This is a genomic window from Pseudonocardia sp., from assembly GCF_035305885.1.
In the GTDB taxonomy this organism is placed as follows: Bacteria; Actinomycetota; Actinomycetes; order Mycobacteriales; family Pseudonocardiaceae; genus Pseudonocardia.
Genome location: NZ_DATGOP010000091.1, coordinates 1 through 57,671, shown reverse-complemented (window position 1 = coordinate 57,671; position 57,671 = coordinate 1). Strand labels below are relative to the sequence as shown.

At 74.6% G+C, this 57,671-nt stretch carries 49 protein-coding genes (1 of these 49 running past the window's edge); 18 read left to right on the top strand and 31 right to left on the bottom strand.

Features of this window, described 5'->3' with window-relative positions; genetic code table 11:
* Positions 1-171, top strand: the 3' portion of a protein-coding gene (locus VKZ81_RS19485; RefSeq protein WP_324243037.1) for a hypothetical protein. It extends 18 nt beyond the left edge of the window; 171 of the gene's 189 nt are visible here — the last part of the coding sequence; its start codon lies off the left edge, out of view; the stop codon is at positions 169-171.
* An 83-nt stretch (positions 172-254) separates the two neighbouring features.
* Here VKZ81_RS19485 and VKZ81_RS19480 read toward each other — a convergent pair whose 3' ends face one another.
* Both VKZ81_RS19480 and VKZ81_RS19475 read right to left on the bottom strand, forming a co-directional pair.
* Entirely contained in the window at positions 255-1,763 is a 1,509-nt protein-coding gene (locus tag VKZ81_RS19480; protein WP_324243036.1) for an acyltransferase family protein, read from the bottom strand.
* 161 nt (positions 1,764-1,924) lie between these two features.
* Positions 1,925-2,563, bottom strand: coding sequence for a nitroreductase family protein (locus VKZ81_RS19475; protein ID WP_324243035.1), 639 nt, complete (start codon positions 2,561-2,563; stop codon positions 1,925-1,927).
* Between the two features lie 57 nt (positions 2,564-2,620).
* Here VKZ81_RS19475 and VKZ81_RS19470 point away from each other — a divergent pair, with 57 nt between their 5' ends.
* Together VKZ81_RS19470 and VKZ81_RS19465 are read left to right on the top strand one after the other, a co-directional pair.
* Entirely contained in the window at positions 2,621-5,506 is a 2,886-nt protein-coding gene (locus VKZ81_RS19470; protein WP_324243034.1) for an arabinosyltransferase domain-containing protein, read from the top strand.
* Between the two features lie 124 nt (positions 5,507-5,630).
* Positions 5,631-7,502, top strand: coding sequence for a glycosyltransferase (locus tag VKZ81_RS19465; RefSeq protein ID WP_324243033.1), 1,872 nt, complete (start codon positions 5,631-5,633; stop codon positions 7,500-7,502).
* A 48-nt stretch (positions 7,503-7,550) separates the two neighbouring features.
* On the opposite strand, the gene VKZ81_RS19460 is transcribed toward VKZ81_RS19465, so the two are convergent.
* Positions 7,551-9,557 (bottom strand): glycosyltransferase, encoded by a 2,007-nt coding sequence (locus VKZ81_RS19460; RefSeq protein ID WP_324243032.1) that lies wholly within the window; start codon positions 9,555-9,557, stop codon positions 7,551-7,553.
* A gap of 314 nt (positions 9,558-9,871) precedes the next feature.
* Here VKZ81_RS19460 and VKZ81_RS19455 point away from each other — a divergent pair, with 314 nt between their 5' ends.
* Both VKZ81_RS19455 and VKZ81_RS19450 read left to right on the top strand, forming a co-directional pair.
* Entirely contained in the window at positions 9,872-10,396 is a 525-nt protein-coding gene (locus VKZ81_RS19455) for a hypothetical protein (protein ID WP_324243031.1), read from the top strand.
* A gap of 52 nt (positions 10,397-10,448) precedes the next feature.
* Complete coding sequence (locus VKZ81_RS19450) at positions 10,449-11,675, top strand: MFS transporter (protein ID WP_324243030.1); 1,227 nt, start codon at positions 10,449-10,451, stop codon at positions 11,673-11,675.
* Here VKZ81_RS19450 and glf read toward each other — a convergent pair.
* Complete coding sequence (gene glf / locus VKZ81_RS19445) at positions 11,627-12,817, bottom strand: UDP-galactopyranose mutase (protein ID WP_324243029.1); 1,191 nt, start codon at positions 12,815-12,817, stop codon at positions 11,627-11,629. The two genes, VKZ81_RS19450 and glf, sit on opposite strands and share 49 nt — an antisense overlap.
* Before the next feature lie 126 nt (positions 12,818-12,943).
* Here glf and VKZ81_RS19440 point away from each other — a divergent pair, with 126 nt between their 5' ends.
* Both VKZ81_RS19440 and VKZ81_RS19435 read left to right on the top strand, forming a co-directional pair.
* On the top strand, positions 12,944-14,884 hold the full coding sequence (locus VKZ81_RS19440) for a DUF6541 family protein (RefSeq protein WP_324243028.1): 1,941 nt from the start codon (positions 12,944-12,946) through the stop codon (positions 14,882-14,884).
* A 17-nt stretch (positions 14,885-14,901) separates the two neighbouring features.
* Positions 14,902-16,542, top strand: a complete 1,641-nt coding sequence (locus VKZ81_RS19435) for a hypothetical protein (protein WP_324243027.1) — start codon at positions 14,902-14,904, stop codon at positions 16,540-16,542.
* Between the two features lie 31 nt (positions 16,543-16,573).
* On the opposite strand, the gene VKZ81_RS19430 is transcribed toward VKZ81_RS19435, so the two are convergent.
* The 8 genes from VKZ81_RS19430 to VKZ81_RS19395 all read right to left on the bottom strand — a co-directional run bounded on the left by VKZ81_RS19430 (position 16,574) and on the right by VKZ81_RS19395 (position 31,583).
* Positions 16,574-17,092, bottom strand: a complete 519-nt coding sequence (locus VKZ81_RS19430) for an SMI1/KNR4 family protein (RefSeq protein ID WP_324243026.1) — start codon at positions 17,090-17,092, stop codon at positions 16,574-16,576.
* A 13-nt stretch (positions 17,093-17,105) separates the two neighbouring features.
* Complete coding sequence (locus VKZ81_RS19425) at positions 17,106-25,592, bottom strand: hypothetical protein (RefSeq protein WP_324243025.1); 8,487 nt, start codon at positions 25,590-25,592, stop codon at positions 17,106-17,108.
* A 289-nt stretch (positions 25,593-25,881) separates the two neighbouring features.
* On the bottom strand, positions 25,882-27,588 hold the full coding sequence (locus tag VKZ81_RS19420; RefSeq protein WP_324243024.1) for a DUF8728 domain-containing protein: 1,707 nt from the start codon (positions 27,586-27,588) through the stop codon (positions 25,882-25,884).
* Positions 27,585-28,481 (bottom strand): glycosyltransferase family 2 protein, encoded by an 897-nt coding sequence (locus tag VKZ81_RS19415; RefSeq protein WP_324243023.1) that lies wholly within the window; start codon positions 28,479-28,481, stop codon positions 27,585-27,587. Before VKZ81_RS19415 ends, VKZ81_RS19420 begins: the two co-directional genes overlap by 4 nt.
* Positions 28,478-28,900, bottom strand: coding sequence for a DUF2304 domain-containing protein (locus VKZ81_RS19410; protein ID WP_324243022.1), 423 nt, complete (start codon positions 28,898-28,900; stop codon positions 28,478-28,480). The genes VKZ81_RS19415 and VKZ81_RS19410 overlap by 4 nt, the downstream gene beginning before the upstream one ends.
* A gap of 6 nt (positions 28,901-28,906) precedes the next feature.
* The gene (locus tag VKZ81_RS19405) at positions 28,907-29,608 is read right to left on the bottom strand and encodes a glycosyltransferase family 2 protein (protein ID WP_324243021.1); all 702 of its coding nucleotides are present in this window, start codon (positions 29,606-29,608) and stop codon (positions 28,907-28,909) included.
* A 45-nt stretch (positions 29,609-29,653) separates the two neighbouring features.
* Positions 29,654-30,943, bottom strand: a complete 1,290-nt coding sequence (locus tag VKZ81_RS19400; RefSeq protein ID WP_324243020.1) for a lipopolysaccharide biosynthesis protein — start codon at positions 30,941-30,943, stop codon at positions 29,654-29,656.
* Positions 30,944-30,977: 34 nt separating this feature from the next.
* Positions 30,978-31,583, bottom strand: a complete 606-nt coding sequence (locus VKZ81_RS19395) for a class I SAM-dependent methyltransferase (protein ID WP_324243019.1) — start codon at positions 31,581-31,583, stop codon at positions 30,978-30,980.
* A gap of 102 nt (positions 31,584-31,685) precedes the next feature.
* Between VKZ81_RS19395 and VKZ81_RS19390 the strand changes: the two genes are divergently transcribed.
* The 3 genes from VKZ81_RS19390 to VKZ81_RS19380 are packed head-to-tail and all read left to right on the top strand — an operon-like array spanning position 31,686 to position 34,034.
* A complete protein-coding gene (locus tag VKZ81_RS19390) occupies positions 31,686-32,639 on the top strand; it encodes an NAD-dependent epimerase/dehydratase family protein (protein ID WP_324243018.1) in 954 nt (317 codons plus the stop codon).
* Positions 32,636-33,187 (top strand): dTDP-4-dehydrorhamnose 3,5-epimerase family protein, encoded by a 552-nt coding sequence (locus VKZ81_RS19385; RefSeq protein ID WP_324243017.1) that lies wholly within the window; start codon positions 32,636-32,638, stop codon positions 33,185-33,187. Before VKZ81_RS19390 ends, VKZ81_RS19385 begins: the two co-directional genes overlap by 4 nt.
* Before the next feature lies 1 nt (position 33,188).
* Positions 33,189-34,034, top strand: a complete 846-nt coding sequence (locus VKZ81_RS19380; RefSeq protein ID WP_324243016.1) for an SDR family oxidoreductase — start codon at positions 33,189-33,191, stop codon at positions 34,032-34,034.
* Here the strand turns inward: VKZ81_RS19380 and rfbB are convergent.
* From rfbB to VKZ81_RS19355, 5 genes are all read right to left on the bottom strand, one after another.
* Positions 34,015-34,995 (bottom strand): dTDP-glucose 4,6-dehydratase, encoded by a 981-nt coding sequence (gene rfbB / locus VKZ81_RS19375; RefSeq protein ID WP_324243015.1) that lies wholly within the window; start codon positions 34,993-34,995, stop codon positions 34,015-34,017. The genes VKZ81_RS19380 and rfbB overlap by 20 nt on opposite strands.
* A 1-nt stretch (position 34,996) precedes the next feature.
* Positions 34,997-35,911 (bottom strand): glucose-1-phosphate thymidylyltransferase RfbA, encoded by a 915-nt coding sequence (gene rfbA, locus VKZ81_RS19370; protein WP_324243014.1) that lies wholly within the window; start codon positions 35,909-35,911, stop codon positions 34,997-34,999.
* Positions 35,912-35,915: 4 nt separating this feature from the next.
* Entirely contained in the window at positions 35,916-36,836 is a 921-nt protein-coding gene (locus VKZ81_RS19365; protein WP_324243013.1) for a decaprenyl-phosphate phosphoribosyltransferase, read from the bottom strand.
* On the bottom strand, positions 36,833-37,351 hold the full coding sequence (locus VKZ81_RS19360; protein WP_324243109.1) for a phosphatase PAP2 family protein: 519 nt from the start codon (positions 37,349-37,351) through the stop codon (positions 36,833-36,835). Before VKZ81_RS19360 ends, VKZ81_RS19365 begins: the two co-directional genes overlap by 4 nt.
* Positions 37,352-37,550: 199 nt before the next feature.
* Entirely contained in the window at positions 37,551-38,348 is a 798-nt protein-coding gene (locus VKZ81_RS19355; protein WP_324243012.1) for an HAD family hydrolase, read from the bottom strand.
* A 22-nt stretch (positions 38,349-38,370) separates the two neighbouring features.
* Here VKZ81_RS19355 and VKZ81_RS19350 point away from each other — a divergent pair, with 22 nt between their 5' ends.
* Complete coding sequence (locus VKZ81_RS19350) at positions 38,371-39,486, top strand: glycosyltransferase (protein ID WP_324243011.1); 1,116 nt, start codon at positions 38,371-38,373, stop codon at positions 39,484-39,486.
* A gap of 4 nt (positions 39,487-39,490) precedes the next feature.
* Here VKZ81_RS19350 and VKZ81_RS19345 read toward each other — a convergent pair whose 3' ends face one another.
* The gene (locus tag VKZ81_RS19345; RefSeq protein WP_324243010.1) at positions 39,491-40,519 is read right to left on the bottom strand and encodes a DNA polymerase III subunit beta family protein; all 1,029 of its coding nucleotides are present in this window, start codon (positions 40,517-40,519) and stop codon (positions 39,491-39,493) included.
* Between the two features lie 58 nt (positions 40,520-40,577).
* Here VKZ81_RS19345 and VKZ81_RS19340 point away from each other — a divergent pair, with 58 nt between their 5' ends.
* The gene (locus VKZ81_RS19340) at positions 40,578-41,252 is read left to right on the top strand and encodes an endonuclease (protein WP_414709419.1); all 675 of its coding nucleotides are present in this window, start codon (positions 40,578-40,580) and stop codon (positions 41,250-41,252) included.
* Between the two features lie 3 nt (positions 41,253-41,255).
* Here VKZ81_RS19340 and VKZ81_RS19335 read toward each other — a convergent pair whose 3' ends face one another.
* From VKZ81_RS19335 to VKZ81_RS19325, 3 genes are read right to left on the bottom strand one after another with little or no spacing between them, the layout of a single operon-like run.
* Positions 41,256-41,717: a DUF350 domain-containing protein gene (locus VKZ81_RS19335; RefSeq protein WP_324243009.1), complete on the bottom strand. Its 462-nt coding sequence runs from the start codon at positions 41,715-41,717 to the stop codon at positions 41,256-41,258.
* An 8-nt stretch (positions 41,718-41,725) separates the two neighbouring features.
* Positions 41,726-42,892 carry a glutathionylspermidine synthase family protein gene (locus VKZ81_RS19330; RefSeq protein WP_324243008.1) on the bottom strand — a complete coding sequence of 389 codons (1,167 nt, stop codon included), beginning with the start codon at positions 42,890-42,892 and terminating at the stop codon, positions 41,726-41,728.
* Complete coding sequence (locus VKZ81_RS19325) at positions 42,893-43,525, bottom strand: hypothetical protein (RefSeq protein WP_324243007.1); 633 nt, start codon at positions 43,523-43,525, stop codon at positions 42,893-42,895.
* A 281-nt stretch (positions 43,526-43,806) separates the two neighbouring features.
* Here VKZ81_RS19325 and VKZ81_RS19320 point away from each other — a divergent pair, with 281 nt between their 5' ends.
* Both VKZ81_RS19320 and VKZ81_RS19315 read left to right on the top strand, forming a co-directional pair.
* A complete protein-coding gene (locus VKZ81_RS19320) occupies positions 43,807-45,144 on the top strand; it encodes a septum formation family protein (RefSeq protein ID WP_324243006.1) in 1,338 nt (445 codons plus the stop codon).
* A gap of 42 nt (positions 45,145-45,186) precedes the next feature.
* A complete protein-coding gene (locus VKZ81_RS19315; RefSeq protein WP_324243005.1) occupies positions 45,187-45,537 on the top strand; it encodes a metallopeptidase family protein in 351 nt (116 codons plus the stop codon).
* A gap of 4 nt (positions 45,538-45,541) precedes the next feature.
* Here VKZ81_RS19315 and VKZ81_RS19310 read toward each other — a convergent pair whose 3' ends face one another.
* The 3 genes from VKZ81_RS19310 to pheA form a co-directional block, all read right to left on the bottom strand.
* Entirely contained in the window at positions 45,542-46,567 is a 1,026-nt protein-coding gene (locus VKZ81_RS19310) for an acyltransferase family protein (protein ID WP_324243004.1), read from the bottom strand.
* 220 nt (positions 46,568-46,787) lie between these two features.
* Positions 46,788-47,420, bottom strand: coding sequence for a histidine phosphatase family protein (locus tag VKZ81_RS19305; protein WP_324243003.1), 633 nt, complete (start codon positions 47,418-47,420; stop codon positions 46,788-46,790).
* Positions 47,417-48,361, bottom strand: a complete 945-nt coding sequence (pheA, locus tag VKZ81_RS19300; RefSeq protein ID WP_324243002.1) for a prephenate dehydratase — start codon at positions 48,359-48,361, stop codon at positions 47,417-47,419. The genes VKZ81_RS19305 and pheA overlap by 4 nt, the downstream gene beginning before the upstream one ends.
* Before the next feature lie 23 nt (positions 48,362-48,384).
* Here pheA and VKZ81_RS19295 point away from each other — a divergent pair, with 23 nt between their 5' ends.
* Positions 48,385-48,942, top strand: a complete 558-nt coding sequence (locus VKZ81_RS19295; protein WP_324243001.1) for a macro domain-containing protein — start codon at positions 48,385-48,387, stop codon at positions 48,940-48,942.
* A 256-nt stretch (positions 48,943-49,198) separates the two neighbouring features.
* On the opposite strand, the gene VKZ81_RS19290 is transcribed toward VKZ81_RS19295, so the two are convergent.
* Positions 49,199-50,077 carry a hypothetical protein gene (locus VKZ81_RS19290; RefSeq protein ID WP_324243000.1) on the bottom strand — a complete coding sequence of 293 codons (879 nt, stop codon included), beginning with the start codon at positions 50,075-50,077 and terminating at the stop codon, positions 49,199-49,201.
* Positions 50,078-50,194: 117 nt separating this feature from the next.
* Here VKZ81_RS19290 and VKZ81_RS19285 point away from each other — a divergent pair, with 117 nt between their 5' ends.
* On the top strand, positions 50,195-51,001 hold the full coding sequence (locus VKZ81_RS19285; protein ID WP_324242999.1) for a DUF2470 domain-containing protein: 807 nt from the start codon (positions 50,195-50,197) through the stop codon (positions 50,999-51,001).
* Here the strand turns inward: VKZ81_RS19285 and VKZ81_RS19280 are convergent.
* Together VKZ81_RS19280 and VKZ81_RS19275 are read right to left on the bottom strand one after the other, a co-directional pair.
* Complete coding sequence (locus VKZ81_RS19280) at positions 50,994-51,311, bottom strand: DUF3817 domain-containing protein (RefSeq protein WP_324242998.1); 318 nt, start codon at positions 51,309-51,311, stop codon at positions 50,994-50,996. The genes VKZ81_RS19285 and VKZ81_RS19280 overlap by 8 nt on opposite strands.
* An 8-nt stretch (positions 51,312-51,319) precedes the next feature.
* Complete coding sequence (locus VKZ81_RS19275) at positions 51,320-51,763, bottom strand: hypothetical protein (RefSeq protein ID WP_324242997.1); 444 nt, start codon at positions 51,761-51,763, stop codon at positions 51,320-51,322.
* 104 nt (positions 51,764-51,867) lie between these two features.
* Between VKZ81_RS19275 and VKZ81_RS19270 the strand changes: the two genes are divergently transcribed.
* Positions 51,868-52,674 carry a CPBP family intramembrane glutamic endopeptidase gene (locus tag VKZ81_RS19270; RefSeq protein ID WP_324242996.1) on the top strand — a complete coding sequence of 269 codons (807 nt, stop codon included), beginning with the start codon at positions 51,868-51,870 and terminating at the stop codon, positions 52,672-52,674.
* A 25-nt stretch (positions 52,675-52,699) separates the two neighbouring features.
* Here VKZ81_RS19270 and VKZ81_RS19265 read toward each other — a convergent pair whose 3' ends face one another.
* Positions 52,700-53,638: a DUF5926 family protein gene (locus tag VKZ81_RS19265; RefSeq protein ID WP_324242995.1), complete on the bottom strand. Its 939-nt coding sequence runs from the start codon at positions 53,636-53,638 to the stop codon at positions 52,700-52,702.
* A 45-nt stretch (positions 53,639-53,683) separates the two neighbouring features.
* Between VKZ81_RS19265 and VKZ81_RS19260 the strand changes: the two genes are divergently transcribed.
* Positions 53,684-54,853, top strand: a complete 1,170-nt coding sequence (locus VKZ81_RS19260; RefSeq protein WP_324242994.1) for a cytochrome P450 — start codon at positions 53,684-53,686, stop codon at positions 54,851-54,853.
* Here the strand turns inward: VKZ81_RS19260 and VKZ81_RS19255 are convergent.
* The 3 genes from VKZ81_RS19255 to VKZ81_RS19245 form a co-directional block, all read right to left on the bottom strand.
* Positions 54,819-55,802, bottom strand: coding sequence for a DUF4328 domain-containing protein (locus VKZ81_RS19255; protein ID WP_324242993.1), 984 nt, complete (start codon positions 55,800-55,802; stop codon positions 54,819-54,821). The genes VKZ81_RS19260 and VKZ81_RS19255 overlap by 35 nt on opposite strands.
* 37 nt (positions 55,803-55,839) lie before the next feature.
* Entirely contained in the window at positions 55,840-56,166 is a 327-nt protein-coding gene (locus tag VKZ81_RS19250; RefSeq protein WP_324242992.1) for a rhodanese-like domain-containing protein, read from the bottom strand.
* A gap of 94 nt (positions 56,167-56,260) precedes the next feature.
* On the bottom strand, positions 56,261-57,671 hold a 1,411-nt coding region (locus VKZ81_RS19245), incomplete at its 5' end, for a monocarboxylic acid transporter (RefSeq protein ID WP_324242991.1).

Below are 57,671 nucleotides of genomic sequence, written 5' to 3'. Positions count from 1 at the left end.
AACCCCGCCGCGTTCGACGCGCTCACCGAGGAGCAGCGCAAGGAGATCATCGTCGATCGCGCCACCCGTGAGCGAGCGCCGGCACCGACCGCCATGATCCCCGACGTCGGGGTGGAGGGCCTCGGGATCGAGGTCCGCCCGATCCTCTTCTCGGCGGGCCCGCCGGCCTGACTCGTCGGGTTGCAGCGAGGCCGCCTCCCCGCACCCCGCTGCAGGGAGGTGGCCTCGCTGCAACCCCCTCGCACCCCGCGTGGTCAGTTGCCCGCGGCCAGGTAGTTGCCCCGGATGTACTCGGCCCGCTCGTAGTCGGCCCAGAGGTCCAGCTCGCGGCGGTGCGCCGCCCGCCTCCGCTGGGCCGTGGCCAGCGCCGCGGCGAGGGTCGCGGGCCGCAGCGGCGACGCGGCGTGCCGCGGCCCCTCGAGCCTGCCCGAAAGCCGCGCGTGGGCCCTGCGCTTCGCCGCGAACCGGGCGGCCGCGGTCGCCAGCGCGCCGTCGGTGGACGCGGCGACGTCGGGCAGCGTGACCGGCCGGGCGCGCAGGATCCCCAGCGCGATCGCGACGCGGACACCGAGCCGCTCGACGGCCGGCGAGAGCCTGCGCAGCCCGCGCCTGCTCGGCTCCTCGACCATCCGGTAGACCAGCGCCGACACCCCGACCGCGGCGAACAGCACCTGGATCCCGACGACGTGGGCCAGCGCGGTGTTCGGTGCGAGCACCGGGAAGCGCTCCAGCGCGAGCCAGTACACCTCGAAGAGCGGGATGTGCACGAGGTACAGCGCGTAGGACAGCCGCCCGCCGTGGACCAGCGCGGGCGTCGACAGCAGCATCGCCGGGCCGCGGTCGGCCCCCGCGAGCGCCGCGACGAGCAGCGGGAACAGCAGCATCACCGCCCCGCCGCGGCCGGGGCCCGCGAGCTCGCCCAGCAGCAGGCCCGCCGCCAGCACCAGCGGCAGCACCGCCGCGACGACCGAGGCGGCGCGGCGCTGCGCGGGCGTCCACGACAGCCTGCGCACGACCAGGTGGGCGAGGGCGCCGGCGCCGAACCCGCCCAGGATCCGCACGAGCCAGCTCCACTCGAAGTACGGGCTGCCGGTGGCGAGGTAGGCCCACGTCATGGGCGCCATCAGCGCGAGCGAGCAGAGCGCGAGCACCACCACCGGCAGCGAGCGCATGCGGTACAGCACCAGCGCGGCCACCGGGAACAGCAGGTAGGCGAGCCACTCGGCGCTGATCGACCAGGTGGATCCCACCCACGACGCCCCGTCGAACCAGGGGTCGTCCCAGAGCTGCACCAGCAGCAGCTGCTGCAGGTACTGGCCGACGTCGAGCACCGGCTGCACGGCCTGGTAGGCGATGACCCCGTCGCTGTCGAACACCGCGCGCAGCACGAGCCAGGCCCCGAACGCGTGCAGCACGAGCAGGTACACCGGCCACAGCCGGCAGGCGCGCGCCCACAGGAACCGGGCCGTGGCCGCCGCCCGCAGCGACGGGCCCAGCTTGTCCAGGTACGTGTGGGCGATCACGAACCCGCTCAACACGAAGAACAGGTCCACGCCGAGGGCACCCGAGGTGACCAGCGGCCCCAGCGCGTCGACCACCTGGGCCACCCCCGGCAGCGGGGTGAAGTGGAAGTGGAACAGCACCACCCACCCGGCGGCGACGGCCCGCAGCCCCGTCAGGCCTCGGATCTCGCCGCCCGGAATTCCTCCGGATGATGCGGCTCGAGTACCAGATGGGGTGGCAGAGGGGCGTGGGAGCGTCACGCTCGGGGAAACGAGGCCCGACCGACCAGCGGTGCGAGTGACACCCGGAACGTACCGGCTTGGCGGCGTCCCTCACGGAGCGCTTCCGGATACCTGCTCCGTTCGGGCGGAAAAACGGGGGTGGGGGCGGCGTGTCTCCCACCCCGGCCCACCACTGTGTGCTACCAGCCGTTCACGTGGAGCACCGTGTCCAGGGGCTCCCGGGGCGCCGGGCGGAACGTCTCGCCCGTGTAGTACGCCGTGGGCAGCAGCACGCCCTGGCGCACGTTCGGCGGGATCCCGAGCAGCTCGGCGACCTCCTTCTCGTAGGCCAGGTGCAGCGTGGTCCACGCCGTGCCCAGGCCCCGGGCGCGCGCCGCCAGCTGGTAGCTCCACGCGGCCGGCAGCAGCGAGCCCCACAGGCCCGCCTGGTTGCCCGAGGGCAGCTCGCCCCGGACGGTGATGCACGCCAGCACGAGCACCGGCACGTCGCCCATGTGCTCGGCGAGGTGGTCGGCGGAGGTCGCGACGCGGGCGCCGACGGCCTGCCGGTGCTCGGGCAGCGTCGCGAGCCGCTGCTCCCGGGTGGTGCGGTAGCTGTCGTAGGAGCGCTTGTAGTAGTCGCCGATCGCCCGGCGCTGGTCCGGGTCGGTCACCACGACCCAGTGCCAGCCCTGCTCGTTGCTCCCGGTCGGCGCCTGCAGCGCCACCTCGAGGCACTCGCGGACCAGCTCCAGCGGCACCGGCCGGCCGAGGTCGAGGCGCTTGCGCACCGAGCGGGTGGTGGTGAGGAGTTCGTCCGGGGTCAGCGGGAGCGTCATACGACAGATCATGCCCCCACGGGCCGGGTTCGGCCGGGCGCTTCCTAGGCTGCGCGGGTGCGCTCACGGTCGGACCCCGGCCTGCGCCGGGCCGCCGGCCTGCTCGGGTCGCTCGCCGTGCTCGCCGCGGTGGCGTTCCCGTTCGCCCCGGTCGAGCAGCCCGAGGCCACCTACTCCTGGACGGCGGCCGACGGCGACGCCGCCATCCCGCTGCAGCCGTACCAGCCGGTCGCGCTGACGGCCGAGGTGAGCTGCCCCGCCGCGCGCGAGGCGGCGCCCGGCGAGGTGCTGCTCGCGACCGTCCCGCACCGACCGGACGTGGTGGGCGAGCCGCTGCAGGGGTTGCGGCTCACCGCGGACGGCGGGTCGGTGCGGGTCGAGAGCGCGGGCGTCGACCTGGGTGCGGTGGCGTTGCCCCCCGGCGACTGCACGGTGTCGGTCGTCTCCGACCCCGACCGCACGGCCGTGCTGGTCGACGGGCGCCCCGCGCTGGAGCGCGGCGGCGACGTGCGCCCCGACGTCGCGGGCGCGTTCTCCGACGTCCGCGACGGCGTCGGGCTGCGGCTCACCGCCGACGCCCGGTTCGAGACCGCGATCTCCCCGCTGAAGGCGGCGATCGGGGTGGTCGGTGGGCTCGCGCTCCTCGGAGTCCTCCTCGTGCTGCACCGCGTCGACCGGGCCCGCCGGGTCCGCCTGCTGCCGCCGCGCTGGTGGCGGCCGCGGCCGGTGGACGGCGCCGTGGCCGGCCTGCTCGGGCTGTGGTGGGCGATCGGCGCCATCACGGTGGACGACGGCTACATCGCCGGCATCGTGCGCAGCGCGGGCGCCAACGGCTTCATCGGCAACGCCTACCGCTGGCTGAACGCGCCGGAGGCGCCGTTCAGCTGGTTCTACGGCCTCTACCACCAGTGGTCGCTGGTCTCGCCCGCGACGGCGTGGATGCGGCTGCCGTCCACGCTGCTCGGCCTGCTGCTGTGGTGGCTGGTGTCGCGGCTCGTGCTGCCCCGCCTCGGGCGGTTCGCGGCGCGGCGCTGGGTGCCGTGGGCCGCCGCGCTGGCGTTCGCCACCTGGTGGGTCCCCTTCGGGCTCGGGTTGCGCCCCGAGCCGTGGGTCGCCGTGGGGGCGCTCGCGGTCTACCTCGCCGTGGAGCGCGCGCTCGCGACCGCGCGCCTGCTCCCGCTCGCCGTCGCGCTCGTGCTCGCCGGCGCGACCACCGCGCTGACGCCCGGCGGCCTGATGGCGTTCACCCCGTTCCTCGCCGCGGGGCGTCCGCTGCTCGCGCAGCTGCGCGGCCGGCGCGACCTGCCCCCGCTGCCGCTGCTGGCCGTGCTCGCGGCGGCCGCCACCTCGGCGGTGTACCTGATGGTCCCCGACCAGAGCCTCGCCGGGATGCTGGAGGCGGTCCGGGTGCGCACCGCCGTCGGCGGCGGCCAGCCGTGGTTCGAGGAGACCGACCGCTACGCGCGGCTGCTCGGCACCACGTTCCAGGGCGCCGTCGGGCGGCGCGCCGCCGTGCTGGGCACGCTGCTGGCGGCCGCGGCCGTGCTGTGGGCGCTGCCCCGCGTGCGCACCGGCATCGCGGCCGGGCCCGCCCGCAGGCTCGTCGTCGGGCTCCTGCTGAGCACCGCGACGCTGACCTTCGCCCCGACGAAGTGGACCCAGCACTTCGGCGACCTCGCCGGCTACGGCACCGCCGTGCTCGTCCTCGGTGCGGTGGTGGGGTCGGCGCCGCTGCGGGCCCGCCCCCGCGCGTTCCTCGCCGGGCTCGCGGCCACCACCGTCGTCGGCGCGGTCGTGCTGGCCGGCTACAACCTCTGGCCCTACCAGGGAGCCTGGTTCACGCCGACGTTCAGCACGATCGCCCCGCGGCTGCTCGACATCCCGATCGCCACGATCCTGCTGGTGGTGGGCGCCGCGCTCGTCGTACCGCCGCTCGTGCGGCGGGTGTGGCGGCGGGCGGGCGGCGAGCGCGAGGGCCCGCTTCCCCGCCGGCTCCCCACACCCACCGTCGTGTTCGCCGGGGTGCTGGCCTGCGCGCTCGCGCTGCAGGTGCTCATCACCGTGCGCGTCGCGGTGACCCACCGCGACAGCTACACGCTCGCCTCGGACCTCGCCTCCGCGGTGCGCGGCCGGCCGTGCGGGCTGCAGGAGCGGCTGTCGGTCGAGACCGACCCCGCCGCCGGGCTGCTGCCCGTCGCGGAGGGCGAACCCCCCGCCACCGTGCCGGTCGACGTGGGCGGGCGACCGGTTCCCGGGGTGGCCGTGGCCGGCCGGAGCACGACGCCGTGGTTCTCGCTCGCCCCGCAGCAGCGGGCCCAGGCCCTGCCCGTCGTCGTCAGCACGTCCGGGACGCTGCAGCAGGCCGACGGCCTGTACCTGGAGTTCGGCGACGGCACCCAGGTGCTCGAGCGCAGGCGCATCGCCCCGCGCCTGCCCACCCGGGACGACGTCCGCGAGCTCGCGCCCGCCGGGGCCACCACCGTCCGGCTGGCCGTCGACGCGCCCGAGGCGGCACAGGCGCGGGCGACCCTGCCCCGCGCGCCGCGGCTGACCCGGATGACCGAGCTCCTGCCCCCCGGCAGCGGCGCGCTGCTCGACTGGCCGGTCGCGTTCCTCTTCCCCTGCCTCACCCCGGAGCCGCTGCCGCTGGGCACCGCGGCGCTCCCGCGTTGGCGGGTGGGCCCGCCGCTGGACGACGCCGAGACCCACATCACCTACCAGGCCGAATACGGCGGCCCCTTCGCCGCACCGCGGCTGCTGATCACCGAACGGCGGATGCCCACCTACCTGGACGGTGATCCGCTCCGCGACGCGGTCCAGCTCTACCGCTGGCTCCCGATCGGGCGACTCGCGCACCCCGAGCCGGTCGTCACCTGGCGCACGGTGGGCGGATGGGAGCGGACCGGTCACCCACGGGTGCCGAGCATCGACCCCGTCGGGTGACCCCCCGAACCGGGGCCCGCACCGCCGCGCCCCCACAATGGCACGAAGGGCACCCGACGACCGGAGGACGGCCGCGCGCATGCTACGCACATCGGACAGCACGGATCGGTCCGCGACGCCCGGGGTGGAAGACGACCCCGGCCGGCGGGACGACCGGCCGCCTGCCCGTCTGCTGGCGCAGCGCGGGCTGTTCTTCGGGCCGTCCGCCCTCGTGCCCGAGGACCTCTACTCGAGGGTCGAGCGGGGCACCGCGCGGCGCGAGCGGAAGCGGGTCGTGCTCACCCCCGGGTCCCTGGTGAGCACCAACACCTACTTCGGCCGGTTCCACGCCACGTACTGGCAGCGCTGGACCGACATCGGCGAGGTCGAGGTGTCCGCCGTGGCGTCCGGCACCGGGCGGCTGCGGCTGATGGCGTCGGACACGAACAAGGTGTGGCGCATCGTCGCCGCCGTCGACGTGCAGGGCGGTGAGGACACCGCGGTGCGCCTCGTCGGGCCGATCGACCGGTTCGTCGACGGCGGCGGGATGTGGCTGGAGATCGCGACCGAGACCGACGAGCTCACCGTCTCCGACGTGCGCTGGACGGTCGCGGCGCCACGGCCGCTCGCCCCCACCGACGTCGCCATCACCACCCACAACCGCGTCGACGACTGCCTCAACACCCTCCAGGCGCTGGCGAGCGACCCGGAGGCGCTCACCTGCATCCGGACCGTGCACGTCGCCGACCAGGGCAGCGACCCCCTCGAGTCGCGCGAGCGGTTCGCCGAGGTCGCCGCGGCGCTCGGCGAGCGTTTCAGCTACGTCCGCCAGCGCAACCTCGGCGGTGCGGGCGGCTTCGCCCGGGGGATGCTGCACGCCACCGAGGGCGCACCGGACGAGCAGGCCGACGTCCTGCTCATGGACGACGACGTGCTGCTGGAGCCGGAGCTCCTCATCCGCCTCACGGCGTTCGCGGCGTGCACGCGCCACCCGATGATCGTCGGCGGGCAGATGCTCAACCTGCTGCACCCGGGCCACCTGCACATCTCGGCCGAGTACGCCGACCCCGAGGTGCTCCTGATGGGGCTCAAGATGCCCGGCGCGCTGCGCGAGGCCTACCTCTTGGGCCTCGACGAGCGACAGCTGCCCATCAACCAGGAACGCCGCGTCGACACCGAGTACAACGGCTGGTGGTCCTGCCTGATCCCGGCGGAGGTGATCCGCGCGATCGGCTACCCGCTGCCGCTGTTCCTGCAGTGGGACGACATCGAATACGGCTACCGGGCCCGCCACCGCGGCTTCCCCACCGTCTCCCTCCCCGGCGCGGGCGTGTGGCACGCCGACTTCGGGTGGAAGGACGGCGACGAGTGGCAGCGGTACTTCACCATCCGCAACGGGCTGATCATGGCCGCGCTGCACACCGGCTTCTCGATCCGCCGGGTTTCCGGGCGGCTCGCGCAGCTGGTGGCGCACCAGCTGGTCGCCATGCAGTACGGGATGACGGCCACGATGTTGCTGGCCGTCGAGGACTTCCTGAACGGCCCCGAGGCCCTCTGGGACGGCTCGGCCGATGCCCTCGCGCGAGTGCGGGAGGTCCGCAAGGCCTACCCGGAGACGGTCATGCACCCGATGTCGGCCGCGGGCGGTGAGTTCCACGACCGGCAGGTGGTGCGGGCGGCCAACCCGCCCGGCTCGGAGACCCTCACGTTCCTCAAGCGGCTCGCCTACCACCTGACCGACCGCGCCGCGTACCAGACGGGTGCGGTGCCCGCGGGCGACGCGCACTGGTGGCACGTCTCCCTCTTCGAGCGCGCCGTCGTCACCGACATGTCCGAGCAGGGCTTCCGGGTGCGCATCCGCGACAAGCAGACGGCCCTGCAGCTCGCCCGGCGGGCGGCCGTCCTGCTGCGCCGCTTCGTGCGCGAGGCGCCGGCCGTGGCCGAGCGGTACCGCGCCGAGCTGCCCCGGCTCTCCAGCCGGGAGAACTGGATGCGGCTCTACGGGCTCGAGGAATGACGGTCCGGGGGGCTCACCGGCGACGCGGGCGAGCCCCCGGGGCGGCCGTCAGCCCTGCTTGTCGAACACCTCGCGGGCCCACGCCTCGCGGCTGGTGAGCTCCGGCAACGCGGCGCGGTAGCGGCGCTGCAGGTCGGGCCACGCCTTCGCCAGGTGGCGGTACTCCCGCACCGCGGTCTTCAGCATCGACCGGAACAGCACCGGGTCGCGCCTGCGGAACGTCACCCCGCGCCCGTCCGGCGTGGCGACGGTGGCCGAGTCGAGCCGGGACAGCACGAACCACTGCGCGTGACGGGCGGGCACGTTGCGCTGCGGCACCACCTGGTGGCCGGGGTCGGGGGAACGCAGGTTGTGCAGCACGCCCCTGGCGAGCCCCTTCACCGCCCCGAGCTTGCCGGACGGCGGCTCCGGGAACAGCTGGGCCGACAGCGCGTCGAGATCGGACAGCGGGACCTGCGTGGCCGAGTCGAGCGGCCTGCCGTCGTCGTACTCGGCCCGCTTCGCGCGGACGTCGTCGAGCACCGTGGGCAGCTTGCGGAACAGGTGCTCCGGCCCGGACAGGAAGTCGCGCACGGCCATCTCCTGGAGCGCCACCGCCGAGTACTCCATGAGCAGCAGGTGCCGCAGCGTGCGCTTGAACGTGTCGCGCAGCAGCGCGGTGGGGTCGTCCGGCCCGTGCAGCGCGGCCGCGATGAACCGGTTGCGGTAGTGGAAGTAGGCCTGCCAGTCGCTCGTGTCGTCCTTCTCGAGGAACGACATGTGCCAGATCCCGATGCCGGGCACGGTGGCGGTGCGGTAGCCCTTCGCTCGGGCGCGCAGCCCGTACTCCGCGTCGTCCCACTTGATGAACAGCGGCAGCGGCATGCCGACGTCCTCGGCGACCGCGCGCGGGATCAGGCAGGTCCACCAGGCGTTGTAGTCGACGTCGGTGCGCCGGTGCAGCCACGGGGTGAGGCGCAGGGGCTGCTCGGCGAGGTCGTGGTGCGGCTCGGTGCCGGGGGCGTTGCGCCACAGGAACCTGCCCCGGTCGACCACCTCGCCCATCGTCGACAGCTGCGAGCGGGCCTGCAGCGACAGCATCTGGCCGCCGACGAGCATCGGCGAGCGGGCGTAGCGGGAGAACGCGACGGCCCGCAGCACCGAGTCCGGCTCGAGCAGGATGTCGTCGTCCATGAAGAGGATCTGCTCGCAGTCGGTGTGCTCGAGCGCCTCGTACATGATCCGCGCGTAGCCGCCCGACCCGCCGAGGTTGGGCTGGTCGATGATCCGCAGCTTGTCGCCGAGCACGGCGGCGGCGTGCTCGAAGCCGGGCTCGTCGCGCACCTTCTTCGTGCCCTGGTCCGGGACGATCACCGCGGTGATCGCCTCCCGCACGAGCGGGTCCTCGCCGAGGGCGGTGAGCGTGGCCACGCAGTCGGCCGGGCGGTTGAAGGTCGGCGTGCCGACCGCCACCGCGGCCCGTCCGGTCGGCTCGTCGGTGGCGTACCAACCGCCCGCGTGCAGGGTGAGCTCGCCCTCCTCGGTGGTGAGGTCGAACCAGTACCAGCCGCCGTCCTCGAAGGGCCGCAGGTCGAGCGGGAGGTCGAGCTCCTCGCGGCCGGACACCACGACGCCGCGCTCGAAGATCGTGGAGCCGTCGGACTTGGTGCGGTAGACGTCGACCCGGCCCGCGCCCTCCAGCGACAGGCGCAGGTGCACCTCGGTGAGGCGGCTCCAGCGGCGCCAGTAGGCCGCCGCGAACGCGTTGAAGTAGGCGGCGAAGGAGACCTCGCTCTGCTCCGGCACCACCGCAGTGGTGCGCGAGGTGACGCGCAGGCGCCGGACGTCCACCGTGGAGCCCGCGAGGGTGACGCGCTTCGGCTCCGGCCCGCCGACCACGTCGGGGACGGTGGTGAGCCGCACCCCCGTCCGCTCGTCGAGGTACAGCGCGCGGACGCTCATCGGATCGCCGGTGCGGGGCAGGATCACCCGCTGCAGCAGGTGGCCCTCGGGCGCGGCCGGCTTCGGGCGGCGGCGCGCCTGCTTCGGGCGGGACGGCGTCTCGGAGATCGTCATCGAGGAGGGGTCCTGTGTCGTCGAGGGCCGGGCACGAGTGGCGTGCGCACTCAGCGTCCGAGGGTAGCGACGGCGCGTGCGGCCCGGTCCCGGCGGGGCGCCCACCCGTGTGGTTCCGGTCATCGCGCCGCACCCGCCGCGTCGGGGAGATCGGCGGCAAGTCCCCCGGCCGCGACGTTCCGCGCTCGCCGCCACGTCGACCTGCGTCGACAGGCGAGCGCGCTCTGTGCGGGCCCCGCCGCCCGGGCTGACGCGATACGCCGGACGCCCCGCGCGCCACGCCGCCCGCACCTCGCTCGACGGCAGGGACGTCCATGCCCACCAGCCTCCTGTCCACCCCGCCCGACGACACCGCCGGCGGCCGCCGCGGCCAGAACGCCGCCGCCGTGCTGCGCGCCCTGCTCGACGAGGGGCCGACCGCGCGCAGCACCATCGGCCGCATCACCGGCCCGAGCACCGCCGCGGCGAGGACGGGCACCGACAACCGCCGCAGCCGCCTGCAGGTCGTGGCCGGCATCGTGCAGCGGGACGGCCGACGGTGCGGCGACCGTTGCACCGGCTCGCGGGCGCCCGCGGCCACCGGGTGTTCGCGGGCACGCCGGAGCAGGTCGCCGACACCATCGAGGAGTGGTTCACCTCGGGGCGCGGCCGACGGGTTCAACGTGATGCCGCCGTACCACCCCGGTGGCCTCGAGGTGTTCGTCGAGACCGTCGTGCCGATCCTCCGCGAGCGCGGCCTGTTCCGCACGGAGTACAGCGGCCGCACGCTCCGCGACCACTTCGGGCTGCCCCGGCCCGAGAACCGGTTCGCACGGGGACCCGCGGTGGCCGCCGGGTGAGGTAGCTTGCTTGACGGCAAGCAATCTCACGTCGGCAGGAGGGCCACGAGCGGTGTCCGAGGACGCGTCGCTGCGGCGGCTCTTCGTCCCGGTGTTCCTGCCCGCCGCCGTCTTCGGCGTCGGGCAGGGCGCCGCGGTCCCGGTGATCGCCCTGCAGGCGAGGGAGCTCGGGGCGTCGGTGGGCGGTGCCGGCCTGATCGTCGCCCTCCTCGGGCTCGGCATGGTGTTCGGCGACCTGCCCGCCGGTCGGATCGTCACGCGCATCGGCGAGCGGTCGGCCGTGCTGCTCGGCAGCGCGATCGGGGCCGTCGGGGCGGCGCTGTCCCTGCTGTCGTGGACGCCCGCGGTGCTCGCGGTCGGCGTCGGCATGTACGGGGTGGCGAGCGCGGTGTGGGCGCTCGCCCGCCAGGCCTACATCATCGAGTCGGTGCCGGTGGCGCTGCGGGCGCGGGCGCTGTCGGCGATGGCCGGCCTCTCCCGGGTGGGCACCCTTCTCGGCCCGTTCCTCGGGGCGGGCGTGGTGTACCTGCTCGGCCCGCGCGGCGGCTTCCTCGTGGAGGTCGTCGCGGTCGTCGTGGCCGGGGCGCTGATGGCGGGCATGCCCGCCGTCGCGTCCGACCGCGGCGGCGGGCGGCCCGCCCAGCCCCTGCGACGGGTGCTCGTCGCCCACCGCCGGGTGCTGGGCACGCTCGGCATCGGCGCCCTCGTCATGGGCGCGTCGCGCGCCTCGCGCACGGCGGTGCTGCCGCTGTGGGCCGACCACATCGGCCTCGACGCGGCCACCACCAGCCTGCTCTTCGGGGTCGGCGCCGCCGTCGACGTCGCCCTGTCCTACCCGGCGGGGCGGTGGATGGACCTGCGCGGGCGCCGGCCCGTCGCGGTCGGCTCGCTCGTCGCGTTCACCGCGGCCCACCTGGCCCTGCCCCTGACCGGCGGTGTCGTCGCGTTCGGCGCGGTGGCGGTGCTGATGGGCGTCGCGAACGGGCTCTCCAACGGGCTGATCATGACGCTGGGCGCCGACGCCGCGCCGCGCGAGGGGCGGGCGGAGTTCCTCGGCGCCTTCCGCCTCTGCCACGACACCGGCTTCCTGATCGGGCCGCTGGCGCTGGCCGCCGTCACCGCGGCCGCGACGCTGGCCGCGGGCGCCGTGGCGCTCGGCGTGATCTCCGCGCTGGGTGCCGCCGGCATGGCCCGGTGGGTGCCCCGCACCCGGCCGGGCCAGGCATCACCTCAGTCGTCGGACTCCGGGCCCGACAGCGCCTTGCCCTCGGTGAAGTAGGGCCGCAGCCGGTTGTCGAACATGGTCAGCGCCGAGCCGATCGCCATGTGCATGTCGAGGTACTTGTAGGTACCCAGCCGGCCGCCGAACAGCACCTTCGCGTTCGCCGTCTCCTTGCGGGCGAGCTCGCGGTAGCGCTGCAGCTTGGCCCGGTTCTCCGGCGTGTTGATCGGGTAGTACGGCTCGTCACCCGGCTCGGCGAAACGCGAGTACTCGCGCACGATGACCGTCTTGTCGGTGCGGTAGTCGCGCTCCGGGTGGAAGTGGCGGAACTCCAGGATCCGGGTGAAGGGGATCTCGACGTCGTTGTAGTTGATGACCGACGTGCCCTGGAAATCGCCCGTGTCCACGATCTCCTGCTCGAAGTCGAGCGTGCGCCACCCGAGGGCGCCCTCCGAGTAGCCGAAGTAGCGGTCGAGCGGGCCGGTGTAGACGGTGGGGGTGCCCGGCGGGATCTCCTCGCGCACCTCGAAGTAGTCGACGTCGAGCCGCACGTCGATGTTCGGGTGATCGGCCATCCGCTCGAGCCACGCGGTGTACCCGTCGACGGGGAGGCCCTCGTAGGTGTCGTTGAAGTACCGGTTGTCGAAGGTGTAGCGGACCGGCAGGCGCGTGATGATCGACGCGTCGAGCTCCTTGGGGTCGGTCTGCCACTGCTTGGTGGTGTACCCCTTGATGAACGCCTCGTAGAGCGGGCGCCCGATCAGCGAGATCGCCTTCTCCTCGAGGTTCCGCGCCGCCTTCGTGTCGATCTCGGACGCCTGCTCGGCGATCAGGGCGCGGGCCTCGTCGGGGGTGTGCGCGCGGCCGAAGAACTGGTTGATGAGCATGAGGTTCATCGGGAACGCGTAGACCTGGTCGCCCGCGCGCGCGAACACCCGGTGCTGGTAGTTCGTGAACTTCGTGAAGCGGTTCACGTACTCCCACACCCGCTCGCTCGAGGCGTGGAACAGGTGCGCGCCGTAGCGGTGGATCTCGATGCCGGTCTCCGGCTCGACCTCGGAGTATGCGTTCCCGCCGATGTGCGATCGGCGTTCCAGGACGAGCACCCGCTTGTCCAGCTCGCGCGCGGTTCGTTCGGCGACGGTGAGACCGAAGAACCCGGAGCCGACGACGACGAGGTCGTATCCCGCGTAGGTCACGGCACCGAGGGTAGACGGCCCGCGCCACGCCCCGCCCCCGGCATCACGGGGCCGCGCCGGGCCGCCGTGTAGGTTCGCGGCCGATCGCCGCGAACCGGCGATGGCAACGATCCGGGGGTTCAGCAGGTGGGCGCAGGCGTCGTGGCGCTGTACGTGCTCGTGCTCTGGATCCCCGGCCTCGCGCTCGGCGCCCTCGCCGGGCTGCGCGGGTGGACCCTCGCCGCGGCGGCGCCGCTGCTCACCTACGCCGTCGCGGGGCTGTTCGGCCCGCTCTTCGCCGCCCTCGGCATCGCGTGGTCGCCGATGAGCGCCGGGCTGCTCCTCGTGGTGCTGTGCGCGGTGGGCGTGCTCGGCCGCTACCTCCTGCGGCAGCGGCTCGGCCCGCCCGAGCCCGCCGGGCCGCCGACCTGGTCCCTCGCGGCGCACGCCGGCGTCGCCGCCGGGCTGGCCTGGATCGTCGTCGTGGGCGGCACCGTGATCTGGTCGGGGCTCGGGCAGCTGAACGCGATCCCGCAGGACTGGGATGCGGCGTTCCACGCCAACGGCATCCGCTGGATCGCCGACACCGGCGACAGCAGCCTCACCGGGATGGCCAAGGTCAACTGGTACGCGGCCGACGTCGAGGTCTTCTACCCCAACGCCTACCACCTGGTCGCCGCGGTGGTCCTGCGGATGACGGGCGCGGACATCCCCACCGTGCTCAACGCGCACACCGTGCTGCTGCCCGGGATGGGCGCGCTGACCATCGTCGCGCTCGTGCACCGGTTCCGCGGTCGGGCCCTGCTCGCGGTGACCGCCGCAGGCTGCAGCATCGCGATCACCTCGTTCTACGACATGCTGTGGCGCGGCCCGCTGCTGCCGTTCGTGACCGGGGCGGTGCTGATGCCGCTGGCCGCCGTGCTGCTGGTCGACGTGCTCGACACGGCCGGGTGGCGGCAGGTCGGCAAGGGCCTGCTGTTCGGGGCCGGGCTGCTCGCCATGATCGCGCTGAACCCGGCCACCCTGTTCACCGCCGCGATCTTCACCTTCCCCGCGCTGGTGCAGCGCTGGGCGGGCAGGCCGCGGCTGCTGCTGCGCGAGCCGCTCGTCGTGCTCGCCGCGGGCGCGGTCGCCGCCCTCATGTCGCTGCCCCAGGTGCTCGGCTCCATCGGCAGCGCCTCGGGCGAGCCGGTCCACGACTGGCCCGCCGAACTCACGCAGTCGGAGGCGTTCGGCGAGCTCCTGGGTCTCGCGCACGACGGGCTGCGCCCGCAGTGGTGGCTGGTGCTGGTCGCCGCCATCGGCCTCGCCGCCCTGGGGCGCCTCGCCGACCTGCGCTGGATCTTCGCGTCCGGGTTCGCGTTCGGCACGCTGTTCGTGCTCGCCGCGTCGTCGGACGAGCCGTGGGTCAACGCCATCACCCGGCCGTGGTGGAACGACCAGTGGCGGCTCGTCGGGATGTGCGTCGTGCCCATCGCGGTGCTGGGCGGGCACGGGCTCGCCGAGCTGCAGCGCCACGCGGCGACGCGGATCCGGACGCTGGCCGACAAGGTCGGCGCCGGTCCGCCCGCGCTCGCGGGCACCGCCTCGACGGCGGTCGCGACCGCGCTGGTCGTGGTGCTGTTCGTGGTGGCGACGGACCAGCTGTACCTGGGCCGCAACGTCGCCCGGATGCGCCTCGCCGCCCCCGACGGCCCGGTCGTGTCCTCGCTGGAGGCCGACGCGATGCGCGTGCTCGCAACGCTCGTGCCGCCCGACCAACGCGTCATGAACGACCGGGGCGACGGCTCGGTGTGGATGTACGCGCTCGCGGGCGTCCACCCGGTCGCGGGCTTCTACAACTTCTCCGGCGTCGACGAGGACGCGCTGCTGCTCAACGAACGGTTCAACCGGTACCCGGTGGACCGGTCGGTGCGGGCGGCGGTCGCGCGCCTCAACGTGACGTACGTGATGCTGGGGCGCGGCTTCGTGCGCACCGACTGGCGGCGGGCACCCGGGCTGCTCGGCCTGGAGGACGCCCCGTGGCTGCAGACGGTGTACCGGAACCGGGACGCGGTCATCTACCGGATCAGGGCACGGCCCGCCTGAGTCATACGCTTGCCGCCGTGTCCGCGCACACGGCGGCGGGACCGGCCCTGCCGTCCGCCGCACCGCCCTCCGACCCGCCGCCGAGCCGGTTCGCGCGGCTCGCGTTCGCGGCAGGCGAGGTCGTCGCGGCCCTGGCCGCCGCGGGCGCGTCGGTGGCGCTCAGCACCTCGGTGGACGTCGACCCGGTGGACCGGGTCGGCCAGGTCAGCGGCCTCGCCGCGCTCGACCTGCGGTTCGTGCTGCTCGGGTTGGTCGTGCTCGCCGCCTGTGTCGCGACGGCGCGGCACCCGCGCGTGTTCGCCGTGGTCGGGCGGCTCGCCTGCGCCGCCGTCGCCGGCCTCGTCACCGGGCTGGTGGCGGGCGGGATCGTGCTCGCGCTGCACGGCACGTCGTGGCCGCTGTTCGCGAACTGGGGTGACTCGGGCCAGCTCATCCGCTGGGCGGACGACATCCTCGCGGGCCGGCCGGTGCCCCCCGACTACCCGCCCGTGGTGCTGCACCTCATCGCCCGCTGGGCCGAGCTCACCGGCGACTCGACCGCGGGAGCCCTGCGGACGTCGCAGGTGGCGGGCACGGCGCTGTTCGGCCCGATCGCGTACCTGTTGTGGCGGCTGGTGCTGGCGCCGGGATGGGCGCTCGCGGTGGCCCTGATCGCGGCGATGCCGCTGCTGGAGCCGTACAAGCCCTACACGACGGTGGTGCTGGTCGCGCTGGTCCCGGTCCTCGTCGTGTTCCTCCGGCTGCTGCGCCGCGCGGGCGAGCTGACCTGGCGGCGGCTCGCGATCGCGGGCGCGGTGACGGGTCTCGTCTGCGGCGTGCTGTTCAGCGTGTACTCCGGCTGGTTCCTCTGGTCGGCGCCCGGCACCGTGGTCGCGGTGCTGGCCCTGTTCCCGTGGCGGGCCCCGCTGCGCGGCCTCGCCCTGGTCGCAGCCGCGGCGGTCGGCCTCGTCGCGGTGGCGTGGCCGCACCTGTTCGGCATCCTCGCCGCCCTGGGCGCCGTGCAGGACCGCTACTTCTACTTCGACACCACCGTCGAGCCCGCCTACATCGCGATGTGGCGCAACGACCTGCCCGGCAACGTCGGGCCGTGGCCGCCACCCGGCGAGCTCGCCGGAGTGGGCGTCTTCACCGCGCTGCTCGCGGTCGGCCTGGGGATCGCCGTCGCGGTGGCGGGCCGCCGCACCGCGGTCCTCACCGCGGGCTGCCTCCTCGCGGGCGCGTGGATCCTGCGGTTCGCTATCGCCTCGCAGATGTACGCGACCGGGACCGTGCAGCTCTACCCGCGCACCTCCGCCGAGATCCTGTTCTGCCTGCTGCTGCTCGGCGTGCTCGCGGCCCACTACGGCGGGCGGAGGCTGGTCGACGCGTGGCGGGCGCGCGTCGTCGCGGGCAACGGGCGCCTCCCCCGCCCCGCGACGCCCCTCATCGGCGCGCTCTGCGCCGCCCTGCTGCTCGGGCTCTCCATGGGCTCGGCCACCGCCGACCGCTACCTGCCGCGCAACGACCGGTCGATGGGGTTGCTCGCCTACGTCTCCCAGCACGTGCGGCAGCCGGACGGGCTCTGCCCGCGGTTCAGCGGGCCGAGCGGCTGCGCGCCCGACCCGGGGGCGTTGCTGCGGGGGGAATGGCGGCGCGACGTCGATCCGGTGCGCCGTTGATCCGATGTTCAGCTCGTCGGGCCGGCGCGCCTCACGACCAGGCGAAGTAGGCCTCGCGGTCCGGGTCGGACTGACCTCGAGCTCGCCGGGACGCCAACCTCGCCTTCGTCTGCACGATCTCCTCGGCGACGGCCGCGAACCACTCCGTGACCGAAGCCCACCGCTTCTGCACGCTCCCGCCTTCGGTGAGCACCCACAGCGGCGGGTCGGGAAGGCCCAGATCGGCACCGTCCACGACGAGGTAGGACGAACCGGCCGCGTCGAGGACGGCGAGCAGGTTGCCCGGGTCCCGCATGCCGTGCTCGTCGACCTCGTCGAGGCAGTCCAGCGCGTCCTGCTTCACCTCGGCGTCGACGGTGACGCCGAAGATCGATCCGGCGAACCACAGGGCCGGCTTCCGGCCGAGCAGCCGCAGGACCTCCCGGAGCGCCGCAGGCACCGCCGGGACCCCCTGCGCCGCGGCCATGCGGTCGATGTCCGCGTCCGAAGCGCCCTCCACCGTCTCGGCGCGGAAGCCCTCCGCCACCGCGGAGGCGAAGATCTCACGCACCCGACGCTGCGCGTCAGCCGTCTCCCGATCCACCGGAGGACCTACCCCTCCTCAGCACGTCGCCGGACAGGTTCCACGCGTCGATGGTGACACCTTCGCCGAAGGCGTCCTGGAAGTCGTCCATCAGGTCCCGGCACGAGTTGCAGACCTGCTCCCGCGGTGGCAGCTCCCGCGCCCCGCGGGGGTAGTCGATGACCAGGTCCACCTTGAGCGCGATGTCGTCGAGGTTCAACCCGAGCTGCCCCGCGACGTCCGCGATGACGTCCGCGGCGTTCACCGGGTAGCCCTTGCCGTCCTTGGGAGCCCGTGCGATCGCGGACGCGATCGCGTCCTCGACGGCCTGCCTACTCTTGCCCGACCCGCGTTCCAGCACGTCCCGCGCCAGCTTCTCGAAGATCTTGGGCTCGGAGTCGACGTGGCGGGGCAGACCGCCGACCTCGTAGGTCCGGAAGATGCGGTGGCCGTCGGGCGGCAGCTGCGGCAGGTGCTCACCGGCCGTACCCCGCAGCAGCGGCTCCTCCCCGCTGACCGCGGCGAGCTTCTCCTCGAAGGTCCTGCCGTTCACCGTTCCGCCGGCCCGGCCGGTGGTGATGGTGCGGTTCGGCCACTTGTTCCTGACCTTCTTGTTCGCACCCTCGGTGAACTCGGTCTCCCGGATCGCGCGGTTCTCGGCGACGAGGTCGTCGAGGAGCCCCGGCCCGGGCGCGTCCGGCAGGTTCCCGACGGGCGGGCCGCCGGTCGGTGGCGTCGGGGCGTCCGGCAGCCGGCCGGTGTCCGGCACCGGCGGCACGACCGGATCCGGGGGCGTCGCGACCGACGTGTCGGGGAGGACCTCCGGCGCGAGCGCACCCGGAACGCTCGGCGGGTCGACGTCCAGCCTGTTCCCCGGGCCGCCCCGGTCGCCCCGACCCGACAACGAGTGGCGGCGCCCGGGGAGTTTCGACAACGCCTTCACGAACGACTTCGTGACCAGCGACCCGACGCCCGCGGAGAGGACCATCGCGGGCCCGGAGACCGCGGTGGAGACGGTGGCGACCGGCTCCCAGTAGAGCTCCCGGCCCGCGTCGCCGGAGAAGATCTTGCCGATCATCTCCATGCTCGCGTTCCACTGGGCCTTCAGCGGCCAGACCCGCGCGGTGTACTCCTCCTCGGTCTCCCCGGGGCGACGCTCGAACTCCTCGCCGCCGACCGCCTTCACGAAGTTGCTGCCGTGCGTCCAGATGTCCTTCGCGCCCTGGACGATCCCCTCCGGCAGGCCCACGACGGCGTCGACGCCGCCCCGCCACAGGTTGATGGCGAACCGCCCGACGGTCTCGTGGGTGTCGGCGCCGAGGGTCTTGGGCTCGCGCGCGGGGCGGAAGTCCTCGGACCGGTGCTCGTCGGGGGAGATCGACTCGATGTGCCCGGAGATGCTGTGCCGGTCGGGGGTCCAGGTGGAGTGCGCGTTCCACGGGTCGGCGACGCCGTGGCAGGTCCCGGTCCCCTTGCCGTCGCAGTTGCTCTGGGTGTCCCGGTCGGAGTCGACGTGCGTGTGGAACTCGCCGCCGCACCCCGTGCCGACGCTGCCGGTGCAGGTCCCGCCCGCGATCGCCTCGCCGTGGTGGGCCATCGGCTTGCCCTCGAGGCTCACGTCGGTGAGCGCGCCGGCGAAGCTCGAGACGCCGCAGTGGCCGGCCGCGCGCTGACCGCAGTGGTGCTTGGCGTCGGCCGAGTTCATGCCGTTGAGGTCGTGGGCCTTCGTGCGCGCGTGGTACTCGCAGTCCGGGCCGACGCCGCCCTCGCAGCTGGCGAACGCGACGATCTCGTTGCCGTGCACCTCGAGCCCGGCCGCGGTCATGCAACCGCCCGTGCCGTCGGCGCTCGTGGTCGTGCAGTCGGCGTTCGCGGACGCGCTCAGCTTCTTGTCGTGCGTCACGAGCCCGGCGTCGCTGTGCGTGCTGGCTTCCCAGTCGCACGCCATGCCCTCGATGCAGATCCCGTACGAGAGGACGGGATTGCCCTTGCCGCTCGTCGTCTCGCTGTGGCAGCCGCCGGAGCCCGTGCCGGAGCAGTTGCCCACGGTCGACTCGCCGAGGTCGATGTGCGACCAGTAGTTGCCGTCGCAGTCCACACCCGCCGAGCCGGCGCAGTAGCCGATGGTCTCGATCGAGAAGTTCTCGCGCTCCCGGTCCGGCTTCAGCTCTGCCTTGACGCCGATCAAGCAGTCACCTTCGCCGTGGTGGCTGCACCGCTGGTGCGCCCCGCCCTGCGCGATGAGGTTCTCGGCGTACGCGTCACCCACCCCGCTGAGGCGGCAGCCCGGGCCTTCGCAGGACAGGTGCAGCAGGAGCACCCCGTCCTCGTCGACCTCGGCGTAGGCGACGGTGCCGCAGCCACCACCGCCGAAGCCGCCGCTGTCGCCGCAGTCCGAGCCGCCGTTCACGGTCTCGGTGCCGGTGTCCACGTCGACGTCGCTGTGCGCCCGGTAGTTGTGGTGGCACGCCGCGCCGCCGCCGCCCGCGCACGAGGCACCCGCCGACGCCGACTTGTCGTTGGCCGCCGCCACCGCGGACGTCGCGCAGAACCCGCTGACGCCGCTGCCCGAGCAGTCCGCGTCGGCGTGCGCGTGGTGCTTCGGGTCGTGGAACGCGTCGGCCACGGAGTGCGACGCGAAGCTCGCGAAGCAGTTCGCCGCACCGGAGCACGCCGCGGAGGCGCTCGCCCCCGTGGGGCCGGCGCCGGCCTGCGCGCTGACCGCCACCCCGCCGGCGCCGAGCCCACCGCCGCCGGAGCCGTGGGCCGACGCCCGTGCGGTGTGGCGCACGGTGGAGCCGTTGGGGCCCGGCCCCTGGTAGGCGGCGGAGTCCGCGGCGCTCGCGGAGTACGAGTGGCGGCAGTTCGGCGCGCCCGTGCAGGAGGCCGAGGCCGACGACCACCCGGGCCCGGCCGCGGCCCGTGCGGTGACGAAGACGCGACCGCGGCCGAAGCCGCCCTCGTCGGAGCCGGCCGCCGAGGCCCACGCTCCGCCTGCGGCGTCGGACACGGACGCGGAGTAGGAGTGGCTGCACCGGGTGCCGGGGCTACCCGCGCAGGAGGCGGACGCCGACGCGAAGCCCGGCCCACCGGCCGCGGACACGCTGGTCGCCGCCATGCCTGCGCCGGCGCCCGTCCCCGTGGCATCCGCCTCGGCACCCGGGGCGGCGGCGTGGCTCGTGGCGCGGTAGGAGCAGGTCGAGGCGCCCTCACACACGGCGAACGCCGATGCCTGTCCGGTGCCGGCGTCAGCGACCACGCCCGCGGCGCAGCGGCCGTCCGGACCCATCGCGCAGCCGGCGTCGGCGTGCACCCGGCTCGCGCTCGCCGAGACCGGTGCGCTGGACGCGGCGCGGCTCCGGACGCAATCCGCGCCGGCGGCGGCCTCACACGAGGCGGAGGCGAACGGCAGGCCGTCCCCGGCCGCGACCGCGCTGGTGGCGGCGCACTCCCCGGCCGCGGGGCCCGCCGCGCAGCCGGACGACGCCCCGGCGCGGCCGGGGCCCTCGGGGGTTGCAGTCGTGGCGGTACCCGCGGTGCGGATGCGGCACCCGCTGCCGATGCAGCCCGCGCCCACCTCGGCGGAGTGGTCGCCGGACAGCCCCCCGGTCTGCGCCGAGCAACGTCCCGGGGCAGCGCAGGTCGAGGTCGAACGTCCGCGGACCCCGGCGTCGCCCACCGCGGTGACCTGCGTGGTCGACGACGCGCGGGTGGCACACCCGGTGGCGCTGCCGTCGACGCAGTACGCCTCCACGGCCGCAGAGGAGGTGGCGAACCGCTCGTCCGGTCGGGCGCCCGCGGGCGATGCGCTCCCGCCGACCCCGGCGGAGATCATCGCCGTGCACGGGGTGGCCCCGGTGCATACGGTGGCGCCGTCCGCGCTGCTGCGGCTCGTCGTCGCCTCGCCCGCGGCGGCGTGCCCGCTCAGGGCAGCGATGCAGCCCGCGTCCGGGCAGATCGCGAGCGAGCCGGCCCGGCCGTCGGCGGAGAAACCGGCCTCGCGCCAGCCCGCCGAGGACGCGTCGCTGCGCACACCGCACCCGGTCGTCGCGGTCGCGCACGTCGCCGCGGTACGCGCCCACCCGACACCGGCGGTGGCGCCCGTCGTGCGCGCGGCGCAACCCGGGCCTGCGCACTGCGCGATCCCGTCGGCGCGGCTCGTGGTCGCGGGGGCGCCGGTCACCGGCCTCACGGCCAGCTCGGCGGCCTCCGCCGCGGCCAGGCGCGCCTGCTGCGCCCGCGCCGCCGCTTCCGCGGCGATCTTCTTCTGCTCTGCTGTGGCATCCGCCCGGCTCGCGACCCGCGCGGCCACGGCGGCGGCGTGCTCCGCCTGCGCGGCCTCTTCGGCCAGCTGCACGGCGGTGCTGATCCGTTCTTCCGCGATCACGTCGGCCACGACCTGGCCGGACGCCGCGGTGGCGCTGGTCTGCGCCTGGCAGCCGCTCCCACCCGTGAGGCAGCTGCCGCTGGTGGTGGAACCGTCGGCCGGTGGGCCGCGCGCCCCGTTCGCACCGCCGCCCGCGACCGGGCCGTCGATGCCCGCCGCCGAGCTGCGCACCGATCCGGCGCAGCCGAGGCCACCGCCCGAACAGTCGAGCGTGGCGTCGACCATCGTCCAGCTGGACGCGCCCGGCACGGTCGGCGCCCCGGAGTTCGCCGACGATCCGGGGGCCACCGGCGCCGGCGCCGCCGGGAGCTCCTGACCCGGTTCGGCGCCCCGCGGGGCGTCGCCGGTGGTCTCCGAGCTCACGGTCGCGTTGGCGGTCGAACGCTGGGCCACCAGCGGGGTGATCACGTTCGCCGACGGGTCGGACGAGGCACCGGAGTTCGTGACGGCCCGGCACACGCCGCCCAGCACGCCCTCGCAGGACCCTTCGCCGCGCGAGCCGCGCGGGGTGGCCGACACCAGCGGGTCGGTGGCGGTCGCCGCGCTCGACGCCGAGCCGGTGCACGGGGTCCAGCCGGTGCAGGCCATCGCCGCGCCCGAGGCGGAAGCCGCCGACGGCCCGGCCGCAAGCCGCGCCGCGTTCACCGGCCGCGGGCCGCCGGCCAGCGCGAGGACCGCGCCGGGGCCGCTGGAGGCGGTCGAGATCGAACGCGCCGCGCACCCGTCGGTCGCGCCCGTGCAGGACGCGGTGCCGTCGGAGGTGCGGACCAGCGCCCCGTCCCGGGCGGTGGTGCTCGTGCGCACCGTCCCCGCGCACGCCGTTGCGGCCGCGCACTCGAGCGTCCCGTACGCCGTGGCCGTCGACGACGGCCCGCTCGTCGGCTGCCCGGGCAGGGGCAAGCCGGTGTCCGGGTCGGTGGCGACGAAGTCGGCCGCGCTGGACGCCGCCGACGCGGCCCGGCCCGCGCACCCGCCGCCGGCCACCGTGCACTCCGCGGCCGCGGAGGTCCCGCGGGCGTCCGGCGTGACGGCGGTGTCGCGGGCGGCGGTGGTGGCGGTCGCGGTGCCGCCGCACTCGCCGACGCCGCCCGCGCACTCCACGACCGCGTCCGCGTACGACACGCTCACCGGACCGGAGGCGGGCGCCTGCCCGAGCACGGCCTCACCCGGGTCGGCCTCCCGGTCCGAGACGGTCGTGTCCGACGCCGTCGAGCACGCGCCCCCGGCACCGTGCGCCGTGCACGACGCGGTTCCGGTGCTGTCGCGCACGCCCGGGACGTCCCCGGAGGCGGCGCCGGACGTCGCCGACGCGCCCGTGCCCGAGCACGTCGTCGCCGGGCAGTTGACGGTGGCGGCGGCCGTGCTGGTGGCGTGCAGCTCGCGGGCCGACCCCCCGGCGGCCACGCGGAGCGCCGACCAGGGGTCGCGCTCGACCTCGGTGTTCCCGGCCTCGGACGTCGACTCGGCGGCGCAGCCGCCGTCCGCCACGGTGCAGGACGACGACCCTCCGGTCTCGCGCACCGGCGCGGCCGCCTCCGCGCTCGCCGGGCTCTCCGTGGCCGTCCCGCTGGTCACCGCGGACGCCCGACCGCGGCACCCGTCCTCGCACTCGACGCTGCCGCCGGCCGTGCTCGACGCCGACGCCTCGTCGTCCTCGCCCTCGGCCCGCGAACCGCTGCGGGCCGAGCAGGTGCCGCCGTTCACCGCGCAGTCGGCGTGGGCGGCGGTGACCGACCGGCGGGTCTGGGCGTCGGCCTCGACCACGGACGCGTCCGTGCTCGTGCGGGCGGAACCGGTGCAGCCGGTGTCGCAGCCCGTCTCGGCGTCCGCCTCGACCTCGCCGTCCTCGCTCACCTCGACGCGGCTCGACGTGCCGCAGCCGCTCGCGGACGCGCAGTCCGCCGCCCCGCTGCCGGCGACGTGCCGGTCGGTCGTCCGCTCGGCGGAGGCGAGGCGGACGGTGTCGTCCGCGGCGTCCTCGGCGTCCGACCGTTCGCGGTCGCGGCCGGAGCCGCTCGAGTCGCTGTGGCAGGTGCCGCCGCCCGACTCGCACTCCGCGCTCGCGCTCTCGGGCGTGGCCCGGCTGGACTGCCCGCAATCACCGCCGCCGTCGCACCACGCGGACGCGCGCGTCTGCGTCCCGTTCGCGCCGCGGCTGGACGCGCTGCTGCGACAGCCGGAGTCGTCGCACGAGGCCTCGGCCTTCGAGCCACCCGACTCCGACGACGCGCCGCAGCCCGACGAGACCCCGGACAGGCACAGCCGCCGCTGCGAATCCCGCTTCCCGTCGGCCGACTCGCTCACCGACCCGCAGGCCGTGAACGCACCGTCCGAGTCGCAGCCCGCGGCCGAGCCCTCAGCGTCCAGGTCGTCCTCGGAGACCGTCCGCACCTCGCGGTCGGTGGCCTCCATCAGGTCCTCGGTGGCCTCGTAGACCTCTTCGCGCCGCTCCTCGTAGTCGGCGACCTTCTTGTCGTGCTCTCCGCGGTCGGCCGAGCCCGCGGCGCCCTTCTTCTCCTCGGCCTCGAGCTGCTTCTCGCGCTCGCTCAGCTCGCGGTGGCCGTCGACGACCTCGTCGACCAGCTCCACCCGGTCCGGTGACAGCTTCGACCGGCGCTTCGCGGCCTCCCGCTCCAGCTTCGCGTGCTTCGCGGCCTTCCGGTCGTACTCGGCCCGGGACGCCTCGCCGGCGGCGACCTTCCTCTTCGTGCGCGCGAGTTCGCGCTTGCTCTCGTCGACCTCGATCCGGTCCTCGAGCACCCGCTCGGTCAGTTCCGGGGAGTCGTCGTGGTCCTCGTCGTCGCGGTGGTCGTCGCGATCGTCGTCATCGCGGTCGTCGCGGTCGTCGTCATCGCGGTCGTCGTCGGACCCGCGGGAGTCCTCCTCGTCGTCGACGCTGAGGAGCGCGACGGCATCCGACGGCGGGCCACGCGAGCCGGCCGGGGCGCCCGGGCGCGACCGGGCGCCCCGGGCGTTCGTGTCCTCGGTGGCGTCGTGCTCGTCGGCGGCTCCGGTCGAGCGGCGACGCGCGTCCGCGGCGTCGGGGTGGTCGGTCTCGGTATCGAGCGCGCGGGCCGCCTGCTTCACGGTCTTCTTCGGGTGGGCGGTGCCGCCCTCGTCGGCGGACCGCTCGCCGGACCCCTCGTTGCCCGTGGTCCGGGTGCGGCCGTCATCGGCCGACGCGTGGACGGCGCGCACCTCGGCGGCCGGCTCGTCCTCACCCGCACCGCCGCGGCGCCGCTCGGCCCCGGACCCATCGGGATCGCCGGACTCCCCGGTTGCGGCCCGGCGGCCTTTCGCAGCCGAGTCGTCCGTGTCGGCGGTGCGTCGCTGCCGGGCGACGGGCTCGTCGGCCGTCCGCTCGCGGGCTTCCTCCCGGTCGCCCTCCTCCTCATCGGAGTCCTGCTCCGCCTCGCGCTCGTCGTCTGCGTCGCGGCGCTCGCCCGACTCCCGCTCGCCGCCCGGCTCGTCCTCCTCCCGCTCGTCCGACGCGCCCGAGCGGTCGTCGGCGTCGGCGCGCTCCTGCGAGCGCTTCTCGTCCTCGGAGCGCTTCTCGCGCTTCGACGTCTTGCCGTCCTTCTTCTCGTCCTTGGACTCCTTGGACTTCCTGGACTCCTTGGACTTCCTGGGCTCCTTGGGCTTCTTGGACTTGTTGGACTTCTTCTTCTCGCCCTTGGAGCCCTTGTCCTTCTTCTCCTTCTTGCCCTTCTTGTCCCTCTTGTCGCGCTCGCCATCCGAGTCCTCGTCATCGGAGTCGTCGTCCGAGTCATCGGAGTCATCGGAGTCCTCGGAGTCGTCGTCGGAGTCGTCGGAGTCGTCGCCGTCCGAGTCGCCGTCGTCGTCAGCGGCGGCGGCGGGCCGGCTGAAGCCGACCTTCGCGATGCCGGCCTGCGTGGCGACGACCGGGACCGCGGCCGCCGCGGGCGACGCCGCGAGGAACGCCGCGCCGAACCACAGGGCGACGACCGCGCCGGCCAGCCCGAGGGTCCACCGCAGCAGCAGGCACAGCCGATCCGCGGCGGACAGCCGCAGGCGCACGCGCACGACGGCGCCTGCGGGGAGGCTCGTGGCCCCTCCGTCCAGGGCGGGTCGCGGGTGCATGGCGGTGAACTCCGAGCGTCGGTTGCCGGGAAGGAGGCAGCGACGAGGACCGTCGCCGGGGCAGCACGCGATGCGTGCGGGACGAAGGGAGGACGGCCCACGTCGCGCCTGAGGCAGCGACCCGGTTCCGGGCGGGATGGTCACGCCCGAGATGCATTCCCCCCTGTGAGGAGCCACCTGCCCGTCGCGACCGCGTCAGCGACCGGCGGGGCTCCGAACGGCGATCAAGGTAGACGATCGCGTCGCCGGGTATCAACCCCGATGCGCGAGCGTGTCCATTCTTAAGCGGTCAGCCCTCGCGGGGCACGAGCACGTCCCCGCACGAGGCCCGCGGCGACCGTCGCGCCTCCTCGTCGGCCGCCACCACCTGCACCGCGCGGGCGCGCAGCGCCGCGAGCCCGCGCGGCCCGAGCGCGTCCCGCCGCACCCAGTAGGTGACCCCCGCCGGGGTCGTCACGATCCGGGCGTAGTCCTGCGCCAGCCGCGGGTCGCGGCCGAGCTCGGTCACCCGCTCCCAGGTGGGGCCCAGGGTGATGAAGGTCGGGCGCACCTCGGTGAGGATGTGGGTCCGCAGCCCGGCGAGGTCGCCGTCGGCCCAGAAGCGCGCGACCCGCCGGTCGGCGAGCCCGACCACGTCGACCACCTCCAGGTTGCTGACGAGCGCGGTCGCCCCGATGTCCGGCGCCGCCAGTACGGGGTCGGCGACGTCGACGGCCTCGGCGAAGGAGTTGATCGCCCAGCCGGTGTTCTGGGCGACGAGGCACAGCGGAGCGGTCGGGTCGGCGCGGAACGCCCGCGCGCCGTCGAGGAGCACGAGACCGGACACCGCGGCCGCGCCGGCCGCGAGCACCGCGACCACGACCTGGCCGCGACCGACGACCCGGGGCGCGACGGACACGGCGGCGACCACCGCCGCGAGCGCGCCCAGCGGCCACACCGGGGTGGCGAAGCGCAGCTGGCCCATCCAGTCCGGCGCGAGCACCCCGAAGGCCACGACGGCGAGCCCGAGCGGCACCAGCAGGGCCACCAGCGCCCGGCGCCGCACGCCCGGCTGGAGCACCGCCGCGCCGATGGCGGCGACGGCGAGCAGGGCGGCGGGCCAGCCGACGTAGGTCACGAGCTCGCCCGGCCGGAGCGCGGCGCCGAGGTCCGGCAGGCCCTGCGCCTTCGCGATCGCCGTGTTCGGGACGAACTCCCCGAACACCGCCAGCCGCCACGCCAGGTAGGCGAGCGTCGGCACGGCGAACACGAGCACGGAGAGCGCGGCCGCCCGGACCGCGGGGCGCAGGTCGTGCCGGTGCAGCAGCAGGAGCAGGACGAGCGGGAAGGCCGCGGCGTAGATCAGGCCGTCCGGGCGGGTGAGCGCCGCCAGCGCGGCGAGCAACCCGCACCGCACGGCCGTGGCCGGCTCGAGCAACCTGCCCGCCACGACGGCGCGGACCAGCACCGCCGCGATCCCGGCGACGGCGAACGCCAGCAGCGCGTTCTCCAGCCCGGACACCGTCCAGATCACGAAGGACGGCACGACCGCCGTCACCAGGCCCGCACCGATCGCGACGAGAACGGGCCTGCGGGTCGCCGCGAGCGCGGCGGAGTAGCAGAACGCGAACACGCCGGCGACCAGCGCCAGCGCCAGCAGCTTGGGGAACGCCACGTAGTCGGGCACCCCGAACCACGAGCCGCGGTCGAACAGCCCGACCCAGCGGGCCAGCACGAGCAGGCCGAGCCACGCCGGGTTCGAGAACCCCTCGACCGGCTCGGCGCCCGGCTGCAGGACCGGTCCCGCGCCGGTGGCGATGGAGCGGGCGTAGGCGAAGGTGATGCCCGCGTCGTCGACGATCCAGCGCCCGTACGCCAGCGCGTGCAGGCCGAACACCGCCGTGGGCACGCCGACGGCGACCCCGGCGCGCAGCCACCAGGCCGCGGCCTCGCGGTCGCCGGACCCGCCGGCGTCGTCCCTGCTCACGACCAGCGCCCGGCGGTGGGTGACCGTCATGCGCCAAAGGCGTGCCGGGCCAGCGTCCGGACGCCGTCGAGCCCGCCGTGCCGGGCCGCGGCCGGCAGCCGGGTGAGCGCGTTGATGCGCGACGAGAGGTGGCGCCGGGCGGCGCGGGCCGCGCGCGGCCACCCCCGGTCGGCCATCCGCTGGGCCGTCTCGAGGAAGAAGGCCCGTTCCTCGGCGAAGCGCCTGCCGTCGGCCGCGTGGGCCGACGACACCGAGGCGTCGTGGCGCCGGTAGCGGAAGCAGGTGGTCGGCTCGACGAGCAACGACTCGCCGTCGAGCACGAGGTCGAGGACGAGGGCGAGGTCCTGGACCACGTCGACGCCCTCGCGGAACCCGGTGCGCCGCAGCGGCCCGGACCGCCAGCACAGCGACGGGAAGTACAGCCAGTTGCCGCGCAGCAGGCTGGTGGCGAGCTCCTCGCCGGCGAGCACGGTGGGACCGGTCACCCGCGGCGCGTAGACCCAGCGCTTGCTCATGTCCACCAGCGATCGCGCGCGTGCGCCGTCGGCGCCCACCACCTCGACGCCCGGCTGGATGATCGCGGCGTCCGGGTGCGCGGCGTGCGCGCGGCGGACGGTGGCGACGTAATTGGGCAGCATGAGGTCGTCGTTGCCGATGATCACGACGAGCTCGTGCTCGGCCCGGTCGACGCACTGCTGGAAGTTGCGGTTGATGCCCAGGTTGCGCGGGTTGCGCAGGTAGCGCACCCGCTCGTCGGACAGGCCCGCGCACCAGTCGGCGAGCGCGTCGTCGGCCGCCTCGCCGGTGTCGTCGAGGATCGTGAGCCGCCAGTTCGGGTCGTCCTGGGCGAGGACGCTGCGGATCGTCGCCTGCACCAGGTCCAGCCGCCCGTAGTGGGGCAGCATGACGTCGACGGTCGTCACCGGGCGGGGTCCTCGCTCGCCACCGGCACCCGGTCGCCGTCCCCGCTCGCGACGCTGACGCTCCGCGGGGGCAGCAGCCCGCGCTCGCGGTTGACCACCTCCGCCTCCCGGATGGCCACGGTGCGCGCCAGCTCGGTGTAGCGCCGGTCGACCACCCGGAAGCGCTGGTACATGCTGAACATGCCGGCCATGAACGCCACGACCAGCGCGTACAGCACGAGGTCGGTGCCGCGGCCGACGCCGAGCAGGTGGGCGATCGCGGTGAGGTCGTCCGGCCGCATCACGGCGTAGACGTTCGCGATCGCGAAGAGCACGAGCGCGATCCGCTTGCTCGCCTGCACGTAGATCGCGTGCGAGCTGCGGACGAAGACGTAGAGGATGGTCAGCACCGCGAGCACGAGGACGAACTGGATGAGCACGGCTGATCAGCCTCCCCGGTTGCGGACGGACAGGTCGAACAGGATGTTGACCCCGTTCAACAGCGACTGGCCCTTGCTGCGGGAGTACTCGGTGTAGCGGATCGACACCGGGATCTCGCGCACCCGCCACTTCGACCGCCCCAGGTAGGAGATGATCTCCGAGGCGTGGGCCATCCCGTTCATGGTGATCTGCAGGTTGTCGGCCACGGGACGGGTGAACACCCGCAGCCCGTTGTGCGCGTCGGTGAGGTGCAGCTTGCGGCCCGCCGGGCTCAGCAGCACCGCGAGACGCAGCACGAGACGTTTGAGCAGCGGCACCGAGTCGGCCTGGTCGGCGAACCGGGTGCCGAGCACGACGTCGGCGGCGCCGGACCGGGCGAGGTCGACCATCGCGGCGGCGTCCTCGATGCGGTGCTGGCCGTCGGCGTCGTAGGTGACGAAGTACTGGGCGCCGGGCTGCGCCTTCGCGTAGGTCAGCCCGGTCTGCAGGGCGGCGCCCTGCCCGAGGTTCACGGGGTGGCGCACGAGGTGCGCGCCGGTGCGCAGCACGGCCTCGGCCGACCCGTCGACGCTACCGTCGTCGACGCAGACGACGTTCGGGAAGACCGTCAGCACCTGCCGCACGACGGATTCGAGCACCGGCGCCTCGTTGAAGACCGGGATCACGACCCAGACGTCCTCGTTGCGCCTGCCGTCGACGGTGGTCACACCGGGCTCCTCCGGGTCGTTGTGTCCTGGCATGGCCGCGCCAACCTACCGGCGCCCCGTTGCGGGCGACGCACCCACGCCCGTGCCCGGTACCCGAAGCGCCCGCAGCACCCCGATCAGCAGGACGGCGAGCACCACGAGCGGGCCGACGAGCTGGGCCGCGAGGGCCGCGTCGATCGGCTCCGGCCCTACCACGAGTACCAGAAGGAACACGATCGAGCCCGCGATCCACCCGATCGTGACCGTGCGCTGGCGGCCGAGCGCGACCAGCGTGGGCTGCACGACGAGCGCGAGCATCATCACCAGCGTCGCCGCGGCGAGCAGCGCGAGCGTGCCCACCGGAGGGCGGTAGGCGGTGTTGAACAGCCTCTCGGCCGCCCACGGGCCGAGCCAGACGCAGCCGCCGATCCCGAGCAGGCCCAGGCCCGCCACCAGCCCGAGCACCTGCCACAGCTTGCGGGTCAGCTCGTCGTACCGGCCCCGGGCCGCCGCCCGGGTGACCTGCGGGAGCAGGACGGCCTGCACCGGCGCGAACAGGAACAGGGGCACGCGCGCGAGCACGAACGTCGACCCGAACACGGCCGCCGCCACGAGGTCGTCCGGCGAGCGGTAGGTGACGACGACCGGGGCGAGGTTGGCGAGCACCTGGCTGAGCGCGATCGCCCCCACGAGGTAGAGCAGGGACCGGCCCATCCCGTCGGGGACGGTCGTCGCGTCCGCCGCGGGCAGCTTCAGCGCGGGCCAGACGCTCAGGGCGGCCACGGCCGAGCCGATGGCGAACGCGAGGCCGTAGGCGACGGGCTCCTGCCACATCACGGCCAACAGGACGAGGCAGGGCAGGAGCCGGACCGCGCCCTCGACGTAGAGGGTGCGCGCGTACGGGGCGAAGCGCTGCTGGCCGCCGAGCACGCCGCGCGCCCAGTACACGGCCCCGGAACCGGCGATCGCGACGAGCAGCGCGACGAACAGGCCCGGGCGCCACTCGAGCACCCGCCCCAGCAGCAGCGGCCACGCGACGAGCACGAGCGCGACCAGCCCGGCGAACGACCAGCCCGCGAGCACCGCGGCGCGGCGTGCGACCGGGCGCAGCGGTTGCCCGTGCGCGGCGGCGGCGCTCACCGCCCGGCTGGTCTCCTGCTCGAGGGCGGCGAACACGCCGGGCCCGATGATGTTCACGAGCATGTACAGCGAGATGAGGGCGCTGAGCGCGCCCGCCTCGGCCGGGTCGTGGAACACGTGGCCGACCACGGCGACGAACGCGTAGCCCGCCGCGCCGAGCACCCCCAGCCCCGCGGCGAGGTGCGCCGCGGTGCCGAGGTGGCGGCCGGGGTTCACGTTCCCACGCTAGCCACTGCTCGGGCCCGCCCGGTCAGGTCCGGGCCAGGGTGACGAACTCGTTGTACGGGAACACCCGCCCCACCGGCCGCGGGAAGGGGAACGAGTACTGCCGCACCACCGCGAGGCCCACTGCCTCGCACAGCGCGGTGACCTCGGCGAACCCGCAGAACCGGACGTGCGTGGCGTCCGTGGTGTAGCCCTTCTCCTGCGGGGTGATCACCACGACCTTGCCGCCCTTGCGGACGTAGGGGAGGTAGGTCCGCAGGAGCCCGATCGCGTCTTCCTCCGACATGTGCTCGACGACGTGCGCCGCGAGCAGGCTGTCGAACGAGCCCTTGCGCGCGTCCTCGCTGGCGAAGAACTCGTCGGGCGTGTAGGCCACGAAACCGCGCTCCCGGGCCACGGCGACCGAGGCCGCGTTGTGGTCCACGCCCACGCCCGCGCCGTCGAGGTGGGCCAGGTTGCGCCCGAGCCCGCACCCCACGTCGAGCGTGCGGCCGAGGCCGAGCCTGCGCACGTTCCACCGGTACGGCGCCTGGACGTCCAGCCACCTCTTCCACCGCGCCTGCTCCAGCGTCTTCAGGCGTTCGGCGTAGTCGGGCGCGTCGGTTCTCGGCCGGTCGTCGGGCGCAGTCACGTCGCCCAGTGTGACGGTTTCGTCCCGTCGGGCGTGGCACCACCCCCGTCCGACCCGCCGCGGCGAGGCGGCCGCCCGTGGCCGGCCCGATACGATCCCGCCGTGCGCGCAGTAGTGACCGGCGGAGCCGGGTTCATCGGATCCCACCTCGTGGACTCCCTGGTCGCCGACGGCGCGGACGTCCTCGTCCTCGACGACCTGAGCCACGGTTCCCCCGCCAACCTCGCCGGCTCCCCGTCCGCGGAGCTGGTCGAGCTCGACGTGCGGGACGCCGACGGCGTGCGCCGGGCCGTCACCGGGTTCGCGCCCGAGGTGGTGTTCCACCTCGCGGCCCAGATCGACGTGCGCAAGTCGATGGACGACCCGGCGACCGACACCGCGGTCAACGTCCTCGGCTCGGTCAACGTGTTCGCCGCCGCGCTGGCGGCCGGCGCCCGCCGGGTGGTCAACACCTCCACCGGCGGGGCCATCTACGGCGAGACCGACGTCGTCCCGACGCCGGAGACCACGCCCACCGAGCCGCTGTCGGCCTACGGGCTGGGCAAGCGCACCGCCGAGCGGTACGGCGGCTGGTTCCGGCGCAGCCACGGGCTCGACGTCGTGACCCTGCGCTACGGCAACGTGTACGGCCCCCGCCAGGACCCCCGTGGCGACGCGGGCGTGATCGCGATCTTCTGCGACCGGGTCCTCTCCGGGCAGCGCCCCACCGTGTTCGGCGACGGCAAGCAGACGCGCGACTACGTCTTCGTCGGCGACATCGTCGCGGCCAACCGGGCGGCGGCCGTGGCCACCGGCCTGCAGCACGACATCTTCAACGTCGGCACCGGCACCGAGGTGGACGTGCTCACCCTCGCCGAGGCCGTGGCCGCGGCGGCGGGCGTCGACGAGTTCACCCCCGAGTTCCGGCCGGCGCGCCCGGGCGAGGTGCTGCGCAGCTGCCTCGACGTCTCGCGGGCGCGGGCCGAGCTGGGCCTCGCCGCGCCGACCAGCCTCACCGACGGACTGCGTGCCACCCTCGAGTGGGTGCGCACCCTCCACGAGGAGACGTCCGCATGAGCGAGCTGCGCGTGGAGCAGACGTCGATCCCCGGCCTGCTGTACATCGACCTCGTCGTCCACCACGACGGACGCGGCTGGTTCAAGGAGAGCTTCCAGCGCGCCAAGCTGGAGGCGCTCGGCTTCCCGCCGTTCGAGGTCGTGCAGAGCAACGTCTCGTACAACGCCGAGGTGGGCGTGACCCGCGGCATCCACGCCGAGCCGTGGGAGAAGTACATCTCGCTCGCCCACGGCAGGGCGTTCGCCGCCATCGTGGACCTGCGGGCGGGCGAGAACTTCGGCCGCGTGGAGACGTTCGAACTGCACCCGGGCAACGCCCTCTTCGTGCCTCGCGGGTGCGGCAACTCCTACCAGACGCTCACCCCGGACGTCGTCTACTCCTACCTGGTCAACGAACACTGGACCCCGGACGCCCGGTACACGATGGTGCAGGCGTTCGACTCCGCGCTCGGCATCGAGTGGCCGATCGGTGAGGACAAGGCGATCCGCTCCGACAAGGACCGCGGGCACCCGCCGCTCTCGGCCATCACCCCCATCGGGGCGGTGTGACGTGCGCGCCATCGTGCTCGGAGCGGGCGGCCAGGTGGGGCGGGCGCTCACCGCCGCCCTCCCGGACGCCACCGCGCTCCGCCACTCCGACCTCGACATCGCCGACGCGGCGGACGCCCCGATCGACTGGGCCGCCTACGACACCGTGATCAACGCGGCGGCGTTCACCGACGTCGACGGCGCCGAGACCGCCGAGGGGCGGCCCGCCGCGTGGCGGGCCAACGCCGTGGGTCCGTCCGCACTCGCCGCGATCTGCCACCGGACCGGCGCGACGCTCGTGCACCTGTCCACCGAGTACGTGTTCGACGGTCGCTCGGCCGACCCGTACCCCGAGGACGCGCCGGTGGCGCCGCTGTCGGCCTACGGCGCGTCGAAGGCGGCGGGCGACCTCGCCGTGCGCACCCTCGAGCGGTACTACCTCGTGCGCCCCACGTGGGTGGTGGGCGACGGCCGCAACTTCGTGCGCACGATGCTGCGGCTGGCCGAGAAGGGCGTGGAGCCGACGGTGGTGGCCGACCAGGTCGGGCGCCTCACGTTCGCGCCCGACCTCGCCGCCGCGATCGTGCACCTCGTGGCGAGCGGCGCACCGTACGGCAGCTACCACGTGACGAACGGCGGAGAGCCCGCCTCGTGGGCCGACGTCGCCCGAGCCACGTTCGAGCTGGCCGGGCACGGCGACCTGAAGGTCACCGACACCACCACCGAGGAGTACTTCGCCGACAAGCCGCAGGCCGCGCGGCGTCCGCGCAACAGCGTGCTCGACCTCTCCCGCGCCGCCGCGGCCGGGGTGCGGCTGCCGGACTGGCGCGGGCGGCTGGAGGAGTACGTCAGGTCGCTCGCTTCTTGAGCGGTTCCCACCAGTCGCGGTGCTCGGCGTACCACCGCACGGTGGCGGCGAGCCCTTCGTCGAACGGCACCCGCGGGGTGTACCCGAGCTCGTTCGCGATCTTCGACCAGTCCACGCAGTAGCGGCGGTCGTGGCCCTTGCGGTCCGGGACGTGCTCGATCATCGACTCGTCGGCGCCCACGGCCTCGAGCAGCCGCAGGGTCAGCTCCTTGTTCGTGAGCTGGGTACCGCCGCCGATGTTGTAGATCTCGCCGTCGCGGCCCTTCTCCGCCACGAGCTGGATCCCGCGGCAGTGGTCGTCGACGTGCAGCCAGTCGCGGACGTTGAGGCCGTCGCCGTACAGCGGCACCTTCTTCCCATCGAGGAGGTTGGTGACGAACAGCGGGATGACCTTCTCCGGGAACTGGTACGGCCCGTAGTTGTTCGAGCAGCGGGTGATGCAGACCGGCAGCCCGTGCGTGCGGTGGTAGGAGCGGGCGAGCAGGTCCGACGCCGCCTTCGACGCCGAGTACGGCGAGTTCGGCTCCAGCGGGTGCGTCTCGGGCCACGCACCTTCGTCGATCGACCCGTACACCTCGTCGGTGGAGACGTGCACGAACCGCGAGACCCCGTGGTCGAGCGCCGCCTGCAGCAGCACCTGCGTGCCGAGGACGTTCGTCGAGACGAAGTCGGCGGCGCCCGCGATCGAGCGGTCGACGTGGGACTCCGCCGCGAAGTGCACCACGACGTCGACGCCGGCCATGACCTCGCCGACGACGCGGGGGTCGCGGATGTCGCCCCGGACGAACCGCAGCCGCGGGTTCCCCTCGCACTCGGCGAGGTTGGTGAGCGTGCCCGCGTAGGTGAGCAGGTCGAGCACCACCACTTCGGCGTCGGCGTAGGCCGGATAGGCGCCCGAGAGCAGCGATCGCACGTAGTGGGAGCCGATGAAGCCCGCTCCCCCGGTCACGAGAACGCGCACGTCACCCTCCCTGGCTCGCGAACGACTCCTGCCTCGAGAACGACGCGGCCACGTCCATGACGTACCGGCCGTAGCCGGACTTCGCCTGCCGTTCCCCGAGGGCGAAGCAGGTGTCCGGGTCGATGAAGCCCATCCGCATCGCGATCTCCTCGATGCACGCGATCCGCACGCCCTGCCGGTTCTCCAGCACCCGCACGTACTCGCCCGCCTCCAGCAGCGACTCGTGCGTGCCGGTGTCCAGCCACGCGAACCCGCGGCCGAGGTCCACCAGCTTCGCCCGGCCGCGCTCCAGGTAGGCGCGGTTGACATCGGTGATCTCGAGCTCGCCGCGCGCGGACGGGGTGAGCCCGGCGGCGATCTCGACCACCTCGTTGTCGTAGAAGTAGAGCCCGGTGACAGCGCGGTTCGACCGCGGGTGCGCCGGCTTCTCCTCGATGGAGATCAGCCGCCCGTCCCGGTCGGCCTCGGCCACCCCGTAGCGCTGCGGGTCGGGCACCGCGTAGCCGAACAGGATGCAGCCCACCTCGCCCGAGGAGATCTCGGCGATCGAGCGCTGCAGCAGCCCGGAGAAGCCCGGGCCGTGGAAGATGTTGTCGCCCAGCACCAGCGCGGCCGGGTCGGACCCCACGTGCTCGGCCCCGATCACGAACGCCTCGGCGAGCCCGTTGGGCTCGGGTTGCTCGGCGTAGGTGATGCGCAGGCCCACCTCGCCGCCGTCGCCCAGCAGGCGCTGGAACGCCGGGAGGTCCTGCGGGGTGGAGATCACGAGGATGTCCCGGATGCCGGCCAGCATGAGCACCGACAGCGGGTAGTAGATCATCGGCTTGTCGTAGACGGGCAGCAGCTGCTTGGAGACCGCGCGGGTGATCGGGTGCAGCCGCGTGCCCGAGCCGCCTGCCAGGATGATGCCCTTCACGACATCAGGAGTACACGGCGAGCGTGAGCGTGCCGACCCACAGCACCGCGAGCACCTGCAGCACCCGGTCGCCGAGCGCGATCTCGTCCGGCTCGCCGCCGTTGCCCGCGTCGACGTCGACCGCGTAGCGCAGCACGGCGATCACGAACGGCACGATCGAGATCACCGACCACATCCGGCTGTGCTGCACGAGGCCGATGTCGAAGGCCCACAGCGAGTAGGTGGTGATCAGCACCGTGGCCGAGAGGGCCCACACGAAGCGCAGGTAGGACGCCGAGTAGCTCTCCAGCGACTTGCGGATCTTCGCGCCGGTGCGCTCGGCGAGCATCATCTCGGCGTACCGCTTGCCCGCCACCATGAACAGCGAGCCGAACCCGGCCACCAGCAGGAACCACTGCGAGAGCGCGATGCCGGCGGCCGCGCCACCCGCGATCGCCCGCAGCAGGAAACCGGAGGCGACGATGCAGATGTCGAGCACCGCCTGGTGCTTGAGCCAGAAGCAGTACGCCAGCTGCACCGCGACGTAGGCGCCGAGCACGATCGCCAGCTCGACGGTGGCCAGCGCGGCCAGCGCGAGCGCGGCGGCGAGCAGCACCACGGCCACGGCGAGCGCGAGCCCCGGCGCGACGATGCCGGCGGCGATCGGCCGCTTGCGCTTGGTGGGGTGCGCGCGGTCTGCCGCCACGTCGTTGACGTCGTTGACGAGGTAGACGCCGGACGCGGCCAGGGAGAAGGCCACGAACGCGATGCCGAGGTTCAGCGCGAGGTCGAAGCGCACCAGGTCGCCGCTCGCGAACGGCGCGGCCAGCACCAGGACGTTCTTGATCCACTGCTTCGGCCGCATCGCGGCCAGCACGCCTGCGGCGACGCCCACGGGGGTGCGGCTCTCGGCGGCCTGCTCGGCCGGTACGTCGGTGCTGGTCATCGCTCCTCCTTCCGGACGAACCGGCGCGCTGCGACCGCGACGGCGGCGCCCAGCGCGGAGCCCGCGAGGACGTCGGTGGGGTAGTGGACGCCGAGCACCATCCGCGACAGCGCCATCGTCGGCACCAGGGCGGCGGCGAGCGGCTTGCGCAGCAGCGCGCCGAACAGCAGCGCCGCCGCGGTGGTCGAGGTGGCGTGCGCGGAGGGGAAGCTCAGCCGGCTCGGCGTGCCCACGTGCACCTGCACCCTGGGGTCGTCGGGCCGCGGCCTGCGCACCACGCGCTTGACCCCGATCGACGCGCCGTGGGCCACGGCCACCGCGGCCGTCGCCGCGATCCAGTCGCGGCGCCGCCTGCGGTCTGCCAGCGCGCCGACCGCGCCCATCGCGAGCCAGCCCGCGGCGTGCTCCCCGAAGAACGACATCCCTCGGGCGACGCCCACCACCGGCGGACGGCCCAGCGCGCCCTGCACGGCCTCCAGCACCCGCACCTCGCCCGCCGCGGGCGGGGCGTCCACCGTGCCGTCCGGCTCGAGGGTCGGGACGGCGCGGTGGCCAGGGCGGTCGAGGAGCTCGGCCACGGGTGGGGCCTCCAAGTGCGGCGTGACGGGCGGTGCACCCCCGGGGTCGGTGCGGCGTGGGGCCGCACGGAGTGCGCTGTCGTCGCCCGATGCTACGCCCAGTCACGTTCTGTGGCCGGTTGTGGGCGGCCCCGTGTCAGAACCAACGCTCCAGCACGAGGGCCAGACCGTCCTCCGCGTTGGTGGCCGTGACCTCGTCGGCTACCTCGATCAGCGCCGGGTGGGCGTTGCCCATCGCGACGCCGTGCCCGGCCCACCGCAGCATCTCGAGGTCGTTCGGCATGTCACCGAACGCAACCACGTCGGCCGCCGTGACGCCGTGCCGCTGCGCCACCTCCGCGAGCCCGGTGGCCTTCGTGACACCGGCAGGCGAGACCTCGACCAGCCCGCGCGGGTAGGAGAACGTGAGGTCGGCCTCGTCGCCGAAGACGGGCCGCAGCGCCGCCACCATCGCGTCGCTGGACAGCCTGGGGTCGCGGATCAGCAGCTTCACCGCGGGCGCGGCGAGCAGCTCGGCGCGGTCGGCCGCCGCGATCCCGTCGCCGTCCTCCCACGCGTGCCGGTAGCCGGGCTCGGCGACGAACGGGCTGGCGAGGTCGACCCGCTCGACCGCGAGGCGACACCCGGGCAGCGCCTCCGCGGCCGCCTCGGCGAGCCGGGCGAGCACCTCGGGGGCGAGGGTGTTGGCCCACAGCACGCGGTCCTCGGCGGCGTCGTAGAGCACGCTGCCGTTGGCGCACACGGCCAGCGTCGCGACCCCGAGCTGCGCCACCACGGGCGGGATCCACCTCGGCGGGCGCCCGGTGACGAGCACGAACCCCACCCCGCCCGCGGTCAGCCGCTCCACCACGGCCGCCGCACGCGGGGTCACCCGCTCGTCGGGGTCGAGCAGGGTTCCGTCCACGTCCGTGGCGACGAGCCGGGGAGGTCGCACCTGTCCAGAGTACGTTCGCGGCGTGCGTGCGCTGATCGTTTCCGCTCCCCTGCTCGGGCACCTGCTCCCCCTCGTCCCGCTCGCCGCGGCCCTGCGCGACGCCGGCCACGACGTGCTGATCGCGACGGGGGGCGCCGCGTTGGACGCCGACACCCGCGGCGTAGGAGTGCGCGACGTGGCCCCCGGGCTCCGTTTCGAACGGATCGCGCTGGGCGTGCTGGTCCGCCACCCGCTGCTCTTCCGCGCCGAGATGGCGGGGAAGGCGGGCACGGGCGCGGTCAGCCGCATGTTCGCCACCGTGAACGACCGGTTCGCCGACCCCGTCGTCGAGCTGGCCAGGGACTGGCGGCCCGACGTCGTCGTGCACGAACCGCTCTCCCCGGCGGCCGCGGTGGCGGCTGCGGTGACGGGAACGCCGGCCGTGCACGTCGAGAACGCGCTCTTCGACGGGCCTGCGGTGGCCGCAGCGGTCGTCGAGCGGATGGGAGCCACGCTGCGCAGGCACGGCCTCACGGCGCTCCCCGAGCCCGCGCTCACCGTGACCGTGCGCCCGCCGAGCCTCGGCGGGTCGGCCGCGTTGCGACCGATGCGCCCCGGCGCCCCGGCCACCGACGGCGCCCCCGACTGGCTGCTGCGGCCCGCCGACCGCCCCCGGATCCTGGTCAGCCGCAGCACCGTGCAGGGCCCCGCAGGCGGCGACCCCATGCCGTCGGTCGTGGCGGCGGCGGGCGACGTCGACGCCGAGGTCGTGCTGGTCCGCCCGGCCCCGCGCACGCAGCGGCGGCCGCTGCCGGCGAACGTGCGCACGGTCGGCTGGGTGCCGCTGCCCGCCGTCCTCCCGCACGCCACCGCGGTGGTCCACCACGGCGGCGCGGGGAGCGTGCTCGCCGCCTGCGCCGCGGGGATCCCGCAGCTCGCGACGCCGGGCCCGGGCGACCGCAGGTACAACGCCGAGCTGGTGGCGTCCGCGGGCGCCGGGCTCGCCGTGCCCGCGCCGCGCATCGACGCCGCCGCGCTGACCCGGCTGGTCACCGAGCAGGGGCTGGCCGAGCGGGCACGGGCGGTCCGCGCCGAGATCGACGCGATGCCCCCGCCGGAGGCACTGGTCGACGAGCTCGCCGGCCTGCCGCGGTCCTGAGCCGCTACCGGCGCACCGGCATCAGCACCGAGACCGACCGCCGCCCGGTGATGGCGAGCGGCGCGATCGGGCCGTCCAGGCTGAGCAGGAGCTGCCCGTCCCCGCCCGCGTCGAGGGCCTCCAGCAGGAACTCGCGGTTCACCGCGATCCCCTCCCCGTCGGTGACGCGCACCCCGTCCGGCCCCTGCTCGAGGACGGCCACCTCGAGCTCCGCACCGTCCGGCTCCGGGCGCACGGTGCGGCGCGGCGCCGCCGCGACGGCCGCGCGCAGGGCCGGGCCGTCCACCGCGACCGGGCGCGCGTCGGCGGGCAGGACCCGGCGGTAGTCGGGGAAGGGCTCCGCGATGGGCGCGCCGTGCAGGACCTCGCCGCCCGCCGCCACCCGGACGCGGTCGCCGTCCAGGGCGACCGTCACCGCCCCGGCCGTCGGGACGCGGTCGACGAGCTCGACCGGCAACACCACCTCGACGGGCGGGCCGTCCAGCGCGGCGACGGGGACGTGCGCCGTCGCGAGCCGGTAGCGGTCGGTCGCCACGAGCGTGAGCGCCGCCGGCGCCACGTCGAACAGCACGCCGGACAGCACCGGGAGCTCCGGGTCGCCCCCGACGGCGAAGCGGACCGCGCGCAGCGCGGCGGCCAGGTCGGGGCCGTTGACGGTGAACGTGGTGGGTGGCACGGGTTCCTCCTGCGCGACGAGCGACCGGACGCGGGAGAGCTCCCGGCGGGCGTCGACCAGCCCCTGCTCCAGGCGGCGCAGATGGCGGTCGAGCAGCGCGTCGACGGCGACCGGGTCGTGCCGGTTGGCCAGGACCTCCCGGATGTCGGCGAGCGGCATCCCGACCCGGCGCAGCGACGCGACCAGCCGGGCCGCGCCCACCTGCTCCGGCGCGTAGTACCGGTAGCCGGTCGCCGGGTCGACGCGCGCGGGCACGAGCACGCCCGCGCCGTCGTAGAAGCGCAGCGCGCTCACCGACAGGCCGCTCTCCCTGGCCATCCGGCCGATGGTGCGCACCCCGCCGTTCGAGCTCTCCACGTCACCGACCCTCGCCCCTCGACCTGGTCGAGGGTCAACCTCGCACCCGGACCGAACCATGGCATCCCCCGGGTCCGGGTACGCCGTGGGCATGGCCGACGAACGCACCGTCCTCGCGACCCTGCTCGACCGCGCCGGCACCACGTACGCCGAGCAGGCCGGGATCCGGCTGAAGGACAGCCCGGCGCCGCTCTACCGGCTCCTGGTGCTGTCGATCCTGCTCTCGACCCGCATCAAGGCCGACATCGCGGTCGACGCCGCCCGCGCGCTCGCCGACGCGGGCATGGGGACGCCCGCGAGGATGCGCGAGGCGCCCTGGCAGGACCGGGTGGACGCGCTCGGGCGGGCGGGGTACCGGCGCTACGACGAGAGCACCGCCACCTCGCTCGGCGAGGGCGCCGAGCTGCTGCGCGCGGAGTACCGCGACGACCTGCGGGGGCTGCGCGACCGGGCCGGGGGTGACCCGAAGCGCGTCCGGGAGGCGCTGATGCGCTTCCCGCGGCTCGGCCCGGTCGGGGCCGACACCTTCTGCCGGGAGGCGCAGGACGTGTGGCCGTCGCTGCGCCCCGCCATCGACCGCAAGGCCCTCGACGGCGCCCGCCGCGTCGGGTTGCCCGCCGACCCGGACGAGCTCACCCGGCTCGCTCCCCGGCGGGAGCTCGCGCCGCTGGCGGCTGCGCTGGTGCGGGTGGCGCTGGATGAGGGCATCGCCGACGAGGTGACCGCGGTCTGAGGATCAGAGGATGGCGACGGCCACCACGAGGCCGAGCGCGACGTGGGCGGCCGAGACGACGAAGGCCTGCGGCCGGATGCTCTCGGCGGCGAGCACCTCGCCGATGTCGATCCCGGTGACCCACTCCAGCAGCCGCACGCCGCCGACCTGCGCCACGATCCCGACCAGGCCGAAGACCAGCGAGGCGAGCAGGCCCTCGAGCAGCCCGCCGGTCGAGCCGTAGATCGCGACGACGACGATGAACGCCATGCTCACCATGCCCGCCGCCGCGACGACCACGGCGTTCGGCATGCCGTCGCGGACCAACCGGCTGAGCTTGCCCGGTGTGGTGATGTCGACGGCGTAGAAGCCGAGCAGCATCAGCAGCACGCCGAGCACCGCGTAGAGCAGGATCGCGCCGACGCCGCGGCCGATCACCTCGCCGAAACCCGGGCCGATCTGGGCCAGCGTCACGAAAACCTCCATGGGGAGCATCACGTTGTGGGGATGCGGTGTGGGACGAACGCCGCGCCGTCGTCGGTGACCAGACCGACGGTCTCGCGGATGCCCAGCCCGGCTGCGGTGTCACCGACCACCCACGCACCCAGCGCGGGACGGTAGCCGTCGAACTCGGGGAGCGGGTCGAAGAGCTGGTAGACGTACCCCTCCTCGCCGTACACACCACCCGTCTGGTGCTCCATGCCGGGCGCGACGATCGAGATGTTCGCGCCCTCGCGGCCGAGGCGGGGTTTGCGGACGTACTCGGTCAGCAGCCCCGGCTGGTCGAGGTAGGCGGGCAGCAGGTTCGGGTGGCCCGGGTACATCTCCCAGAGCACGGCGAGCAGGGCCTTGTTCGACAGCAGGGTCTTCCACAGCGGCTCGATCCACAGCGTCTCGGGCAGGCTGCGGACGACGTTGCGGCCGAACCGGTCGTGGAGCACCCACTCCCAGGGGTAGAGCTTGAACACCGCCGACATCGGGGCTTCCTCGAGGTCGACGAACCGGTCGAGCAGCGAGTCCCAGCCGATGTCCTCGATCGCGAGTCCGACGGTGTCCAGGCCCGCCTCGGCCGCCGTCTCCTGCATGTAGGCGGCGGTGACGTGGTCCTCGCCGGTGGTGTCGGCGCCCGACCACGTGAAGTGGACCTCGCCGCTCGGCAGCCTGCCCTTGATCGCGGCCCACCGCTCGACCAGCGCCTCGTGCAGCGAGTTCCACTGGTCGTCGGCGGGGTGGACGTCCTTGAGCCAGTACCACTGCAGGATCGACGCCTCGAGCAGCGTGGTGGGGGTGTCGGCGTTGTACTCGAGCAGCTTGGCCGGGCCGGTGCCGTCGTAGCGCAGGTCGAACCGGCCGTAGACGTGCGGGTCGCCGCGCTTCCACGAGGCCGCGACCGCCTCCCAGCACCACTCGGGCAGGGCGAAGTCGCGGAACCGCTCGGTGGTGACCACGTGGTCGACCGCCTCGAGGCACATGCCGTGGATCACCTCGACGTCGGCCTCGAGCGAGAGGACCTCGTCCATCGAGAACGTGTAGTGGACCGACTCGTCCCAGTAGGGCCGCGCCGCGCCGCCCGCGCCGCGGCCGGGGGTGTCGTAGACCAGGCCCTGCTCGCGGACGATCCGCTCCCAGCCCGGCCGGGGCGCGCCCGTGTGTCTTTCCACCTACGACCCGCTGCTCGATCCGCCGCGGGACACCCCGAGGCCGCCGCGCGACACCGTGCCGCCCTTCCCCGTGGTGAGCGTCGTACCCGACGGCGTCCGGACGCGCGTGCCCTCCCTGGGCACCGTGGTCGTGCCGCCCTGCACCCGCTCACCGACCTGGCCGGTGCCGCCGTACGTGTAGTGGTACTGGCGCCCGCCGCTGCCGATGAAGATCGGGTAGAAGCCGCCCCCGTAGTAGGTGGCGCCGCCCGACGAGGCGGGGGTGACGCAGTTCGAGTCGTCGACGACCACCCCGTTCTCGTCGGTGCACAGCGCCTGCACCTCCTCCTCGGGCTGCGCGACCGCGTACCCCACCGCGATCAGCGCGACGACGCCCACGGTGACGCCCGCCCCCACGAGCACCCGCTTGCGCCTGCGCGCCGCGCGCTCCCGTTCCTCGGCCTCGCGGCGCCTCGCCTCCTCGGCCCGCCGTGCGGCGACCTCGCGGGCGCGGCGCTCGGCGAGCGTGGGCTCGCGCGGCGTGGTCGTCTCGTCCTGGAAACGCATCCGCCCGCGGGCGCCCTCCTCCGGTGGCTGGGCACCCTCGGGCCGCTCGTCGGGCTGGCCGCCGCCAGCCGGTTCGTCGTCCGGCACCGCTTCTCCCCCTCTGGCCGTGCTCAGGGCCGGTGACAGGTCCGTCCCGCGCGCCGAACCGTACCGGGACACCGGCCGGCGGCAAACGCTGACGCTCGCAGCACGCCGACGACCGATGGCCGCGCAGTCGACCCCGAAGGCTCGACGTGACCGCAGGTAACGGCATGATGACGCCCGACATGGACCGACTGATCGCTCCCCCCGGCCGGCCCCAGACGCCGCAGCACGACGTGGCTGGACCACGCCTCCAGCCCGGGCGGCGCCCGGGGGAGGCGCCCACGGTGGTCGTCCCCAACGTCAACCGCCTCGCCGCGGCCCGTGCCGCCGCGTTCGGCCCCCAGGGGCCCGCGCGCACGGGCAGGCACAGCATCCCCAGCCCGTCGGCCCGGCCCACCGCTCCCCCGCCGCCCGCCCCAGCGCGCGCCCCCGAGCCGCGGTTGGTGCGGCGCATGGTGCTCGGCGTGCTGGTGGGCTCGCTGACCATGCTCGGCGTGGCCACGCTCGACTCGTTCGCCGGCGCCACCGTCCCCGTGCTGGGCCAGCTCGCGTCGCTCCCCTCGGGCACCGGCGGGCTGGGGGTGCGCGAGGTCCCGCCGCCGCCCGCCACCCCGGGTACCTGCCTCATGTGGTCGCGCCCCGACGCGGCCGACACCGAGGTCGTCGACTGCGCGCAGCCCCACCTGTTCGAGCAGGCCGGCTCGGTCACGCTGGCCGCCGACATGGCGCTGCCCGACGACCGGCAGTGGCGCCAGCTCGTCAACGAGCGGTGCACGCCGGTCGTCGTCGACTACCTGGGCGGCAAGTTCGACCCCGACGGGCGCTTCCGGGTGGGCGCGTTGAAGCCGTCGCCCGCCAAGTGGGCCGACGGCGACCGCGAGCTGCGCTGCGGCCTGCAGAGCGCGTCCCGGTCCGGCGCGCTGCTGCCCCTCACCGGGCGGGCCGCCGAGTCCGACCAGGCCGCCGTCCACGAGCCGGGCACGTGCCTCGCCATCGACGGCCGCACGATCGGCGACCCGGTCGACTGCTCCGGCCCGCACGCGGTCGAGACGGTCGGGATCGTCGAGCTGTCGAAGAAGTTCCCCGACGCCTACCCGCCGGTGGCCGACCAGGACGCCTACCTGCAGCCCGAGTGCGCCAAGATCGCCAACGAGTACGCGGGCAGCGCCGAGGCGATCTCGGACAAGGGCCTCACCGTCTACTGGGACAACATCACCGAGGAGTCCTGGAACGCGGGCACCCGCAAGGTCAACTGCAACCTCGCGGCGCTGCTGCCGGACCGCAGCGGGTTCGCGCCCGTCACCGGCCCGGTGCGGGGCGACGTGATCGTGGGCGACAAGCCCGCCCCGCCCGCTTCCAGCACGCCGGGCGCCCCGGCCCCGAGCACGCCGGCGCCGCCGTCGGACGGCCCGCCTGCCGACGAGATCCCCACGGAGACCTCGAAGCCCACGGCGCCCGCGGTGCCGACCAGCCCGCCGCCCGCCCCGGAGCGGCCCGAGGAGCCGGAAGCACCCACCAACACCTCACCGCCGCCCGCGCCGGAGCGCCCGGAGGAACCGGAGCGCCCCGAGCCGCCCGAGGTGAGCGTCGCTCCCACGGTCGCCCCGCTCCCCGGCGAGTGACGGGACCCGCACCGCCGCCGCGGCGGCGGTGCGGGTATCAAGGTGGTCGTGGACATGACCCGGCGGCGGTTCGAGGAGCTCGTCGCCGACGCCCTGGACACGATCCCGCCGGAGCTCGCCGCGGCGATGGACAACGTCGTGGTGTTGGTGGAGGACCGCAACGAGGAGGAGCCCGACCTCCTCGGCCTCTACGAGGGCGTCGCGCTCACGGAACGGACGTCGAACTACGGCGGCGTGCTACCCGACCGGATCATGATCTACCAGGACGCCATCCTCGACATCTGCGAGACCGAGGACGACGTGGTCCACGAGGTCGCCGTCACCGTGGTGCACGAGATCGCGCACCACTTCGGGATCGACGACGAGCGGTTGCACGAGCTCGGCTGGGGCTGATGCCCTACGCGGCGCGGTAGGCCAGGCGCGGCGGCAGGGCGAACAGCCACGTGGCGCCCGCGGCCGTCAACGCGCGCCGGGTGAGCAGGGAGAGCACGGTCAGCAGCGGCACGAGGACGAACGGCAGCGCGTAGGCCGCGGGCACGGAGATGTCGACGTGCCGCAGCCCGGTCATGACCAGGGCGAGCCACATCATGTGGATCAGGTAGACCGGGAGCGTCAGCGTGCCGAGCAGCACCAGCGGCCTGCCGAACCGGTACCGCGCGAACCACGCCGCGGCCAGCAGCCCCGCGCCGACCGCGAGGCACTGCAGGGCGAGCACCACCCCGGGGACACCCCTCAACCCCAGCGCGACCACCGCACCCGCCGCCACCACGCACACCACGCCGGCGAGGCCGACCCGCAGCAGGCTGGTCGCGGCCGCGATCCGCTCCACCAGCGCCCGGGCGTGGCAACCGAGCACGAAGAAGAACAGGAACCGGGCCAGGTAGGTCCACCGCGTGTCGCCGAAGTCGACGAGCCCGGCCCCCACCAGCGCGGACAGCGCGCCCGGCGCGCCCAGCTGCACCCACACCGGCAAGGGGCGCGCCAGCTTCGTCAGCACGGCGAACACGGCGAGGGCGTACAGGAACCACATGCTCGGGCCGGGCAGCAGCAGCGCGAGCGCGAACGCGACCGGGTCCGCCGACCCGTCCGGGTCCACCTCGGGCGGCACGAGGGTGGCGAAGAACGCGAACCGGATGATCGTCCAGATCGCGTACAGGTAGAGGAAGAACGCCACGCGCTTGTGCAGCACCACGCGCCACGGCGCGGCGAGGGGACCCGCCGCGACCAGGCCCGACGCCAGGAAGAACAGGGGCATCCGCAGCGAGGCGAACGCCTCGTCGGCCATGACGACGGGGGCGGGCGCCAGCCCGGCGTGCCGCATGTACCACACGACGTGGTGGGCCACGACGAGCAGGATCGAGATGCCCTTGGCGGCGTCGACCCGGTCGAGGCGGGCTGCGGTGGCTCGCGTCGGTGCGTTCACGGTGCGGCTCGACATCCACCCTCGGTCGGTTGCGCGCACACCATGGCAACCGCTCGCTGTGACGGAGCTGAGACGCACTCCCCGCCCCCGCGAGTCGCGCCCTCGGTGTCCGCGAGTCGCGCTCCGGGTGTCCGCGAGTCGCGCTCTGGATGTGGGTGAGTCGCGCTCCGGGTGTGGGTGAGTCGCGGGCTCGGTGGACTCCGGTCGCGCTCCGCCGCGATCAGCGCGGCGGCGCCCCCGCGGTGACGTCGCCCACGACCGGCTCGGCGCCGTCCCAGTGCTCGAGCACCCAGCCGCCGTTCTCCGGTCGCAGCACGACGAGGCCCGCGTTGGGCAGGAAGCGGGTCTCGGCGGTGTCACCGAGCAGGGCGGCCGCGGCGAGCCGGATGGCGGCGCCGTGGCTCACGAGCACCACGTCGCCGCTCGCGCCGTCGAGGATGCGGTCGATCGCGGGCAGGAACCGGGCGCGAACGTCGTGCGCGGACTCGCCACCGGGCATCCGGGCGTCGAAATCGCCCTTCCACCAGGCGTTGTAGACCGCCATGAAACGCTCCAGCGCCGCGCGCCCCGACCGGCCCTCGAGCTCGCCGCAGAACACCTCGTGGACGCCCTCGACCACCTGGACCTCGAGGTCGTGCGCCGCGGCGACCGGCTCGGCCGTCTGCCGCGCGCGCACCGCGACCGACGCGTGCACCGCCGTCACCGGATCGCCGCGGAGCCGGTCGCCGAGCGCCTCGGCCTGCGCCCAACCCTTCTCGTTCAGCGGGAAGCCCGGGGGGCGGGAGTCGAGCACGTGCTGGGCGTTGGCCGCCGTCTGCCCGTGCCGGGCCAGTACGAGCCGCAGACGGCTCATGCCGTGCCCCCGGAACGCACCTCGTCCAGCCACTTCTGGGCCGCCGCGAACCGCTCCGCGTCGGCACCGACGATCGGCAGCGGCGACGTTGCGGGGGCCGCCGTCGACCCCCCGTTGCCCGCGCGCGGGTACGAGCCGAGGAACCGGACGCGGTCGCACCTGCGGTACAGCGCCGCGAGCGCCTCACCCATCGCCGGCTCGGCGACGTGACCCGTGCAGTCGAGGTGGAACCAGTACTCGGCGTGCCGGTCCTTGATCGGCCGCGACTCGATGCGCGTGAGATCGATCCCGCGCACGGCGAGCTCGGTGAGCAGGCCGAGCAGCGCACCCGGCCGGTTCTCGGTGGTGGCGGCGATCGAGGTGCGGTCGTGTCCGGTGGGCGGGGGCGGCGGCGTCGGACGCGACACGAGCGCGAACCGGGTGACCGCGCCCGCGTTGTCGGCGATGTCGTCGGCCAGGATCTGCAGGCCGTGCTGCTCGGCGGCGAGCGGTGCCGAGACGGCGGCGTCGAACTCGCCCCGTGCGACCTGCGCCGCGGCCTCCGACGTCGAGGCCGACGTCTGGACGGTGGCGCCGGGCAGCCGATCGGCGAGCCACCCGCGGGTCTGGGCGATCGCGTGCGGGTGGGAGGCGACGGTGCGGATGTCGCCGATGCCCGTGCCCGGCCGCACCAGCAGCGCGAACCGGACGGCCAGCACCGCCTCCCGCACGATCACCAGCGGCGGGTCGACGACCAGGCCGTCGAGCACCGCGGGCACCGCGCCCTCCACGGAGTTCTCGATCGGCACGCAGCCGAGGTCGGCCGAGCCGTCCCGGATGGCGTCCAGCACGGCAGGCGATCCGGTGCAGGGCACGAGGTCGGCGCCCGCCGCCTCGGGCATCGACCGCAGCGCCTGCTCGGTGAACGTGGCGCGCGGCCCGAGGAACGCGATGCGGGTCACGCAACCGACCCTACTGTGGACGCATGAGCAGTCCGACGCTGGTGCTGGTGGCGGTCGACGAGGCGATGGCGCGGGCCTGGCGCGCGCTCGCCGAGACCCGCGCGGGCCTCGTCGTGCACGAGGGGTCGATCACCGACGTGGACGCGGACGCGGTCGTGAGCCCGGCCAACTCGCTCGGGATCATGGTCGGCGGCATCGACGGGGTCTACGCCCGCTGGTTCCCCGGCATCGCCGACCGGGTCCGGGCGGCGTCCGGCGCCGACCGCGGCGGCGAGCTCCCGGTCGGCGAGGCCGTGATCGTGCCGACCGGGATCGAGCGCCCGGCCTGGCTCATCAGCGCGCCGACGATGAGCCGGCCCGGACAGCGGCTGCCGAAGGACGGCGGCGCGGCCCGCGCCGCCGCGGGCGCGGTGCTGCGGCTCTGGCGGGACGGGAGCCTCCCGGACAGCGGGCGCGTGCGCGACGCGGTCCGCACGATCGCGCTGCCCGGCCTGGGCACCGGTGTCGGCGGGCTGTCGCCGGAGGTGTGCGCGCAGCGCGTCGGCGAGGCCATCGACGAGGTGCTGGGCCAGGCCGGCTGAGCCTCCGGGCGGCTCCGCGCATCGCGCGGGGCCGCTCCCGCGCGGCTCGGGCGCACCACCCCGCGACTCGCCCACACGCAGACCGCGACTCCCCCACACGCAGACCCCGACTCGCCGAGGCAGGGAGCGCGACTCCCCTACGCCGAGACCGCGACTCGCGCACACCAGACCCCGACTCGCCCGCACTCAGGCCGCGACTCGCGCGCACCCAGAGCGCGACTCGCGCGCACCCAGAGCGCGACTCGCCGAGGGTGGGTCAGGCGAGGAGGCCGAGGCCGGCCAGTTGCGCGGCCGGCACGGGCTCCGGGTCGGCGCCGCAGCGCGACAGGAGCCTGCGCACGCCCTTGACCGCGTTCTCGGAAAGGTTGCTGATCTCCCGGGCGAGCGCCCGGCCGTCGCTGGACTCGAGCGCCTCGCGCACGTCGCCGCCGTCGATCGCCCTGGCGACCCCCACGATGAGGTTGAGGATGCCGTGACGCTGCGGGTTGTCGTGCTCGCGGCGCACGGCCTCGTGGAGCCCGAGCGCGATGAAGGGCCGGCCGGCGTCGACGACCACGCGCAGGAACTCCTCCACCTCGGTGACCGAGGGGACGTCGGAGGGCCGCGGCCCGCCGCAGCGCAGCTTCGGCGCGCACCCGTGCTCGGCCACCCGGCGGACGGCGTCCAGCCAGGCCTTCATGTCCTCCGCGTCGGTGCCCGCGGGCCTGCGCGGCTCGACCACCGCCACGACGTCCTCGGGCACGAACTCCGACACCCGCTCCAGCCAGACCGCGTCGACGTCGGGCGGCGCCGCAGTCTCGACCGTGCGCGGGGTCAGCAGGCTCGACCGGGAGAAGACCGTGGAGAGCGCCTTCGGCACCGCTCCGAGCCCGGTGTCGACCACCAGCGACACGTCGACCGGGCGGGACGGCACCGACCGGGCCAGCTCCTGCACCAGCGCAGGCAGCCGCGACACCGGGCAGACCAACTGCCCGACCAGGCCGCCGTAGCGGCCGTCCCGCGCGCTCAGGTACCGCGATACGACGGCGTCCACGCCGGGCGCCACCGACCGCGGCTGCAACAGGCTGGTGTCGTCGACCAGCTGCGAGAAGAGCGGTGGGATTGCCCAGGGATCCGCACCAGCCGCCGTCGTCACGACCCCAGACGCTAACGGGTGGCTTCGAAGGCCGTGACAGCGGCCGTGCCTTCCGGGCCTGGACACCCGCTCGAGCGCCCGATAGCTTAGCCTCACCTAAGTTACGGAGGTGTCTCGTTGGGCTCCACCCGACCCCGCCGACCACCAGCTCCGTCGGCCGCCGAACGCGCCCGCAGCATCGCCGCCCGCGGCGGCCAGGCCAGCCTCGTCGGCACCGGTGTGCCCCAAGCCGTGCCCCTCGTGCACCACGTGCGCGCGGACGGCTCGGCGGTGCTGCTGTTCGACGACCACGAGCCGGTGCTCCAGGAGATCCGCCGCGCGCCGGGCGGCGAGTTCGCCGCGATGCTCGAGATCGCCGACCACGCCCCGGTGGAGCTGCGAGAGCCCGTCCGCGGACTGCTGTGGATCACCGGCCGGCTGCGCGTGCCGGAGCCCGACATCGCCCGGCGCATCGCCGTGCAGGTCGCCGACGTGCGCCCGCACGAGGACCTGCTGCGCCTCGGCCACGGTGCCACGCTCGTGCGCCTCGACCCGGGCTCGGCGGTGCTCTCCGACGCCGAGGGAACGGCCGCCCTCACCCCCGTCGACCTGGCCGCCGCGTGGCCCGACCCGTTCTGCCGGTACGAGAGCCACTGGCTCGCGCACCTCGAGAAGTCGCACCCGGACGTCCTCGACGCCCTCGTCCGGCACCTGCCGCCCGCCCTGCGCGAGCTGCGCGACGCCCGGTTGCGGCCGCTGGGGATGGACCGCTTCGGCCTGCGCCTGCGCCTCGAGGCGCCGGGCCGCGACCACGACGTGCGAATCGCCTGGCCCCAGCAGGCCAACTCGGTGGAGGAGCTGCGCAAGCAGATGCAGCACCTCATCGGCTGCCCGATGCGGCGCGGGGTGGACGTCGACCCGCTCGGGGGCAGCGGGATCAGGTGACGGGCGACTGCCCGGCGCGCACGCGCTGGGTGACCCGGCGCTCGGCCACGAACGACGCCACCGGGATCGTGCCCGCCGCGAGGATCAACAGGGCGTCCAGCGGCTTCCACCGGCAGCGCTCGGCCAGCAGCAACGTGCAGATGATGTAGATCATGTACAGGAAGCCGTGGGTGACGCCCACGACCGCCACCAGCTGCGGCTGCCCGAAGATGTACTTCATCGGCATCGCGATCAGCACGAGGACGAGCAGCCCGACGCCGGTGACCCAGGCGGAGATGCGGTAGGCGAGCAGAGCGGTCGGGATCGGCACGGTGTCCTCTAGCGGTCGGTGTTGCGGGCGGCCAGCTCGGCCAGCATCCGGTTGTAGGCGGCGAGCTCGGGGTCGTCGTCCGCGGGGGGCGGGGCGGCGTCGCGCGGACGCGGTCCGAACGGCGACGGCGCGTCGGGGGGCGCGGCCGTGCGCGGCTGCGGGACCGGCGCCTCGGCCGGTTCCTCGGCGGGCGGTTCCTCGGCGGCCTGCGCGCCCTCCGCGGCGGCCTCCTCCAGCTTGGCCGCCTCCATCCGGAGCATGCGCCACCACATCACGCCGAAGAACACGGCGAAGAGCGGCCACTGCAGCCCGTAGCCCACGTTCAGGGCGCTGCCCATCGCCGACCCGGCGCGCTCCCACTGCCAGGCGGCGAGCCAGCCGCACGTGACCATCGCTCCCAGCGTGAGCACGTGCCAGACGATCCACCTCGGGGAGAGGATCAGGCGGCGCACGAGAACCAGACTACCCGCGGCCCGGTCGCGCCGACCCGCGGTCGGCGGGCCGCGGGAGGTGTGACGGTACGCCTCGGGGCCGCGGCCTTGTACCGTCCGCGACCGTGACCGCTCTCCGGGACTGGATCGCCCCGCCACCCCCGGGTACGGCCGTCATCACCGACCCGCGAACCCGCAGGCTCGTCGGGCTGGAGGTGCTGGTCGTCCTCACGGTGTCGCTGGGGCTCTCCGCCCTGCGGAGCGGGTTGTCGCTGCTCGAGGCCCTGTTGCAGCCGGTGCCGCTCAACCAGCAGCAGGTGGCCCTGAACGCGCCCGCGGCCGAGGTGGGCCTCGTCGACCTCGCGTTCCAGCTGACGCGGGTGCTCCAGCTGGTCGGCTGGGGCGCGCTGGGCGCCTACCTGCTGCTGCGGGCCGGGTTCGCGATGCGCGACATCGGGCTCGACCGGAGCCGGCCGGTCCGCGACGCCGCGGGCTCGGCGGGCCTGGCCGCGCTCATCGGGATCCCCGGCCTCGGCCTGTACCTCGTCGCCCGCGCGATCGGGGTCAGCGTGACCATCGCCCCCACCACGCTCGACGACACGTGGTGGCGCGTGCCCGTGCTGCTCGCGTCCGCGGCCGCGAACAGCTGGGCCGAGGAGATCGTGATGGTCGCCTACCTGATCACGCGACTGCGCCAGCTCGGCTGGTCGGAGAACCGGTCGCTCCTCGTCCAGGCCGTACTGCGCGGCAGCTACCACCTGTACCAGGGACTGGGGGGCTTCGTCGGCAACATCGTGATGGGGCTGGTGTTCGGCCGCGTGTGGCAGCGCACCAACCGCCTGTGGATGCTCGTCGGGGCGCACGCCCTGATCGACATCGTCGCGTTCCTCGGCTACGCCGCCCTCTCCGGCAGCGTGTCCTGGCTCCCGTAGCCGCTTCCCCCGCGCCGCGGGGCGGCTAGCGCAGGGTGATCTGCTTGCCGGCGAGGGCGTCGCGGGCGCGGCGCTCGGCGTCGCTGAGCGGGCGGTCCTCGGCGAGCGCGGTGTCCAGCCGCTCCGCGAACGCGGCGACGGGCTCGACCCACTCCTTGGGGTGCAGCTCGCGGTCGAGGTCCCACACCGGCACGAGGAGGCCGTGGGCGCGGAACGAGCCCGCGTACCGCGCCCCCTCGGCCAGCGCGAGCTCACCGCGGGCCTGCAGCCGGGCCAGCGCGGCGAGCAGCGCCTCCTCCGGCTCCGGGCGCACCCACCGCAGGTGGGCCTTCGACCCGGTGTCCACCCAGTAGGCGGCGCGCACGCCCGGCGCGGCCACCGGCTCGGTCGGCATGATCACCTTGTTGGCGCGCTCCAGCGCCGCGACGACGTCCGGCGCCGGCTCGGCGCCGTCCTCGGACGGCGGGATCCACCAACCGAAGTCCGTGTGCACGGTGACGTCGAGCGGCGCGTCCGGATCGATCAGGTCCTGCAGGCGGACCAGCTCGCCGACGACCCCCGGGCCGACCACCGGCAGCGCCGACCCCGGCTCGGCCTGCTGCGCCCAGCGCAGCGCCTTCGCCACGTCGGCGGACAGGTCACCGGAGTGCGCCTGCACCTGCATGCCGAGCAGGATCGACCCGTCCGGGCGCACGACCGCAGCCGCGGCGCCGGGGAGCACCGTGGCGAGCGTGACGGGGGCGTCGCCGGGCTCGCGCAGCGGCAGCGGCGCGGTGGCCGACGGGAGGAACTCACGCATCGCGATCAGGTCGCACTCCGCCGCGAGCCCCTGGAACGGGCGGGTGACGATGACGTCGTCACCGGCGCCGTGGCACGCCTTGTAGCGCTTGCCCGAGCCGCAGGGGCACGGGCGGCGGGGGTTCTCACCCGCGGTCGCCGCCTTCGCACGTGTCTTCTTTCCCATGGTGGGCGAACCGTAGCGGGTGGGACGGAGCAGGATGGGACCGCCATGGCCCCTTTCGATCCCGGTGACCCGGCCTTCCTCGCCGACCCCTACCCGACGTTCGCCGAGCTGCGCGCTCAAGGCCCCGTGCACGACCACCCGCTGCTGGGCTTCCCGGTGGCGGTGTCGCACGCCGCGTGCTCGGAGGTGCTGCGCAGCCGCGATCTCGGCCGGATCTGGGTCGACGCGGAACCGGCCGGACAGTTCCCCGCCTTCAACCTGCTGCACCGCAACTCACTGCTCGAGCGCGAGGGGCCGCCGCACGACCGGCTGCGCCGGCTCGTCGCGGGCGCCTTCAACCGCGGCCACACCGCGCGGCTGGAGCCGCGGATCCGCGAGCTCGCCATGCGGCTCGTCGGCGAGCTCGCCGAGCGCGCCCGGGCCGACGGCAGCGCCGACCTGGTGGCGGGGGTCGCAGCGGTCCTGCCCGTCGAGGTGATCGCCGACCTGCTCGACGTGCCGGAGCCGGAGCGCTCGGCGCTGCGCGGCTGGTCCAACACGATCGTCACGATGTACGAGCCGGATCCGGGCCGGAAGCGGCGCGCGGACGCCGAACGGGCGTCCGCCGAGTTCGTCGAGGCGCTGCGCGGGCTGGCCGACCACCGCCGCAGGCACCCCGGCGACGACCTCATCTCCGACCTGCTCGACGCCGAGCTGGACGCCGACGAGCTCGTGGGCACCGCCGCGCTGCTGCTCATGGCCGGGCACGAGGCCACGGTCAACGTGATCGGCAACGGCGTACTGGCGCTGCTGCGCCACCCCGACCAGTGGCGGCGACTGGTCGCCGACCCGGGCCTGGACGCGACCGCGGTGGAAGAGCTGATCCGCTACGACCCGCCGCTGCAGCTGTTCGAGCGGACGGCCGTGGTCGACACGGCCGTCGCGGGCCACCCGGTGCCGGCCGGCACGAAGATCGCCGTCCTGCTCGGCGCCGCGGCCAGGGACCCCGCGGTCTTCGAGCGTCCGGACGATCTCGACGTCGGCAGGCACCCGAACCCGCACCTCGGGTTCGGGGCGGGCGTGCACTACTGCCTCGGCGCCCCGCTGGCCAGGGTGGAGGTCGCGGCCACGCTGGACGCGCTGCGCCGCACGCTGCCGGACGCGCAGCTCGCGGCCGAGCCGCCGCGGCGGCCCGACTTCGTCATGCGTGGGCTGCGCGAGCTGAGGCTGGGTTGATGCGCAGCACCACCTCGCGGCGCCGCGGCGCCACGGGCGCGAGCAGGCGGGTGATCCGCAGGACGAGCCGCGCCGTGACGCCCGCGGTGGCCGCTGCGAGCAGGTCGAGCACGGCGTGCAGCACCACGCCGTCGGCCCGCGCCTGCACCCCGTCGCGCAGCGACCACAGCAGCACGACGACGGTGAACAGGACGCTCGCCGCCCACAGGGCCCACCAGACGAGCAGCAGCCGCGACGGCCGTGGGCGCTGGTGCGACGGCCGTGGGCGCTGGTCGGCGGGCCGCCCGATGGCGCTGTGCTCGATCTCGGCGAGCACCGACCCGGGGACGGAGAGGTTCAGGCCGGGCACCAGCCACCCGAACACGATCGCGCGGGTGGAGCGGGCCGGACGCACCTGAGCCCGCTCGGCCGCCGCCTGTGCGGTGCGCACCGTCCACAGGATCATGAGCACGCCGACGACCAGGCTCAGGATGGGCGCGACCGTCCCCGCCGACGCCACGAGGGCGTCCGAGGCCGCCACGACCTCCGCGCGGAGCGCGCCCTCCCGGCTGGCGAGCAGCAGGACGTAGCGCCACACCTCCGCACCTGCCGCGAGCAGCGCCACGGCGGCCGTGGCCCACAGCAGCGGCACCAGCGAGCCGACGAGCGTGCGCGAGCGGGTCAGGGGGTCCGGGTGCACCTGGTCCGCGACGGGCGAGCGCCACGGGCCGAGCGGGAAGCCCCACCGGGGCAGCACCCGGTAGCGCGGCGGCCCGGTGTACGGGGTGGGCGCCTGCCGCGGCCGCGGCTGCGTGACGCCGGGCGGCGGCTCGGCCACCCAGCGCAGCGCGGCCAGGTACCGGCCGCAGAACGGGCAGAACGGTCCCCCGCCGGCCGGGGCGCGCCGACCGCAGCGTGGGCAGGGCGGGCCGAGGGCCGTGTCGTCCGCACCGGGAACCGCTGGCTGCACCTCTACCGCGTCCTCTACCGCGTCCGGATCGCCGTGCTCAGACGATCTGAGGCTCGGCGCCGTTCTCGGCGACGACCTCGCGGCCCTGCCGGGCCCACTCCTGCATCCCGCCCTCGACGTTGACCGCGGGGTAGCCCTGCGCCGCGAGGTAGGCCACGACGCGCGCGGACCGCCCGCCGGAGCGGCAGATGACGTAGAGCGGGTCGCCCTGGGGCAACTCGTCCATCCGGCCGGTGAGCTCGGACATGGGGACGTGCGTGGCCCCGGGCGCGTGGCCTGCCACCCACTCGTCGGACTCGCGGACGTCGAGCAGCGTGGCGTCGGGCGGCAGTTGCGCCACCGACACCCCCGGAACGCCTGTCATGTCCCCATCCTCGCACGCACGCGCGTCACACCTGCGTGAACGAACAACGGCGCCCGGCCACCGGGCCGGGCGCCGTCCGCTGCGGGCTACCAGGTCAGTGCGCGACCGCCTTCTCCGAGCCCGCCCCGGTGAGGGAGCGGACCTCCATCTCGGCGAACTTGCCCTCCTCGACCGGCTGCTTGCCCCCGACGTACGTGCCGATGACGCCCAGGAGGAACGAGAGCGGGATCGACACGAGGCCGGGGTTGGCCAGCGGGAAGAGGTGGAAGTCGACGTTCGGCAGCATCGACGTCGGGCGGCCCGAGATCGCGGGCGAGAAGACGATCAGGAGCACGCAGGAGGCGAGGCCGCCGTAGATGCTCCAGAGCGCGCCCGTGGTGTTGAACCGCTTCCAGAACAGCGAGTACAGGATCGTCGGCAGGTTCGCCGACGCCGCCACCGCGAACGCCAGCGCCACCAGGAACGCGATGTTCTGGTTGCGGGCGAGGATGCCCGCCGCGATCGCGATGATGCCGATCACCACCGCCGTGATGCGGGCGACCCGCACCTCGGCGTCGGGGCTGGTCTGGCCCTTCTTGATGACGTTGGCGTACACGTCGTGGGCGTAGGACGCCGACGCGGTGATCGTCAGCCCGGCCACCACCGCGAGGATCGTCGCGAACGCGATCGCGGAGATGATGCCGAGCAGGAACTCCCCGCCCAGCTGGTAGGCGAGCAGCGGCGCCGCGGAGTTCGTGCCGCCGGGCGCGGTGGCGATCCGCTGCGCCCCGCCCTCGACCAGCGCCGACGCGCCGTAGCCGAGCACCAGCGAGAACAGGTAGAAGATGCCGATGATCCAGATCGCCCACACCACCGAGCGGCGCGCTTCCTTCGAGCTCGGCACGGTGTAGAAGCGCATCAGGATGTGCGGCAGGCCCGCGGTGCCCAGCACCAGCGCGAGCCCGAGCGACAGGAAGTCGATCTTCGCGGTGGTCGACGCGCCGTACTGCAGGCCGGGGATGAGCAGCCGCTCACCCAGCTCCTTCGGCGCCGCCGAGGCCGAGGTCTGGATCTGCGGGTTCGCCTCGACGGCCTGGCCGAGCAGCGCCGAGAGGTTGAACCCGAACATCGCCAGCACCCAGACGGTGATGATCGCGGTGCCGATGAGCAGCAGGGTGGCCTTGATGATCTGCACCCAGGTCGTGCCCTTCATGCCGCCGACCATGACGTAGGTGATCATCAGGGCGCCGACGACCGCGATCACGATCCCCTGGCCGACGGTGTTGCTGTTCGGGATCTGCAGCAGCAGCGCGATCAGCGCACCCGCGCCGGCCATCTGCGCCAGCAGGTAGAAGAACGACACCACCAGCGTGGACGTGGCCGCGGCCGCCCGCACCGGACGCTGCCGCATCCGGAAGCTGAGCACGTCACCCATCGTGAACTTGCCGGTGTTGCGCAGCAGCTCCGCCACGAGCAGCAGCGCGACCAGCCACGCCACCAGGAACCCGATCGAGTACAGGAACCCG

What these genes read in the sequence shown, in the direction of transcription:
- VKZ81_RS19475 (WP_324243035.1), bottom strand. Translation starts at nt 2,563, where the DNA reads ATGACGCTCCCGCTGACCCCGGACGAACTCCTCACCACCACCCGCTCG.
- VKZ81_RS19460 (WP_324243032.1), bottom strand. Translation starts at nt 9,557, where the DNA reads ATGACGATCTCCGAGACGCCGTCCCGCCCGAAGCAGGCGCGCCGCCGC.
- VKZ81_RS19455 (WP_324243031.1), top strand. Translation starts at nt 9,872, where the DNA reads ATGCCCACCAGCCTCCTGTCCACCCCGCCCGACGACACCGCCGGCGGC.
- VKZ81_RS19425 (WP_324243025.1), bottom strand. Translation starts at nt 25,592, where the DNA reads ATGCACCCGCGACCCGCCCTGGACGGAGGGGCCACGAGCCTCCCCGCA.
- VKZ81_RS19420 (WP_324243024.1), bottom strand. Translation starts at nt 27,588, where the DNA reads ATGACGGTCACCCACCGCCGGGCGCTGGTCGTGAGCAGGGACGACGCC.
- VKZ81_RS19385 (WP_324243017.1), top strand. Translation starts at nt 32,636, where the DNA reads ATGAGCGAGCTGCGCGTGGAGCAGACGTCGATCCCCGGCCTGCTGTAC.
- VKZ81_RS19365 (WP_324243013.1), bottom strand. Translation starts at nt 36,836, where the DNA reads ATGACCAGCACCGACGTACCGGCCGAGCAGGCCGCCGAGAGCCGCACC.
- VKZ81_RS19340 (WP_414709419.1), top strand. Translation starts at nt 40,578, where the DNA reads ATGGCATCCCCCGGGTCCGGGTACGCCGTGGGCATGGCCGACGAACGC.
- VKZ81_RS19335 (WP_324243009.1), bottom strand. Translation starts at nt 41,717, where the DNA reads ATGGAGGTTTTCGTGACGCTGGCCCAGATCGGCCCGGGTTTCGGCGAG.
- VKZ81_RS19305 (WP_324243003.1), bottom strand. Translation starts at nt 47,420, where the DNA reads ATGAGCCGTCTGCGGCTCGTACTGGCCCGGCACGGGCAGACGGCGGCC.
- VKZ81_RS19295 (WP_324243001.1), top strand. Translation starts at nt 48,385, where the DNA reads ATGAGCAGTCCGACGCTGGTGCTGGTGGCGGTCGACGAGGCGATGGCG.
- VKZ81_RS19265 (WP_324242995.1), bottom strand. Translation starts at nt 53,638, where the DNA reads ATGGGAAAGAAGACACGTGCGAAGGCGGCGACCGCGGGTGAGAACCCC.
- VKZ81_RS19260 (WP_324242994.1), top strand. Translation starts at nt 53,684, where the DNA reads ATGGCCCCTTTCGATCCCGGTGACCCGGCCTTCCTCGCCGACCCCTAC.
- VKZ81_RS19250 (WP_324242992.1), bottom strand. Translation starts at nt 56,166, where the DNA reads ATGACAGGCGTTCCGGGGGTGTCGGTGGCGCAACTGCCGCCCGACGCC.